The sequence below is a fragment of the Rhizobacter sp. Root1238 genome (assembly GCF_001425825.1).
Lineage (GTDB): Bacteria > Pseudomonadota > Gammaproteobacteria > Burkholderiales > Burkholderiaceae_C > Rhizobacter.
The window spans coordinates 447,430-502,914 of sequence record NZ_LMDM01000001.1 but is presented as its reverse complement, the minus strand read 5'-3'; the positions used below and the strand labels follow the sequence as shown (position 1 = coordinate 502,914).

Genomic DNA, 55,485 nt, shown 5'->3' with positions numbered 1-55,485 from the left:
CGTGTAGGCGAGGCTGAAAGCCTGGAATGCGCCGTCGGCCAGCACGCCGCCCCAGCTGTCGAAGATCATCACCGCCTGGGCGCCGGCCTCGATCTGGGTGTTCAGGTAGAGCGCGACCGCATCGGCGTTGATCGCCAGCATGCGGTGCATCAGGTCGGGGCGGCTGTACAGCATGGTCTTCACCAGCCGGTAGTCGTCGGAGCCGGCGCCTTCGACCATGTAGCAGGCGAGCGTCCACGGGCTGCCCGAGAAACCGATCAGCGGCACCCGGCCGTTCAGCGCGCGGCGGATCGACGTGACCGCGTCGAACACGTAGCGCAGCTTGTCCATGTCGGGCACCGCGAGCTGGTCGACCGCGGCCTCGTCGCGCACCGGCGACGCGAACTTCGGGCCTTCGCCGAGCGCGAAACTCAGGCCCAGACCCATCGCGTCCGGCACGGTCAGGATATCGCTGAACAAGATGGCTGCATCGAGCGCATAGCGTTCGAGCGGCTGCAGCGTCACCTCGGTGGCGTAGTCGGTGTTGGTGGCGAGGCCCATGAAGCTGCCGGCCTTCGCGCGGGTGGCGCGGTACTCCGGCAGGTAGCGGCCGGCCTGGCGCATCAGCCAGACCGGCGTGTGGTCGGTGGGCTGGCGCAGGCAGGCGCGCAGGAAGGTGTCGTTCTGAAGCGGTGCAAACATCGGCGAATTATCGCGCCCATAATTTGCGGTCCAACGACGGAGGTTTTCATGCTCGCATCGAACGTTCTGCAGACCATCGGCAACACGCCGCACATCCGCATCAACCGCCTGTTCGGCGGCACGCACCAGGTCTATGTGAAGAGCGAGCGCTCGAACCCCGGCGGCTCCATCAAGGACCGCATCGCGCTCGCGATGGTCGAGGCGGCCGAGGCGAGCGGCAAGCTGAAGCCCGGCAGCACGATCATCGAGCCGACCTCGGGTAACACCGGCGTCGGCCTCGCGATGGTCGCCGCGGTGAAGGGCTACAAGCTGGTGCTGGTGATGCCCGAGAGCATGAGCGTCGAGCGCCGCCGCCTGATGCTCGCCTACGGCGCGACCTTCGTGCTGACGCCGCGCGAGAAGGGCATGAACGGCTCGATCGCGCGCGCCAACGAGCTGGTGGCCGAAACGCCCGGCGCCTGGATGCCGCAGCAGTTCGACAACCCGGCCAACATCGACATCCACGTGCGCACCACCGCCGAGGAGATCGCCGCCGATTTCCCGAGCGGCATCGACGCGTTGGTCACCGGCGTCGGCACCGGCGGCCACATCACCGGCTGCGCGAAGGTGCTGAAGGCGCGCTGGCCGAAGCTGAAGGTGTTCGCGGTCGAGCCGACGCTGTCGCCGGTGATCAGCGGCGGCAAGCCCGGGCCGCACCCGATCCAGGGCATCGGCGCCGGCTTCATCCCGAAGAACCTGCACGTCGACCTGCTCGACGGCGTGATCCAGGTCGAGCCCGATGCCGCGAAGGAGATGGCGCGCCGCGCCGCGCGCGAAGAAGGGCTGCTGGTCGGCATCTCGTCGGGCGCGACGCTGGCCGCGATCGCGCAGAAGCTGCCCGAGCTGGCGGCCGGCGCGACGGTGCTCGGTTTCAACTACGACACCGGCGAGCGCTACCTGTCGATCGAAGGCTTCCTGCCGACCGAATGAAGCCGCGCATCCTGATCGTCGAAGACGAACCCGGCATCGCCGACACGCTGCAGTACGCGCTGCGCACCGACGGCTTCGAGCCGGCCTGGGTGGCCACCGGCGAAGAGGCCGTCGCGCAGGTGCAGGCGCAGCCGCCTGCCTTGGTGATCCTCGACGTCGGCCTGCCCGACACCAACGGCTTCGAGGTGTTCAAGCGCATCCGCGCGCTCGCCGACGTGCCGGTGGTGTTCCTGACCGCGCGCAGCGACGAGATCGACCGCGTGGTCGGGCTGGAGCTGGGCGCTGACGACTACGTCGCGAAGCCGTTCTCGCCGCGCGAGCTGGTGGCGCGCGTTCGCACGGTGCTGAGGCGTGCAACGAAGCCGGCGCCGGCACCGATCGCTGCGGCCGGGCCGGTGCTGCCGATCGCGATCGACGACGGCCGGCGGCAGATCCGCTTCTACGGCCAGCTGCTGGAGCTGTCGCGCTACGAATACGGCCTGCTGAAGACGCTGGTCTCGCGGCCGGGCCATGTGTTCTCGCGCGACACGCTGCTCGAGCGCGTGTGGGACGACGCCACCGAAAGCCTGGACCGCACGGTCGACGCGCACGTGAAGACGCTGCGCGCGAAGATGAAGCTGGTCGCGCCGGGGCTGGAGCCGATCAAGACGCACCGCGGCACCGGCTACGCGCTGGCCGAGGACCTGCCGGCCACGAAGCCGGAGAGCTGACATCTCGAAGCGAACGCGGATCTTCGTCGGCATCCTGCTCGCCTACGCGTTCGGCGTCGGCGTGCTGATGTACCGCCTGCTCGGCGACATCGACCCGCGCTACCGCGAGTCGGCCGAGGAGTCGCTGGTCGAGACCGCGCACCTGATCGCCGCGACGCTCGAAGCCTCGTCGACGGACGGCACGCTGCGCGCGCAGACGCTCGCGCCGGTGTTCGAGTCGCTGTATGCGCGCCGCTTCAAGGCCGACATCTTCGGCTTCGAGAAGACGCGGGTCGAGCTGCGGCTGATCGTCACCGACCGCGCCGGCAAGGTGGTCTACGACTCGACGCAGCGCCACCTCGGCGAGGACTACGCGCAGTGGCACGACGTCTGGCGCGCGCTGCAGGGCGAGTACGGCGCGCGCACCACGCCCGACATCGACAACGACAACCGCACCGCGGTGATGTACGTGGCCGCGCCGGTGCGTGCGCGCAACGAGATCATCGGCGCGGTCAGCGTCGGCAAGCCGGTGCAGAGCTTCGGGCAGTTCGTCGATGCGGCGCGGCGCAAGACGCTGCTGGTCGGCATGACCTCGGTGGTCGCGGTGCTGCTGCTGGTGGTGATCGTCTCGGTGTGGCTGGTGCGGCCGTTCGGGCTGATCGCCGACTACGTGCGCTATGTGCGCTCGCAGCGCAGCTTCAGCCTGCCGCGGCTCGGCCGGCGCGCGCTCGGCGCGATCGGCGCCGCCTACGACGAGATGCGCGACGCCTTGGCCGGCCGCAACTACGTGGCCGACTACGTGCAGACGCTGACGCACGAGGTCAAGAGCCCGCTGTCGGCGATCCGCGGCGCGGCCGAGCTGCTGCAGGAGCCGATGCCCGATGCCGACCGGGCGCGCTTCGTCGCCAACATCGCGCGCGAGACGCACCGCATTCAGGAGCTGGTCGACCGGATGATGGAGCTGACCGCACTGGAGTCGCGGCGCAGCCTGGAGCGGCGCGCGCCGGTCGCGCTGCGGCCGCTGGTCAACGAGATCGCCGCGAGCGCCCAGGCGGCCGCGGCCACGCGAAAGCTGACGATCGTGGTCGAGGACGGGCCCGACGCGAGCGTCGACGGCGATGCCTTCCTGCTGCAGCGCGCGCTGTCGAACCTGCTCGACAACGCGCTCGATTTCTCGCCCGAGGGCGGCACGGTGCGGCTGTCGCTGCAGATCAACCGGCGCAGCGTGGACCTGCGCGTGCAGGACAGCGGGCCCGGCATTCCCGACTACGCCGAATCGAAGGTGTTCGAGAAGTTCTATTCGCTCGCGCGGCCGCATTCGCGCAAGAAGAGCACCGGGCTCGGGCTCTCGTTCGTCAGCGAGATCGCCGAACTGCACGAAGGGCGCATCACGCTGAAGAACGCGGTAGCCGGCGGGGCCATCGCGACACTGTCGCTGCCGCTTGGCGCCTGACGGGCAGCCGTCAGGCGCCGCCGTCACTTGCCCGCGCCGCCCTCCGGCATCGCCGACGAGTGGTGGTGCGCAATCAGCCAGCTGCCGTTCTGCCATTCGTAGACGTAGGTGTAGCGGGCATGCACCTGCTTGCCGCCCTTCAGCGTGAAGGTGTAGGTGCCGACGTCCTGCACGACGTTGCAGCCGATCTTGATGATGCGGCGGTCGATCCTGCCCTGCGGCGAGTTCTTCAGGAACTTGACGAAGTAGTCGCGGATCTCGGCCGGGTTCGTGCGCGGCGTGTCCGACACGGTGGGCAGCAGCACGCCGTCGCTCGCATAGTTCGCGACGACCTTGTCCGGATCGAGCGTGCGCAGCGAATCGTTCCAGCGGTCGAACAGGGCCGCGACCTGCTTGTCGTCGGTGGGCTGGCAGGCCTGGGTGGACGGCGTCTGCGCCAGGGCAGCGGTCGACAGGCTGAATCCGATCGCGGGAAGGAGAGCTGCTCTCAGCAGGTTCATGAAGGGTCCTCGTCTGGTTGGATGACACCGCCTCGGCGGCGCTGCACCGCGTCGCGATGCATGGAGGCCATTGTTCGAGCGACCCATGAACGGGACCCGTGCGCCGCGATGAACGGCCGCTGACGCCGAAATGAACGCCGGATGAACGGCGGCGCGCCGTCAGCCGGGCTGCGCGTCGAGCCGGTAGCCCAGCCCGCGCACCGTCTTGATCAGCGCCAGCGCATGGCCCTCGTCCACCTTGGCGCGCAGGCGGCGCACGTAGACGTCGACCACGTTGGTCAGCGGATCCTCGTTCGTGCCCCAGACGTTCGAGAGGATGCGTTCGCGGCTGTACACGCGCCCCGGCGCGCTCATCAGCAGTTCGAGGAACGCAAGTTCCCGCGCCGTCAGCGCGATCGGCCTGCCGGCCCGGCTCGCCTGCATGCGTTCGAGGTCCAGCACCAGGTCGGCCACCTGCAGGCTGCTGGCGCGCGGGCGCTGCTCGCGGCCACGCCGCAGCAGCGCCTCGATGCGCGCCAGCAGTTCCTCGAACGCGAACGGCTTGGTCAGGTAGTCGTCCGCACCGAGGCGCAGGCCGTTCACCTTGTCCTCGAGCTTGCTCATCGCGGTGAGCATCAGCATCGGCACGTGGCACCCCTCGGCACGCAGCGTCTGGCACAGCTCCAGGCCACTCAGCCCGGGCAGCATCAGGTCCAGGATCAGCAGCGACGGCGCGGTGCTGCGCGTCAGTTCGAGCCCCTGCGGCCCGGTGCGGGCGAGCTGCACGGCATAGCCTTCGGCCTTCAGGCCGCGCATCAGGAAATCGGCGACGCGGACGTCGTCCTCGACCACCAGCAGGTTCATCGGCATGGCAGCTCGATGCACACGGTGGTGCCCTCGTCGACGCGGCTGTCCAGGCGGATCTCGCCGCGATGCGCCCGCACGATGGCCTGCGCGATCGATAAACCGATGCCGGTGCCGTCGGGCCGGTGCGAGCGCGCCCGGCGGCCGCGCACGAAGCGCTCGAAGACGAGCGGCAATTCCTCGGCATCGATGCCGATGCCGTCGTCCTTCACCAGGACCTCGATGCGGTCGTCGCGCAGCTGCCAGCCCAGGCGCACCGTGCCGCCGCGCCGCGAGTAGCGGACCGCATTGTCGAGCGCGATCACCACGGCCTGTCGCAGGCGGTCGGCGTCGGCGTGCACGGTGGCGTTGCGGGCGGCTTCCTGCGCCGGCTCGTCGAGGTGCACGCTGACCCCGTGCTGCGCACCGAGCGCTTCGGCCTGTTCCGCCGCGTCGCCGAGCAGCGCCGGCAGGTCGACCGCATCGAAGCGCATCGCGAGCTGCTCCGCCTCGGCCCGCGCGATCAGCAGCAGGTCGTCGATGACGCCGGCCAGCTGCGTCACGCCGCCGACGATGCGCGACAGCGTCTGCTTGTAGTCGGCAGGCGCCTTGTCGGCGCCGCGCAGCGCGATCTCCGCCTCGCCCCGGATGGCGGTGGCCGGCGTGCGCAGCTCGTGGCCCAGGTCGGCGAAGAGTTGGCGGCGGCGCGCGTCGATGTGCTGCAGCGCCTCGTGCGCCGTGCTCAGTTCGCGCGTGCGTGCCTGCACCGCATCTTCCAGGCGCTGCCGCGCCGCGTCGGCCTCGCTGCGGTGCTGCTGCAGCTCGGCGGCCATCGCGTTGAAATGCCCGGCCAGGCGGTCGAACTCGTCGCCCGAACCGATCGCCACGCGGTGACCCAGGTCGCCGGATTGCAGCGCCTGGATGCCCGCGAGCAGGCGGTCGAGCGGCCGCTGCAGGCGCCGGCCCAGGTGCACCGCCAGCCCGACTGCCGCGACCAGCGTGACCAGCACCATGGCGCCGCTCTGCAGCCGCAGCAGGTCCAGGCCGCGTTCGGTGGCGGCGCGCGCGGTCGGCACCACGCTGCGCTGGCGCTCGATCGCGCCGTTGACCAGTTCGCGCAGGTCGCGGCCGCGGGCGGTGTCGAACACCTGGTTGAGTTCGCGCCAGACGGTGCTGAACTCGCTGCCGCGATCGAGCGGCGCCAGCTGCAACAGCCGTGCACGGACGGCCACGATGTTGTCGTCCAGCAGCTCGGTGACGGTCACCAGCTGCGCCACCTCGGGCGGCACCGGCACGCCATCGTCGGCCGCAAGTTCGCGCCGGGCCTCGAGGTCGCGCGCCGCCAGCTTCTTCAGGTCGGCCGCGCTGGCCTGCATCTGGGCCAGCAGCCGGTCCCGCGCCTCGAGCGAGGCGTCGGCGCCCATCAGCTGCTGCGACGCCCAGACGCGCAACCGCTGCTTGTTGGCCGACAGCGCGAGCAACTCGGACAGGATGTCGCTCGCGAGCCGGCTGTGCTGCGCATACGCATGCACCCGGGTCGCCCCCCAGCGGACGGCCACCGCCTGGAGGCAGACCAGGGCGACCAGGGCGGCCAATGCGAGCGACAGGCGGATGCGGAACATGCCCGACTCTATCGCCAGCGGCTTGCCTTTCGCGGCGGCTCGGGTCGGAACAGGCTTCACGTGCGCTTCACACAACACGGTGGCGACTTCGAAGCCGCTTCGCATCGACGCTCGATCCTTGCGGCCACGCGCCCACCGAGCGGCGCGCCCCAGGAGAAAACCATGTCCCCGCTGCGCCGCGTTCCGTTCCACCCGCTTCGCCCCCTCACCAGCGTCGGCCGCGTGATGCTGTGCATTGCGCTGTCGCTGTTCGCGGCCATCCTCACGCTCGCGTGGTCGCCGGCCCGTGCCGACGACTCCGAGGCCCGCAAGGGCGAGAGCCCGTACTTCTTCATCGACAACGCCGATCCCGGCACCGACCGGTTGCCGCTGAAGTCGACCGCGGTCGACGTGCGCATCAGCGGCGTGATCGCCGACGTGACCGTCACGCAGCACTACCGCAACGAAGGCCAGCGGCCGATCGAGGCCCGCTACGTGTTCCCCGGCTCGACGCAGGCCGCGATCTACGCGATGAACGTGCGCCTGGGCAACCGGCTGCTGACCGCCCGCATCCGCGAGAAGCAGCAGGCGCGCATCGAGTACGACAACGCGAAGCGCGAGGGCAAGACCAGCGCACTGCTGGAACAGCACCGGCCCAATGTGTTCGAGATGAACGTCGCCAACATCCTGCCGGGCGACGACGTGGCGGTGGAGCTGCGCTACACCGAACTGCTGGTGCCGACCGACGCGCAGTACGGCTTCGTGTTCCCGACGGTCGTCGGGCCGCGCTACGGCAGCCCGTCCGTGGCCGATGCGGCCGGCCGGCCGACCTGGGCCGCCACGCCCTACCTGCGCGGCGGCGTCGAATCGAACACCGCGTTCGACCTGAAGCTGCGGGTCGACGCGCCGATCGCGGTGAAGGACATCGTCTCGTCATCGCACGAGATCCGCGTGCAGGGGGCTGACACCGCGCATGCGAGCGTGAGCCTTGCCGCCGCGAAGGCTGCCAACAACCGCGACTTCATCCTGAGCTACCGCCTGGCGGGCGACCGCATCGCGTCCGGCCTGATGCTGTACCGAGGCGACGACCTGACCGGCGGCGAGAACTTCTTCCTCGCGATGGTCGAGCCGCCGAAGGCCGTGCCGCTGCAGCAGGTCACGCCGCGCGACTACATCTTCGTGGTCGACATCTCCGGCTCGATGCACGGCTACCCGCTGGACACCGCGAAGGTGCTGATGCAGAACCTGATCGGCGGCCTGCGCCCGAGCGACACCTTCAACGTGATGCTGTTCTCCGGCAGCAGCCGCATGCTGTCGCCGACCTCGGTGCCGGCCACCCGCGCCAACATCGAGCGCGCGCTGCAGGCCCTGACGCAGACCAGCGGCGGCGGCGGCACCGAGATCGTGCCGGCGCTGCGCCGCGTGGCCGAACTGCCGAAGCCCGCGGACCTGTCGCGCAGCGTGATCGTCGTGACCGACGGCTACGTGACGGTCGAGTCCGAGTTGTTCCAGCTGGTGCGCCGCCACCTGAACGAGTTCAACGTGTTCGCGTTCGGCATCGGCAGCAGCGTCAACCGCGCGCTGATCGAAGGGCTGGCGCGTGCCGGCCAGGGCGAGGCCTTCGTCGTCACGAAGCCGGCCGAGGCCGCCGCGCAGGCCGAGCGCCTGCGCCGCATGATCGACTCGCCGGTGCTGACGCAGCTGAAGGCGCGCTTCGACGGGCTGGACGTCTACGACGTCGAACCGGCCGCGCTGCCCGACGTGCTGGGCGGCCGCCCGGTGCTGCTGCAGGGCAAGTGGCGCTCGCAGCCGGGCGTGCCGGCCGCAGGCCGGCTGGTGCTCGATGGCCGTGCGGCCGACGGCCCGTGGCGCGAGGAGCTGATGGTGGCCGGCCATGAGGACCAGACCTCGTCGGCGCTGCGCCACCTGTGGGCCCGCCAGCGCATCGCGGCACTCAGCGACCAGGAGTCGCTGGTCGGCGGCAACGCCGAGAAGGAAGCCATCACCGCGCTCGGCCTGAAGTACAGCCTGCTGACGCAGTACACCAGCTTCATCGCGGTCGACGAGGTGGTGCGCAACCCGAACCCGTCGCTCGCGCCGACCGTCGACCAGCCGCTGCCGTTGCCGCAGGGCGTGGCCGAGACCGCGCTCGGCGCCGAGGTGCCGAGCACGCCGGAGCCGGCGGCCTGGCTGGCGCTGCTGGTGGTGTTCGGCGTGGCCGGCGTCGCGCTGCAGCGCCGCCGCGCGGCAGCCGTCGCGTGAAAGGCATGAGGCACCACCATGGGAACCGTGTTGTCCACCTCCGCCACCGGCCGCTGGCTGGAGCGCTTCGAAGCGATGCCGCCGCTCGCCTGGCTCGGGCTGCAGGCGGTGGCGCTGTGGCCGCACTGGCGCTGGGCGGCGGGTCGGCTGGCCGATGGCTCGGACGATCCGCTCGGGCTGGCCGCGGTGGCGGTGCTGCTCGGCTGGGTCGTCTGGCAGGCGCACGGACTGCGCGGCAACCCGCGGCCGGGCTGGTGGATCGCGGCCGGCGCGCTGACGTTGCTGGCCACCGTGTCGCAGGCGGTGGCACCACCGCTCGCCGGCGCAGGGCTGGCCGCGCTGGCGCTGGCCTGCGGCTGGCGCGCCATCGCGCCGTCGGGCCAGGCCACGCTGCCGCTCGCGGGCTTGGCCGTGCTGTCGCTGCCGGTCATCTCGTCGCTGCAGTTCTACGCCGGCTTCCCGCTGCGGCTGGTGACGGCCCAATGCAGCACCTGGCTGCTGCAGCTCGCCGGCCGCGCGGCCGAGCGCAGCGGCACCGCGATGCGGGTGGACGGACAGCTGGTGATCGTCGATGCGCCGTGCTCCGGCGTGCAGATGGTCTGGATGGCGTACTTCTGCGCCTGCACGATGGCCTTGCTGGGCGGGCTGCGCGAACGCAGTTTCATGCGGCGGCTGCCGGCGGTCGGCGCGCTGGTGCTGTGCGGCAACGTGCTGCGCAACACCGTGCTGGTGGCGCTGGAGTCGCGCGGACCGCTGGCCGAGGCCTGGCACCAGGGCATCGGTCTCGCGGTGCTGGCGATGGTCTGCACCGCGGTGACGGTGCTGATGCGGGAGGTGGATGATGCTGCGCCGCAATGACCGCGACGGCCTGCGGCACAAGCTGGGCTTCGCGGCCCTGCTGCTGGCCTGTGCGCTGCTGCCGGTGCTCGGCACGCCGCGCGACCGCACGGGTGTCGCGGCGACCGATGCCGCCTTCGAGTGGCCGATCGAATGGGAGGGCCGCGCGCTTCGCCCGCTCGCGCTGAGCGCCGTCGAGCAGCGCTTTGCAGCGCAGTTCCCCGGCCGCATCGCGCGGCTCACCGACGGTGCGCAGGTGCTGGTGATGCGCGAGGTGCGCACGCCGACCCGCATGCTGCACCCGGCCGCCGATTGCTACCGCGGGCTCGGCTACCGCATCGAGCAGGCCCGGCTGGAGCGCGACGACGCGCAGCGGCTGTGGCGTTGCTTCGTGGCCGAGCGCAACGGCCAGCGCACCCGCGTGTGCGAACGGATCGTCGGGGCCGACGGCGCGGCCTTCACCGATGCGTCCAGCTGGTTCTGGGCAGCACAGCTTGGGCAGAGCACCGGCCCGTGGCAGGCCATCACGACAGCGAGGGCATTGTGAAAGCTTGGCGCGTGACGAGTTGGCGAACGAAGTTGGCGTTGTGGATCACCGGCGTGCTGGCGGCGTTGCTGCTCGCACTGCTGGTGGGCGGGTGGGCGATGCTGCGCCTGCTGCGGCCGGTCGACGGCGAGTGGGCGCAGACGCTGCACATCGGCCCGTGGCAGCGCGCGATCAGCATGCCGGCGGTGATCCGGCTCGCGACGCACCCGGTAATGCTGCGGGTGCTCGAAGGCCGCACGGTGCGCACGCCCTTCGGCCGCGTCGCGATCGCGCCGGACGGTCCCGATGCCTGGCGGGCCACCTGCGCACCGTGCGCGCTGCGCGGCATCGGCCTGCCGGGCGATGCGGTGCGGCTGACGCGCCTGGTGGTCACGCTGGCGCGCGACGCCGACATGAACCTGCAGGGCGACTTCGCGCTCGGCGAGCCGGCGCATGCGGTGCGCGGCCGCTGGCGCGCGGTGCTGACGCCGCAGCGGCTCGAGTTGAATGTGCAAGGCGACGTGACGCCGATCGCCGATGCGTTCGCGCTGTTCGCATCGACCATTCCCGAACTGCCGCATGCGCAGGTCGACGGGCTGATGCGCTTCGACCTGCGGCTGCGGCTGCCCGAGCGCACGCTGGAGTTCCGCCCGCGGCTCGACGGCTTTCGCGTCGCGGGGCTGGGCACCGAAGCGCTGCTGAATGCCGCGCCGAACTGCAACACCGACGGCGCGGTGCCGGCCGGCGGCTTCGGCACCTGGCTGCCGCGCGCGGTGATCGCCGCCGAGGACCAGCGCTTTCACGAGCACACCGGCTACGACCTCGACGAGATCGGCCACGCGCTGTCGTTCGAACCGCAGCGCGGCGCCAGCACCTTGTCGCAGCAGCTCGCGCGGCTGGTCTACACCGGCGGCGCCCGCGGCCATGCGCGCAAGCTGCGCGAGCTGCTGTATGCCGTCGAGCTGGACCGCACGCTCGGCAAGGCGCGCGTGATGCACCTCTACCTGTCGCTGGTGCCCTGGGGCCAGGGCCGCTGCGGTGCGCATGCGGCCGCGGCGCAGCTGCTGCACAAGCGCGTCGACAAGCTGACGCCGGCCGAGGCCGCGTGGCTGGCCAGCCTGCTGCACAACCCCGACCTGGAGCTGGCGCGCTTCGATGCGCGCGGCGAGGTCAATGCGGCGCGCGTACGCTGGGTGCTGTCGCAGATGCGGCCGGTGCCGCGCACGCCGAAGCCGCCGGCGCGCGGTGGCAACGCCACGCGTGCGGTGCCAGAGGATGCTACGGCCGCGCCGCCCGCTCCGATACAGCAGGCATTGGCGCTGGCTCTGGCCCGTTGAGCCAGCGCTGCGCGAGACCGGCGATGTCGTCGACCTGCGCGGCCTCCCACACCGTTTCCGGCGGCACGACGCGTGTGCCGGGCGGGCTCTGCGCGAGCCGGGCTGCCACCTGCGCCGCGAACTGCGCGACCTTCTGCGCGCGCACCGGCCGGTCGCGCTGCGGCACCATCATCTGCAGTTGCGACAGCATCCAGTGAGCCAGGCGCTGCGCCGGATGGCTGACGCGCTCGTTCGCACCGGCCTGCGCGGTGCGCATGAACACCAGGTGCTCGAAGCCGAGTGCCGCGACCGCGTGCTCGTCCAGGTTGGCCAGCCCGCGCTTCAGCGCATCCGGCAGGCTCGCCATCGTGTGCGGCATCACCACGAGCAGGTGGCGCACGCCGCGCGCCTGCCATTGCGCCGCGATGGCAGGCAGCTCGGCCGGTTCGGGCCGGTAGAAGGCCAGCTCGCGGCCGTTGGCATGGCGCTCGCGGTCGAACACGATCACGCCGACCTGCTCGTCGCCCGGCGGCAGCGGCGTGCCGTCGGGCCACAGCACTGCGCGCAGGCCATGCAACGCGGCGCGCGTCGGCTGCGTGACGAGCACGCTGACCGGCGCGAACGCCCGCACCGACAGCAGGCTTTCGAGCAAGGCCGAGCCGAGCGGGCCGGCACCGCCGGCCACCAGCACGCGTTGCAGCGCGGTGGGGTTGCGCGGTGCGGGCGCGTGGCCGGCGCGCAGGGCTTCATCGATCAGCGACATCGCCGCAGTATCGGGCCACTTGGTCGGGCGCAGGCTGCGTGCCATCATCCGCGCACCTACCGCGTCAGGAGACCGCCATGCGCCGCTTCCGCCTTCGCCTCGCGTCACTGGGCCTGCTGTTGTCGAGCCATGGCATGGCCGTGCAGGCGCAGAACGCGCCGCCGATCAAGCCGGGCCTGTGGGAGGTGAAGAGCGAGCGCCTCGTCAACGGCCAGCCGATGCCCGACATGGCGCAGCGCCTGAAGGACATGCCGCCCGAAGCGCGCGCCCGCATGGAGGCGGCGATGAAGGCGCGCGGCGGCCCGACCGGCGGACTCAAGATCTGCCACACGAAGGAATCGCTCGACCAGGGCCGCTGGCAAGAGGCGCAGACCCGCTGCAAGACCGATGTCGGCTCGCGCAGCGGCAGCGTCTGGAAATGGCATTCGAGCTGCACCGAGCCGATGCCGTCGGAGACCGATGGCGAGGTCACCTTCGCGAGCCCCGAGAGCTACACCGTGAAGACCTCGACGACGATGACGATGAAAGGGCAGGCCCGCACGTCGCAGATGACGATGACGGCGAGCTGGCTGGGCAGCGATTGCGGCACGGTCAAGCCATTCACGGCACCTGCTGCACCCGCGAAGCCCTGACCCAGCGGACGCCGTGGAACCGGCTTTGCCGGGCCACTGGCGGCGCCCCCTCGAGGGGGAAGGCGCTCCCGCGCCTTCGGGGGTGGGTCTACTTCTTGCGGTACTTGCGCAGCGCCGCGATCTGGGCGGCCAGCGCCACCAGTTCGTTCTGCGCCTTCGCCAGGTCGAGGTCGCTCTTCGCGTTCTTGACGGCCTCTTCGGCGATCTTCTTCGCTTCGGCGGCCTTGGCCTCGTCCAGGTCCTTGCCGCGGATCGCGGTGTCGGCCAGCACGGTGACCCGGCCCGGCTGCACTTCGAGAATGCCGCCGGCCACGAACACGAACTCTTCCTCGCCGGTGTCGGCGCGCTGGATGCGCACCGCGCCCGGCCGGATGCGGGTGATCAGCGGCGTGTGGCGGGGCAGGATGCCCAGCTCGCCGTTCTCGCCCGGCAGCGCCACGAACTTCGCTTCGCCGGAGAAGATGGCTTCCTCGGCAGAGACGACGTCGACATGCAGGGTTGCCATGGTGTGTCCTTCAGATTACTGAATCGTCTTCGCCTTGGCGATCGCTTCGTCGATCGTGCCGACCATGTAGAACGCTTGCTCCGGCAGGCTGTCGCACTCGCCGTTGACGATCATCTTGAAGCCGCGGATCGTTTCCTTCAGCGGCACGTACTTGCCCGGCGAGCCGGTGAAGACCTCGGCCACGTGGAACGGCTGGCTCAGGAAGCGCTGGATCTTGCGCGCGCGGGCCACGGCCAGCTTGTCTTCGGGGGCCAGTTCGTCCATGCCCAGGATCGCGATGATGTCGCGCAGTTCCTTGTAGCGCTGCAGCGTGCCTTGCACCGCACGGGCGACGCCGTAGTGCTCTTCGCCGACCACGTTCGGGTCGAGCTGGCGGCTGGTCGAGTCGAGCGGGTCCACGGCCGGGTAGATGCCCAGCGAAGCGATGTCACGCGACAGCACCACGGTGGAGTCCAGGTGGGCGAAGGTGGTCGCCGGCGACGGGTCGGTCAGGTCGTCCGCAGGGACGTACACGGCCTGGATCGACGTGATCGAGCCGACCTTGGTCGACGTGATGCGCTCTTGCAGGCGGCCCATTTCCTCGGCCAGCGTCGGCTGGTAGCCCACGGCCGACGGCATGCGGCCCAGCAGTGCCGACACTTCGGTACCGGCCAGCGTGTAGCGGTAGATGTTGTCGACGAAGAACAGCACGTCCTTGCCTTCATCGCGGAACGACTCGGCGATCGTCAGGCCGGTCAGCGCGACGCGCAGGCGGTTGCCCGGCGGCTCGTTCATCTGGCCGTAGACCATCGCGACCTTCGACTCGGGCAGGTTCTCCAGGTTCACGACGCCGGAGTCGGCCATCTCGTGATAGAAGTCGTTGCCCTCGCGGGTGCGCTCGCCGACACCGGCGAACACCGACAGGCCCGAGTGAGCCTTCGCGATGTTGTTGATCAGCTCCATCATGTTGACGGTCTTGCCGACGCCGGCGCCACCGAACAGGCCGACCTTGCCGCCCTTGGCGAACGGGCACACCAGATCGATCACCTTGATGCCGGTTTCGAGCAGGTCCTGCGACGGGCTCAGCTCGTCATAGGCCGGCGGCTTGCGGTGGATCGAGGCGGTCAGTTCCTGGCCGACCGGGCCGCGTTCGTCGATCGGCGAACCCAGCACGTCCATGATGCGGCCGAGCGTCGCACGCCCCACCGGCACGGTGATCGGCTTGGCGGTGTTCTTCACCGTCAGGCCGCGGCGCAGGCCGTCGGACGAACCCAGCGCAATCGTGCGCACCACGCCGTCGCCCAGCTGCTGCTGCACTTCGAGCGTCAGGGCCGAGCCTTCCATCTTCAGCGCGTCATAGATCTTGGGCATGGCGTTGCGCGGGAATTCCACGTCGACCACCGCGCCGATGCACTGAACGATCTTGCCTTCTGCAGAAACCGAAGCCATGTTCTTTCCTTTGAATCAAATCTTCTGGGTCAGACCGCTGCCGCACCGGCAACGATCTCGGACAGTTCTTTGGTGATCGCCGCCTGGCGGGTCTTGTTGTAGACCAGCTTCAGCTCGCCGATGACGCTGCCGGCGTTGTCGGTCGCCGACTTCATCGCCACCATGCGCGCCGACTGCTCGGACGCCATGTTCTCGGCCACCGCCTGGTAGACCAGGGCTTCGGTGTAGCGCACCAGCAGCTCGTTGATCACCGTCGGCGCATCGGGCTCGTACAGGTAATCCCAGCCGTGGGTGCCCTTGTCGACCACCATGCTGTCGGCCGCGAGCGGCAGCAGCTGCAACACCACCGGTTCCTGCTTCATCGTGTTGATGAAACGCGTGTAGCACAGGAACACCTGCTTCAGCTTGCCCTCGGCGTACGCGTCGAACAGCACCTTCACCGGGCCGATCAGCTTGTCGAGGTGCGGCTTGTCGCCCAGCTGCGTGGCCTGCGACACCACCTTCGCGCCGACGCGGTTCAGGAAGCCCAGGCCCTTGTTGCCGATGGCCACCGCCTCGGCACCCAGGCCCTGCGCTTCCAGCTCGCGCAGCTTGCCGGTGACGGCGCGCAGCACGTTGGTGTTCAGGCCGCCGCACAGGCCCTTGTCGGTGGACACGACGATGAAGCCGACCGTCTTGGCGCCGTCGTTGGCGACCATGAACGGGTGCTTGTACTCGGGCGTGGCCGTCGACAGGTTGGCCGCCAGGTTGCGGATCTTCTCGGCGTACGGACGCGCATGGCGCATGCGGTCCTGCGCCTTGCGCATCTTGGAGGCGGCAACCATCTCCATGGCCTTGGTGATCTTCTTGGTGTTCTCCACCGATTTGATCTTGCCGCGTATTTCCTTGCCTGCTGCCATCAGCGAACTCCTTTGGTTTTGCGTGTCGCCCGGGGGCGACAGGGGTTCTTCAGGCGAAGCTCTTCTTGAACGCGGCAATCGCGGCGGACAACTCCGGCTCGGCTTCCTTGCTCAGCGCCTTCGAGTCCTCGATGCCCTTCAGCAGCGCGGCGTGGCTGGTCTTCAGGAACTGGTGCAGGCCGGATTCGAAGGCCAGGACCTTCTTGACGTCCACGTCGTCCATGAAGCCCTTGTTCACGGCGAACAGCGTCGCGCCCATCAGGCTGATCGACAGCGGCGAGTACTGCGCCTGCTTCAGCAGTTCGGTCACGCGCGCGCCGCGGTCGAGCTGCTTGCGGGTCGCGTCATCGAGGTCGGAGGCGAACTGCGCGAAGGCCGCCAGTTCGCGGTACTGCGCCAGGTCGGTACGGATGCCGCCGGACTGGCCCTTGATGATCTTGGTCTGCGCCGAAGAACCGACGCGCGACACCGAGATGCCGGCGTTGATCGCGGGGCGGATGCCGGCGTTGAACAGCGAGGTTTCCAGGAAGATCTGGCCGTCGGTGATCGAGATCACGTTGGTCGGCACGAACGCGGACACGTCGCCGGCTTGCGTCTCGATGATCGGCAGCGCGGTCAGCGAGCCGGTCTTGCCCTTGACTTCACCCTTGGTGAAGGCTTCGACGTAGTCGGCGTTCACGCGCGCGGCGCGCTCCAGCAGGCGGCTGTGCAGGTAGAACACGTCGCCCGGGTAGGCTTCGCGGCCCGGCGGGCGGCGCAGCAGCAGCGAGACCTGGCGGTAGGCCACGGCCTGCTTCGACAGGTCGTCATAGACGATCAGCGCGTCTTGCCCGCGGTCGCGGAAGTACTCGCCCATCGTGCAGCCGGAGTAGGCCGACACGTACTGCATCGCGGCCGATTCGGCAGCCGACGCGGCGACGACGATGGTGTAGTCCATCGCGCCGTTGGCTTCCAGTGCGCGCACCACGTTCTTGATCGACGACGCCTTCTGGCCGATCGCAACGTAGATGCAGGTCATGTTCTGACCCTTCTGGTTGATGATCGCGTCGATCGCGACGGCGGTCTTGCCGGTCTGGCGGTCGCCGATGATCAGTTCGCGCTGGCCGCGGCCGACCGGCACCATCGAGTCGATGGACTTCAGGCCGGTCTGCATCGGCTGGTCGACCGACTTGCGGGCGATCACGCCCGGGGCGATCTTCTCGATCGGGGCCGACAGCTTCGCGTTGATCGGGCCCTTGCCGTCGATCGGCTGGCCCAGCGCGTTGACGACGCGGCCGACCAGTTCGGGACCGACCGGCACTTCGAGAATGCGGCCGGTGCACTTGACCGTGTCGCCTTCGGAGATGTGCTCGTACTCACCCAGAATCACCGCGCCGACGGAGTCGCGCTCGAGGTTCAGCGCCAGGCCGAAGGTGTTACCGGGGAACTCCAGCATTTCGCCCTGCATCACGTCCGACAGGCCGTGGATGCGGCAGATGCCGTCGGTCACCGACACCACGGTGCCCTGGTTGCGAATGTCGGTCGAACCGGCCAGCCCCTCGATGCGGGACTTGATCAGTTCGGAAATTTCTGCGGGATTCAGTTGCATTGCTTTCTCCGGTCCGCGGCACGCTGGCCTGCAGGTTGGAATGCTGTCGCCTGCGGCGGACAACCCTTGCGGGTCGTCACGCCGTGAGCGCCACCTTCATTTGTTCGAGACGGGCCTTGACCGAGGTGTCGAGCACCTCGTCGCCGACCACCACGCGGATGCCGCCGATCAGTTCGGGCTCGACCTGCACGCTGGCCGTCAGCTTGCGACCGAAGCGCTTCTCGAGCGACGCGACCACGGCCGTCAGCTGCGCCGCGTCGATCGGGAACGCGCTGTAGACGGTGGCTTCCGACACGCCCGAGCGTTCGCTGACCAGCGCATGGAACTGCTCCGCCACTTCGGGCAGCGCGGCCAGGCGGCCGTTCTCGATGATCGCGCGCAGCAGGTTGCGCGTGGCGTCGGACAGCGGCGACTTGACGACCGAGGTGATCACGTCGAACACCTGGTCGACGGTCGCCTTCGGGTTGTCGGCGTACTGGCGCATCTGCGCGTTCGCGGCAACGGCCGCGATCGCGTCGAGCTGCTCGGAGGCCTGCTTCAGGTCACCTTTGCCGGCGACCTGGAACAGCGCTTCCGCGTACGGGCGGGCGATGGTAGCGAGCTCGGCCATGGTCAGAGTTCCGTCTTCAGGCGGTTCAACAGGTCGGCGTGGACGCCGGCGTTGACTTCCTTGCGGAGGATCTGCTCGGCACCCTTGACGGCCAGGGCGGCGACCTGCTCGCGCAGCGCCTCGCGGGCCTTCACCGATTCCTGCGCGGCTTCGGCCTTGGCGGCAGCGACGATCTTCGCGCCCTCTTCGCTGGCGCGGGTCTTGGCCTCTTCGACCATCGCCTGGGCCAGGCGCTCGGCATCGGCCAGGCGCTGCGCGGTTTCGTTGCGAGCGGCAGACAGCTGCTCTTCGACGCGGCGGTTGGCGGCGCTCAGGTCGGCTTTCGCCTTGTCGGCGGCCGACAGGCCGTCGGCGATCTTCTGCGCACGCTCGTCGAGGGCCTTCACGATGGGCGGCCACACGAATTTCATCGTGAACCCGACCAGGATCAGGAACACGATCAACTGCGCGATCAGCGTAGCGTTGATGCTCACGTTGTTGCCTCTGGAACTAAAGAGAGAGGGGCTCCGGTGGTCCGGCGCGGCTTACTTCGGCAGGTTGGCGATCTGGGCCAGGAACGGGTTGGCGGTGGCGAACCACAGCGCGATACCGGTGCCGATGATGAAGGCCGCGTCGATCAGGCCGGCCAGCAGGAACATCTTGGTCTGCAGTTCGTTCATCAGTTCGGGTTGGCGGGCAGCCGACTCGAGGTACTTGCTGCCCATGATGCCGATGCCGATGCAGGCGCCGACGGCACCCAGACCGATGATGAGGCCGGCGGCGAGGGCGACAAAGCTAATGACTTCCATGGTGACTCCTGTTGAGGTTTTGGTAGAGAAAACGAACGAAAAAGGAAAGAACGACCTGCCGCGAAAGATCAGTGGTGATCGTGCGCCTGGCCCACGTAGACGAGGGTCAGCATCATGAAGACGAAGGCCTGCAGCGTGATGATCAGGATGTGGAAGATGGTCCACACCGAGCCGGCGATGATGTGGCCGAGGAACAGCGCGATGCCGGTGCCGGTGAAGGCGAAGGCACCACCCATCAGCGCGATCAGCATGAAGATCAGTTCGCCGGCGTACATGTTGCCGAACAGCCGCATGCCGTGCGAGACGGTCTTGGCGACGAACTCGATCAGCTGCATCGCGAAGTTGACGGGGTACAGGAACCACTTGTCGCCGAACGGGGCCGAGAACAGCTCGTGAATCCAGCCGCCGGCGCCCTTGATCTTGACGTTGTAGAACAGGCAGACCAGCAGCACGCCGAGCGACAGGCCCATCGTGATCGACAGGTCGGCTGTCGGCACGACGCGCAGGTACGGCAGCCCGACGGTGTGCTCGTTGACCCACGGCAGCAGGTCGACCGGCAGCATGTCCATCGCATTCAGCAGGAAGATCCACACGAACACGGTCAGCGCGAGCGGCGCGACCATCTTGCGGCTCTGCGCGTTGTGGACGATGCCCTTGGCCTGGCTGTCGACCATCTCGACCAGGATCTCGACCGCGGCCTGGAAGCGGCCCGGGCGGCCCGAGGTGGCCTTGCGCGCGGCCAGCCACAGCAGCCAGCAGCCCAGTGCGCCGAGCACGACGGTGAAGAACACCGAATCGAGGTTGATCACCGAGAAGTCGACGACCCCCTCCTGGTGCTTGTTCTGCAGATGGTGCAGGTGGTGAATGATGTATTCACCGGCGCTCGGGGCGTGCTCTTGGCCTTCGGTCGTCATTCGTGAAACCCTGTATCCATCAGCGGCGGCGCCACAGCAGCGCCAGCCAGTTCACCTTCATGCACACCACCATCGTCACCAGCAGCACTGGCCAACTGAGGTTGGGCACAACTTTTGCTGCAATCACCAGCATCGCGATGGCAACTGCAATCTTCAACATTTCCCAGAACATGAAGCCGACGGCCGCAGCCATCGCGTTTCGTGTTCCTCGTGTCATTCCCCTGGCGAGCAATGCCGCCGGAAGAACAACCGCCGCCGCGCCGTACAACGCCGACCAGGCAGCACCAGATCCTTGTCCCATCAGTTGCGTCACGACGACCGCGATGGCCGTGCAAAGCAAACCCGCCACCGCCTGCACCGCCACCACCCTCCAGGGCGACACCTGGGGAATTCGTCCTCGCAAGGCCTGGGCTTCTTCTCGCGTCAGGGTCTTGAAAGGCTGGTCGTCGGTGCCATCTTCTGGGGCCACGCCACGGTCGAGGGGTTCGGTCATGGCGGAGAAGACAGTCGTCAGCAGCAAAGCCTCGGGATTATATGGGCAAAGACCCGCAGTCCCTGACACACCCCGACACAGAGGCCGGGCATGCGGGCATCGGATCAGCCGAACAAGGTCGCGGGCAACCCCGGCACCTCGACCCTGAACGCCAGCACGCGGCCCGCCATCGGCTGCTGCGCCAGTTCGTCGGCCGGGCGCTTCTCGCGCGAGGTCGTCACGTACAGCGTCTTCAGGTCGGGGCCGCCGAAGCACGGCATCGTCGCGCAGCGCACCGGCAGCTTCAGCTCATCGAGCACCTCGCCCGCGGGCGACAGGCGCAGCAGCCGCTGGCCCTCGAACATCGCCGACCAGTACGCGCCTTCGCTGTCGACCGCCGCACCGTCGGGCCTTCCGCCATACGTCGCGAGGTCCTGCTCCGGCTGCTTCAGCGGGAAGCGCGCGAAGACACGGCGCGGACCGGGCCTGCCGCTCGCGCCGTCGAAGTCCATCGCGAACACGGTGTGCGAGGTGGTGTCGCTCCAGTACATCGTGCGGCCGTCCGGGCTCCACGCGAGGCCGTTCGACACCGTCACGTCGTCGGCGATGCGCTGCAGCGTGCCGCCGCTGAAGCAGTACAGCGCCGCCAGCGCCGGCTTGCGCGGCTCGTAGATCGTGCCGACCCAGAAACGGCCCTGCGGATCGCACTTGCCGTCGTTGAAGCGCTCGAGCGCCGGGTCGTAGGGCGCGGCGGCGAGCGGCGTGCGCTCGCCGGTGAGCGTGTCGAAGCGCCACAGCCCGTCGCGCATCGCCAGCAGCATGCCGCCGTCGCGCATCGCGGCGCAGCTCGCGACCTCGGTCGCGAAGGTCCAGTGCGAATGCTGCCCACTCGCCGGGTCGAACCGGTTCAGCGCGAAGCCGGCGATGTCGCACCAGTAGAGCGCCTGCTCCACCGGGTGCCACAGCGGCGATTCGCCGAGCACCGAGGCGGCCACGGGCAGCGGCTCGTGCGCGTCAGGGATCAGGTTGCGCATCTCAGACCGGGGACACGTCGATCTTCATCCACGCGTCCAGGCTCTCGCCCGGCTGCAGCGTGCGCAGCCCGTGCGCCGCCGGGTCGGCCATGTGGATCGCGTTGCTGACGTGGCTGACCGGCTCGACGCAGTAGTACGGCTTCTCGGCCGGCGTGTAGACGACGAGGTAGGGCAACGACGAGGTCACCTGCATCGAGAACTTCTCGTCGCGGATGCGCGCCGGGCCGGTCCAGCCTTCGAAGCAGTTGTCGAAGCCGAGGTGCGACACGTCGCCGTCGATGCCCGGCTGCGGGTGCTTGCGCACCGGCAGCTGCGTGGCGTCGGAATCCCAGCGGTCGGACAGGTCGATGTGCAGCCGGCTGCGCTCGCGGCGGTGGAAGTACGGGTGCCAACCGACGCCGGCCGGTTGCGGCGCATCGTGCGTGTTGGTCAGCACCAGCTGCACGCCGCATTGCGACGGCGTCAGCGTGAAGTACTGCTTCACGTCGAACGGGAACGGCCAGTGCGCATCGGGCACGTGGGTGTAGCCGAGCACCAGCTCGGTGGCGCTGGTCGACAGCACCTCCCAGGCGCGCTGCCAGGCCACGCCGTGCAACGAATGCGGGCTGTCGTCGAAGTTCGGCGCGGTGGTGTAGTCCTTGCCCTTCCAGCGGAAGCGGCGGTAGCCGAGGCGGTTCGAGTACGGCACCATCGGGTAGCTGCCGCCCAGCCGCGGGGACGTCAGGTCGCCCGGTTCGGTGGACCTGAGGATGGGTTGGTCGCGATGCCAAAGACCGGCGATGGTGCCGCCCAGGTCCGGGCGGACGGCCAGGCGCAGCGCGCCGGCGTGCAATTCAAAGCTGTTGTTCGACGATCCAGTCATTGGCCTTCCCGGCAAGGGTGGAACACAGGGCGCCCCATGGCGCCCGGGATGGCGGCAATGCTACGCCGGTACCGCAACGAAACCGGCAGGGTGCTCCGCTTCTTTCTGGGGATGGCGAACCCGCGTCTTCACGGTATTTCAGTACGCGGCCTCGGCCCGCGTGCCGCTCGCGAGCGTGTGCACATGCTCGGTGTCGCGCGTGCGCAGCGCGGCCAGCGACGCCTGCGCGCCGCGCATCATCAGCCCGAGGTCGGACGCGATCGCGACGAAATCGAAGCCGGCGGCGCGGTACTGCGCCACCACCTCGGGCGTGCCGCCGACGGTGCCGACCGGCTTGCCGATCGCCTTGCAGCGCTGCACGCCTTGCGACATCAGGTCGAGCACCGCCGGGTGCATCGGCTGGCCGACATGGCCCATCGTCGCCGACAGGTCGGCCGGGCCGAGGAAGATCGCATCGACCCCCGGCACCGCGGCGATCGCCTCGAGCTGCTTGATGGCGGCCGGCGTCTCGAGCTGGATGATCGCGCCGATGTGCTGGTTGGCGGTGGTCGCGTGGTTGGCGATGGTGCCGAAGCGCGAGCCGCGGTTGATGCCGGCCATGCCGCGCACGCCGTCGGGCGGGTAGCGGGTCGCGGCGATCGCGCGGCGCGCTTCGTCGGCGTCCTGCACGAAAGGAAACAGCAGCGTGGCCGCGCCGGCATCGAGCACGCGCTTGACCACCACCGCGTCGTTCCATGGCACGCGCACCACCGGCAGCATCTTGGTCGACGACACCGCCTGCAGCAGGTGCACCAGGTCCATCAGGTCGAGCGGCGAATGCTCCATGTCGAGCACGCCCCAGTCGAAGCCGGCACAGCCCATCGCCTCGGCGACGATCGGGCTGCCCGACGAGATCCACGTGCCGATCGGGGGGTGCGCACCGGACGAGCCGAGCAGCTGGCGAAAGGCATTCATCGTGGTCTCCTTGGTCGTCGCTAGTAGGTCGAGGTCTGCCAGTCGAGCGCCACCTTCAGGTAGTGCGCGCCGGGAATCGGGTTGTAGTAGTACGGCGGGATTTCCTCGAAGCCGAGCGATGCGTACAGGCCGCGCGCGGTTTCCATGTCGTCCAGCGTGTCCAGCAGCATCGACGAATAGCCGGCACGGCGCGCCTCGTCGATCAGCGCCTGCGCGAGCACGCGGCCGAGCCCGAAGCGGCGGAATGCCGGCCGCACGAACAGGCGCTTCATCTCGCAGGCGTTCGCGTAGTCGGCGTCGGGCAGCCCGCGGATCGCGCCGCAGCCGGCGACGGCACCGTCGACCAGCGCGAGCAGCAGGTGGCCGGTCGGTGGGGCGTAGTCGCCGGGCAGGCGGGCGAGTTCGTTCTCGAAGTCCTGGAAGCAGAGGTCGATGCCCAGGCTGTCGGCGTATTCGCGCATGATGGCGCGCGTGGCGTCGAGCAATTCCGGCGTGTCGGGGGCGACCAGTTCGATGACGGGCGTGTCCATGCAGGTGTCGAGTGTAGGCAACCCGGCCCGGCTTGTCAGGTGGGTGTCAGGCGCCGAGTCGCCAGACCCAGGCTGCCAGCGCGGCGCAGGCGAGCAGCAGCACCAGCGCGAGCGCACGCGTGGCCGCGCTGTCGCGCGATGCCGGCGTGTCATCCGACAAGGCCTTGTCGCCGCGCAGCATCGCGCCGGTCAGGTTGTTGCCGCGCTTGAGCAGGTAGAACAGGATGGCCGCGATGTGCAGCGCGACCAGCAGGTAGATCAACCACTGGCCCCAGTGCTTGTGCCATGAGGTTGCGAGGCTGCTGGTGGCCCCGCTGACGAACTTGATCAGCGGCCCGGTGGTCGAGATCTCGTCGTCGGCCACCAGCCCGCTGGCGACCTGCAGCCCGAGGATCGCGAGCATCGCGAACACCGACAGCGCGCCGCTCGGGCTGTGGCCCACCTCCAGCCATTCGTCGCGCCGGCCTTGGCCGCGCAGGTGGCGCAGCAGCGTGGACGGCGCATGGAGGAAGCTCGCGAAACGCGACCAGCGCCCGCCGACGAAGCCCCACAGCAGCCGGAAGGCCAGCAGCGTGAACACCATCAGGCCGAAGCGCAGGTGCCACTCCATCGCGTTGCCGCCGAGCTTGGCGCTGACGACCGAGCCGACGATGCAGATCACCAGCAGCCAGTGGAACAGCCGGGTCGGCAGGTCCCAGACGCGCACCGGCGTCGTCGTCGGCATGGAGGGTTCGATCGGCATGGCGTCGCACGGCCTCGGCGGCCGGAAGTGGCTGGCAGCCGCAAAGATAACCCGGGGGCTGCGGCGGTTACAAAAAAGAGGGCGCAGCATGTCGATTTGCGCTGCCGCGACGCGTCGCGGGAATGAAGCCGTCGCTTCCCATTCATCCAAGGAGATCCAGCATGCGATTCATGATCCTGATCAAGGCCGACAAGAACTCCGAAGCCGGCGAGATGCCCGACACCCAGCTGCTCGAAGCGATGGGCCGCTTCAACGAAGAGCTCGTCGAGGCCGGCGTGATGCAGGCCGGCGAAGGGCTGCAGCCGAGCTCGAAGGGCGCGCGCGTGCGCTTCAAGGGGCGCGAGCGCAGCGTCGTCAACGGCCCGTTCAGCGGCGACAACGGGCTGATCGCCGGCTTCTGGATCTGGAAGCTGAACTCGCTCGACGAGGCGATCGCCTGGGTCAAGCGCTGCCCGAACCCGATGGGCGAGTCGTCGGAGATCGAGATCCGCCAGGTCTTCGAGGCCGAGGACTTCGGCGCCGAGTTCACGCCCGAGCTGCGCGCGCAGGAAGACCGGCTGCGTGCGCAGATCGACGCGAAGCAGGCCGGCGCGGTCGATCCGGTGCCGCCGGCCACCGGCAGCACGCCCTACCTGGTGGTCAAGGGCGCGAAGGAAGCGGTCGCGTGGTACCAGAAGGTGTTCGGCGCGCAGGTGGTGATGCAGATGGACGCGCCGGACAACAAGCTGATGCACGCCGAGCTGAAGGTCGGAAGCGCGCAGTTCATGCTGACCGAAGAGCGGCCGGAGCACCAGGCGCTGAGCCCGCTGACGCTCGGCGGCTCGTCGAGCTCGGCGCTGCTGTACGTCAGCGACACCGACGCGGTCGTGAAGCAGGCGGTAGCGTCCGGCGCGCGCATCACGATGCCGGTGGCCGACCAGTTCTGGGGCGATCGCAGCGGGCACCTGATCGACCCGTTCGGCCACCAGTGGTTCATCTCGACCCACAAGGAGGACCTGACGCCGCAGCAGGTGAGAGAACGCCTGCAGAAGCTCTTCGGGTGAGCCGCGGCGGCCGGAATGCCCCGTCGGCCCGCCAGGGGATCGCGGGGCTGGTCCAATCGGGACCATGAAGATCGATTTCGTTTCCGACGTTTCCTGCCCGTGGTGCGCCATCGGGCTCAAATCGCTCGAAGAGGGCATCGCCCGATTGGGCGACAGCGTGAAGGTGGACCTGCACTTCCAGCCGTTCGAGCTGAACCCCGACATGGCACCGCAGGGCCAGGACATCGGCGAGCACCTGATGCAGAAATACGGCGCGACCGCCGAGCAGCGCGCACAGAGCGGCGAGGCGATCCGCGCGCGTGGCGCCGCGCTCGGCTTCACGTTCCGCATGGACCTGCGCGGGCGCATCTACAACACCTTCGATGCGCACCGGCTGCTGCACTGGGCCGAACTCGAAGGCCGCCAGCTCGCGCTGAAGCATGCGCTGCTGAAGGCCTACTTCACCGACGGGCAGGACCCGAGCTCGCACGAGCTGCTGGTGAAGGTGGCGGGCGACGTGGGGCTTGACGCGACACGCGCCCGCGAGGTGCTCGCGACGAACGAATTCGCCGACGAGGTGCGCGAGCGCGAGGCGTTCTACCGCGAGCACGGCATCCAGGCGGTGCCGTCGGTGATCATCAATGACCGCCACCTGATCCAGGGCGGCCAGCCGCCCGAGGTCTTCGAGCGGGCGCTGCGCGAACTGGCCGCCGCCGGCGCCGAGTGACGCGCCGCGGCGGCGGGCCGCTCAGCGTTTCGTCAGCCACTGCCCGTTGACGTTGATCAGCTGGCACGGCTCGGTGTAGGGCTTGCGGTTGGCCTCGCAGGCCGACAGGGCCTGGCGTGCCGCCTCGCGCGGCGACCCCTGGCCGGACCGCCAGCCGAAGGCACCGCTGTCGGACGACGCGAAGGCCTTGTGGTTCGGCTGCGGCAGGTACTCGTCGGTGAAGGCCTGCTGTGCCGCCGGACCGGTGATCACCTCGGCGGCCTGCGCGGCGCGCGGGTCGAACTGCTCCTGTCCCTGGGCCTCGGCCGCCTCGTGACCGAGCCGCTTGGTGTAAGAGCGGTACGACACCAGCGAGCCGCCCAGCATCAGCACCAGCAGCACGCCCATCACCGTGGCCGCGACGCCATTGCCCTGGCGCGGCTGCGGCCCGTAGTCGTTGTCGCCGTCGGTGCCGGGCCAGAACATCATCGCCAGGCTGACGACCGAGCCGAGGTACGGAATCAGCAGCACCAGCGCCCACCAGCCGCTGCGGTTCAGGTCGTGCAGGCGGATCGCGCTGACGCGCATCGCCCAGACGCCGAAGGCGGCGAATGCCAGCACCAGCGGCACGACCACCGTCGCGGAGCGGAAGATCGGCAGCAGCACCGCCGCGCCGATGCCGATCAGCGCGATGCCGAGCAGGCTCAGCATGCCGGTGTTGAAGTACGCGATGCGGCCCATGCGGCCTTCGAAGCTGAGGCTCATCACCGGCGGCAGCTCGTCGGTGCCTTCATGCACCACGGCCACGCCGGATTTCGGCGGTGCGTAGCGGCCGCCGTTGCGGGCCGCCAGCCGTTCGGCGCGGGCCCGGTCGAGTTCTTCCTGCTTGTTGGCGAGCGCCCGCGCGATGTCGGTGGAGCAGCTGCGGCAGAACGCGCGCATCGACTGGCGTTCGCCGCAATTGGGGCAGGTCACCTGCGCCTCGGGGGGTGCCAGCGGCGGGACGGTGGCGGCCGCAGGCTGCGGTGGCGCAGGCTGCGGTGGCACAGAGAAGGGCACGGCGGCCACCGGGGCGGCGACGGCCGGCGCGGCGGGCGCGGTCTTCGGTGCAGCGACGGGGGCCGGCCGGGATTCCCCGTCCGCCGGCTCGACCAGCACCTGCATGCCCATCTGGCGGAATTTCTCGACGTAGCGCTCGACATCGCCTTGCGCGACCGCCCGCTTGATCACGGTGCGCCCGCCGGCGAACACGGCGTCCAGCCGCTCGCCATCGACCTTGTAGGCCTGGCCGAAGCTGCGCTTGACCTCGTCGATCCGGAACCCGCCCACCAGTTCGCCTGCAAACACCAGGCGCACCTGTGCACTGCCTTCCATCGAATCCCTCCAGGGCCCCGGCCCGTGTGCTGTTTGGGGCGAAAGCATAAGGGCGGCCGCGCTGCGGGAAACATTTGCACACGGCGTTTCATCCGCAACAGTGATGAAGTTCCGTGACGATTTCGTGCTCAGGACCCAGAAACAGAAAAGCCCCGATCAGCGAACTGAACGGGGCTTTTCTGTTTCTTGCGAATTCTGGTGGCCAAGGGCGGAATCGAACCACCGACACGCGGATTTTCAATCCGCTGCTCTACCAACTGAGCTACTTGGCCGTGAGCCGACGAGTATAGCAGCTTGGGACGGGGCCTCCGTCAGATCCCGCCGTTGCGCTTGTTGCGCGTCAGGTCGACGCCCAATTGCTTGAGCTTGCGGTACAGGTGCGTGCGCTCCAGCCCGGTCTTCTCGGCGACGCGCGTCATGCTGCCGTTCTCCTTGGCCAGGTGGAACTCGAAGTAGCTCTTCTCGAAGGCGTCTCGCGCCTCGCGCAGCGGCCGGTCCAGCTCGAAGCTCTGCTCCGATTGCGGACCGATCGGCGGCAGCGGCAGCACCACCGCCTGGCTCGCCGGGATCGACTCGATCGGCATGCCGTACTCGATGCGCGGCAAAGGCAACGGCGGCGGTGGAGGCGGAGGTGGCGGGGCCGCGCGGCTGTTCGGCTTGACCAGCGCCTGCTCCACCGCGCGCAGCAGCTTCTGCAGCGTGATCGGCTTCTCGAGGAAGGCCACCGCACCGACCTTGGTCGCCTCGACCGCGGTGTCGATCGTGCCGTGGCCCGACATCATGATCACCGGCATCGTCAGCAGCGTCGTCGCACCCCATTCCTTCAGCAGCGTGATGCCGTCGACATCGGGCATCCAGATGTCGAGCAGCACCAGGTCCGGGCGCACGCGCTCGCGGCACGCGCGGGCCTGCGCCGCGTTTTCGGCCAGTTCGACCTGGTGGCCTTCGTCGGTCAGGATCTCCGACAGCAGGGCGCGGATGCCCAGTTCGTCGTCTACAACAAGAATGGTGGCCATGAACCCTCAGTGCACCCGGCTGTCGGCGGCGGCCGCTTCAGCGGACCCAACCGGTGCGAATTTTGAAAATGATAGCGAAACTTGGGCGCCGATCACGACTTCTCCGCGCTCGGACGCCTCGGTGAGGTTGGCCAGCCGGATGCGAGCCCCGTGTTCATCGGCGATTTTCTTGACCACGGCCAGGCCGAGGCCGGTCCCCTTGCTCTTCGTGGTGACGTACGGTTCGAACGCCCGCTTCAGCACCTTGTCCGCGAATCCCGGGCCATTGTCGATCACCTGCAGCCGCACCGCGCGCACCTCGCCCTGCTCGGTGCGCGCGAGCTCGGTCGCCACCCGCACCAGCCCATCGGGCCGCTCGGCCACCGCATCGGTCGCGTTCTGCACCAGGTTGTGGATGACCTGGCGCAGCTGCGTGGTGTCGCCGATGATCGGCGGCAGGTCGGCCGCGAAGGCGGTGCGCAGCTGCCCCGATTCCTGCGCGGTGGCATACAGCGTCAGCACCTCGGCCACCAGCGCGTTCAGGTCGAGGGCGTGCGGCCGCGCCGCCGGCAGCCGCGCGTAGTCGCGGAACTCGTTGACCAGCGTCTTCATCGCCTGCACCTGGCTGACGATGGTGCCGACCGAGCGCACCAGCATCGCCTGGTCGAGCCCCTCGAGCTTGGATTCGAGCTTGTGCTGCAGCCGCTCGGCCGACAGCTGGATCGGCGTCAGCGGGTTCTTGATCTCGTGCGCCAGGCGCCGCGCCACCTCGCTCCAGGCCTCGGCACGCTGCGCCGACACCACGTCGCTGATGTCATCGAACACCATCAGCCGGCCGTCGTGCGGCATCGCCGCGCCGCGCACCAGCAGCGTCACCTTGTCGCGGTCGGGGGCGGTCTGCAGGTCGAACGCGTCCTGCCAGTGGTCGCGCTCGCCGGCCTCGGGGCTGCTGCGGTGCAGGTCGAAGCGCTGCAGCACCGCCTGGCCGAAGGATTCGAGCCCCGGCACCTCGGCCAGCGTGCGGCCGCGGTAGGCCGACAGCGGCAGTCGCAGGATGCGCGTCGCGCCGGGGTTGACGGTGTCGATGCGGCCGTCGCGGTCGAACACGATCACGCCGGCGGTCAGGTTGTCGAGGATGGTCTGCAGGTTGGTGCGCGCAGCCTCCAGCTGCGCGAGGCTGCGCTGCACCAGCGAGCGCGCATCGGACAACTGCTCGGTCATGTCGGCGAACGAGCGCGTCAGGCCGCTCAGCTCGTCGCGCGACGCCACCACCTGCTTGCGCGTCAGGTCGCCGCGCGCCACCTGGCGCACGCCTTCGGCCAGCACCAGCAGCGGCCGCGCGAGCTGGTTGCCCAGCGTCACCGCGAGCAGCAGCGCGCCGAACACCGCGAGGATCAGCGTCAGCGTCAGCGTGCCGATGTACATGCGCCGCAGCCCGTCGCGCGCCAGCGAGCGCTGCTGGTACTCGCGGTAGGCGGCCTGCACCGCCAGCGCGTTCGTCACCACCGAACTCGGCAGCAGCTGGGTGACGAGCAGGAAGCGGTCCTGGCCGTCGAGCGAGAGGTTGGTGCTCGGCATGAAGGCCAGCGCCTTGATGCGTGCGGTGCCCGAATTCGCCGCGGTGTCTTCGTCCAGCCCTTCCAGCTGGCTGAGCACGCGGGTGCTGCGCGCCTGGCGCAGCTGGGCCTGCGTCGGCCGGTCGGGCGACAGGTTGCCGGCGGCGCTGGGCCCGACCGTCAGCAGCACCTGGCCGCTCGGGCCGAGCACGGTCACCTCCTGCGCCGACAACTGCTCGCGCAGCCGCTCCAGCTGCAGCGGCTGCACGGTCGGCGTGCTGTCGGCCAGCCGCTCGGCGGCGAGCCGGGTCTTGCTCGCGAGGTCGTTGACTTGCGCATCGAGCGTGCCGCGGCCGAGGTTCAGGCCGGCATCGAGCGCGCCCTCGACCTTCACGTCGAACCAGGTCTCGATGCTGCGCGAGACGAACTGGTACGACACCGTGTAGATCAGCAAGCCGGGCACCACGCCCACCATCGCGAAGATGGCGGCCAGCCGCAGCAGCAGCCGGCTGCCGAACTTGCCGCGCCGCACCCGCAGCAGCAGCCGCACCGAGGCGATGCCGATCACCAGCAGCAGCAGCGCGGCGACGAGCAGGTTGACCCAGAACAGCCAGACGTAGTGCTTCTCGTACAGCCCGCGGCTGTTGGTGGCGATCGACAGCAGGAACACCAGCACCAGCCCCGCGCCGGTGACGGCGACCAGCGAGACGATCCATGCCCAGCGGGAAGCCTTGGTCATGTCAGTGACGAACCCACGACAACGTAGCGATCACCCTTGAAGCAGAGCGCGCATCAAAATCGCTTGAAGCGTTCGACGCGCAAGGTCCAGTCGGCCTGGCCGCCGATGCCGATCTGCATCGGGCGCGGCAGCTGGCTGGTGTCAAGCCGGTAGCTGAACTCGATGTAGTGGTGGCCATCGTCCTCGATCTGGGCGGCATCGGCCAGCCGCCAGCTCACGACGCGGCGCAGCGAGGCCAGCGCATCGAACAGATTGTCGTAGCTCTGGTGCAGCCCGCCGAAGGTGACGCGGTATTTCCGCGTCAGCGGCTGGTAGGCCAGGCGCCAGGTGCGGGTCGCCGACGACACCAGCTTGTCGCGCCAGTACCAGCGGTCGCGGTAGACCTCGGCCTCGGCGACGAAGTACACCGGCACGCCCTTCAGCAGCGCGTCTTCGACCGTCCGCGGCAGCTCGAACTGGGCCGAGAAGCCCAGCATCAGGCCATCGTCGCCGCGCACAAGGTCGAAGCTCTCGAGCTCGATCGGCTCGGCCCGCAGAGGCGCGTGCAGCGTCACCAGCAGCGCCATCGCCAGCCACAGCAACAGCCGCCCCCAGCCGCGCGAGCGGGGGGCACCACAGCCTTGCCTGGGAGAGAGCCGGTGAGAGCGCAGCACGGGTGCGTTCTAGGATTTGGTCAGCAGTGCGTAGAAGAAGCCGTCGGGCGATGCACCCGGTTGGAGCGCGTGGCCTTCGGCTGGATTGTCAGCGAGCGGCAGCAGGTGGCCGGGCGAAGGCCGGTCGGAAGCCACGGCGGCACCGGGTTCGCGTTGCAAAAAAGCGTCGATCACCTGGCGTCCCTCGGCCTGGAACACCGAGCAGGTGCAATACACCAGCCGGCCGCCGGGCACCAGCAGCGGCCACAGCGCGTCCAGCAGCTCGCCCTGCAGCGCGGCCAGCGTGGGGATGTCGGTCGGGCGGCGCAGCCAGCGCACGTCCGGATGCCGGCGCACGATGCCCGAGGCGCTGCAGGGGGCGTCGAGCAGGATCGCGTCGAACGGCCGCCCCTGCGACCAGGCGGCGGTGTCGCGCGCGTCGGCAGCCACCAGCGTGGCGCGCTGGCCGACCCGGTCCAGCGTGTCGCGCACCCGGGCCAGCCGGTTCGGGTCGCTGTCGAGCGCCGTCACGTCGAGCTCGGCCAGCTCCAGCAGGTGGGCGGTCTTGCCGCCGGGGGCCGCGCAGGCGTCCAGCACCCGGGCGCCGGCCGGCAGCCCGTCGCCGACCAGCAGCGGCGCGGCGAGCTGGGCCGCGGCGTCCTGCACCGAGACGTCGCCGGCCGCGAAGCCGGGCAGCCGCTGCACCGCGGTCGGCTGCGCCAGCACGACGGCATGCGGGCCGGCGACGCGGCCTTCGAGCCCGGCGTCGGCGAGCCGGCGCACATAGGCCTCGGGCGTGCCGCGACGCGCATTGACACGCAGCGTCATCGGCGGGCGGCTGTTGTTGGCGGCCAGCAGCGCCTCCCAGTGCGCCGGCCAGTCGGCCTGCAGCCGCTCGATCCACCAGCGCGGGTGGTTGTGGCGGGCCAGCGGGTCGGCGAGCGCCGCGGCCACCTGGGCCGGCTGCTCGCGCAGGTAGCGGCGCAGCACCGCGTTGACGAACGACGCGCTGGCCCGCGCACGCTGCTTGGCGGCATCGACCGCCTGGTTCACCAGCGTGTGCGGCGCGTAGCGGGCGCCGTCGTCGGCCGGTGCGGCGTCCTCGCCGGGCCACATCAGCGCCAGCACGCTCAGCAGCAGCGCGTCGACGAACGGCGGCGGCGGCTTGGGAACCAGCCGGCGGCGCAGCACCTCGGCCGCGCCGAGCTTGCGCATGACCTCGAACGCCAGCGCCTGCGTGCCGGGGCGGGCCTCGGCGGGGCAGCGCGCGAGCGCGTCGTTGAGGGAGCGGCCATCGCGCACGGCCTGCACGGCGGTCGCGACATGGATGAGGAGCTGGGACAGCGGCAGGGAGGTCACGGGCGAGAGTCTACGGGCGAGATCCGGGTGTGCCCGCCGACGAGATGGCGCGCGTCGCGGCACAATCGCCACCCGGCGGCACCCGATCCGCCTCGACCTCGCGCAGCACCCAGAAAGGCCGACATGCCGAAAGCGCCCCCCCGCAGCGACGCCCGCAGCGACGCAGAACTCGCCGCGCTGCCCGCGTCCGAGCGCATCCGCTACCGGCTGGTCGGCGCCGACTGCCGCTACCACGCGAACGACAACATCGCGGCCCACATCCGCGACGGCGAGATCGACGAGCTGCGCGACGAGGTCGCGGCCAAGATGCAGCAGGTGCTGGAGGCGCTGGTGATCGACACCGACAGCGACCACAACACCCACGAGACCGCGCAGCGCGTCGCGAAGATGTTCCTGACCGAGGTGTTCCGCGGTCGCTACGTGCCGATGCCCGCGGTCACCGAATTCCCGAACGCCGAGCGGCTCAACGAGCTGATGATCGTCGGCCCGATCACGGTGCGCAGCGCCTGCTCGCACCACCTGTGCCCGATCATGGGGCGGGTCTGGATCGGCATCCTGCCGAACGAGCATTCGAACCTGATCGGGCTGTCGAAGTACGCCCGCATCTGCGACTGGATCATGAGCCGCCCGCAGATCCAGGAAGAGGCGGTCACGATGCTGGCCAACGAATTGCAGAGCCGGGTCAAGCCCGACGGCCTCGCGCTGGTGATGGAAGCCGACCACTTCTGCATGCACTGGCGCGGAGTCAAGGACGACCAGTCGATGATGACCAACAGCGTGATGCGCGGCGCGTTCCTGAAGGATGCGAGCCTGCGCCGCGAATTCCTGTCCCTGCTGAGCAAGAAGACCTGAAAGGATTCCCCATGCTCGTGCGCCTGATGTACGCCAGCCGTGCCGCCGCGTCGATGGACAACGAGACGCTCGCGGCCATCATGAAGAAATCGCGCGCCCACAACCCGCAGGTCGGCGTGACCGGCGTGCTGTGCTTCTCGGGCGGCATCTTCCTGCAGGTGCTCGAAGGCGGCCGGCTGCCGGTGAGCCTGCTGTACAACCGCATCGCCAACGATGCGCGCCACCACGACGTGGCGCTGCTGCGCTACGAGGAGATCGGCGAGCGCCGCTTCGCCGGCTGGGCGATGGGCCAGGTGCAGATGAACATGCTGAACCCGGCGCTGCTGCTGAAGTACTCCGAGAAGGCCGAGCTCGATCCGTATGCGGTGTCGGGCGAGGTCTCGATGGCGCTGTTCGACGAACTGGTCGCCACCGCGTCGGTCATGTGCCTGAACTGATGGCGGCCGGCAACTCGATGTAGTGCCGCGCCAGCTCGGGCGGCATCGGCGAGTCGAGCAGCAACCCGGCCAGCCGCAGCGCATCGGCCGCACCGTCCGACAGCCGGTTCAGCGGGCTCGCGGCCAGCGCCGCCTCCAGCCAGGCGCGCACCAGCACCGGCCGCAGCATCCACGGCAGGCCCTGCACGACGGCCAGCGCCTGCGCCACCTCGTCGGCATCCGGCAGTTCGGGTGCCGGCACGATGGCGCCGCGCACCCAGCGCTTCATCACCGCCTGGTACCAGGCGGTGCCGGTCTCGAGCTCGCCATCGGGCACCAGGCGCGACAGGAAGGCGGTCAGCCGCGCCACCTGCAGCAGCGCCGATTCGGGCAGGTCGGCCACGTCGTTGCTGGTGCCGGCGCTCGGGCTCGGCGGGCGCGCTTCGCCCAGCCGGTGCCGCAACGCCAGCCAGTGCAGCCGGTCGATCGGTCGCACTTGGCCGTCGGCCGCCATCACCCGGCGCGCCGCTTCGACGACGTCCTGCCGGTCGTGCAGCGGCGCGCGCGCGATGCGCCCGAGCAGCACTTCGAGCCACGGCAGGCGCGCCGCGGCGCTCAGCTTCTTGACCTCGTCGCGCAGCGCATCGGCGGTGCTCAGGCCCTTGGTCTCGTCGCGCCAGGCGCGGCGCTCGCGCTGGCTGCCGGGCGTCGCGATCAGCGCCAGCAGCACCGCCCGCATCTCGCCGGGGCCGTGCACACGCGCGAGGCGATCGATCGCCTCGCGCTCGTCGTCATCTGACTTCGGGCGGGGTTGCGGCAGCGTGCCGCTGGGGTCGGGTGTCTCTGGCATGGGGACAGCATAGGCGATGGAAGACGCGGTGCCAGCCAACGCGGCGGGCGGGACCGGGGCGTGCGCGCGGCGCGGCTCCTCGGCCTCGCCGATCGCCAGCGTCGGGGCGGCCAGCGGCCCGAGCACGCGGCCCTGGATGCGGCGCACGCGTTCGGCCAGCGGCGGGTGCGTGGACAACCAGCCGGGCTGTGCCTGCATCAGCTGGCCGGCCAGCAGGCGCGACGGCACCCGCAGCAGCCCGGCCTCGTGCGCGTCGACCTGGTGCCAGATCTTGCGCAGCGTGCCGCCCAGGCCGTCGCGGCTGCGGGTGAACTGCACCGCGCTGGCATCGGCCAGCAACTCGCGCTGCCGCGAGACGGCAGCCTGCAGCACCCGGCCGGCGACCCAGCCCAGGCCGCCGGCGGCGATGAAGACCGGGCCGACCAGCACGCCGGGGAAGCTGCGGTCGCCGTCTTCGTCGGCGTCGAACAGGCGGTGGCCGTAGCCGTGCACCAGCGACAGGCCCCACACCAGCGCGAGCAGCACCATGTGCAGGCGCAGGTCGCCGTTGTGGATGTGGCCGAACTCGTGCGCGACCAGGCCCTGCAGCTCGTCGCGGGTCAGCCGCTGCAGCGCGCCGCGCGTCACCGCGACCACCGATTCCTGCGGCGACCAGCCGGCCGCGAAGGCATTGATCGCCTGCTCGCGCTCCAGCAGGTAGACGCGCGGGCGCGGCAGGCCGGACGCGAGCGCCATCTCGTCGACGATGTTCAGCAGCCGGCGCTCGGTGACGTCGCGCGGGTCCGTCAGCTCGCGCCCGCCGGCCCATTCGGCCACGTGCGCGCCGCCACCGCTGCGCAGCCGCTGCGTCTCGATGCCGCAGCCGCCGAGCACGAACACCAGCACGATGGCGGTGTTCGTCTCGAAGAAGAGCGGCGGGAGGTAGAGGAAGCCGGGGTCGCGCAGCAGCAGCACGCTGCCGCCCCACCAGAGCCCGCACAGTGCCGCGTTGACCGCCAGCACCAGCGCGGCAAGCAGCAGCACGAACAGCGCCAGCAGGCGCAGCGTGGCCTGGCGGGTCTCGTGCTGCTGGTCGCGAAAGCGCACGGGGGCGTGCGGGCTACAGCTGCACGCGCACCGCGGCGCGCTCGGCCTCGTTCGTGGTGGCCTGCAGCATCGCCGCCTCGCGGAAGCCGAACAGCGCGGCCAGCAGGCGGGTCGGGAACTGCTGCGCGGCGATGTTGTAGTCGAGGGCCGCGTCGTTGAACAGCTGGCGCGAGAAAGCGACCTTGTTCTCGGTGCTGGTCAGCTCCTCGGACAACTCGCGCAGGCTCTGGTCGGCCTTCAGCTCGGGATAGGCCTCGACCAGCGCCATCAGCCGGCCCATCGCCGAGCCGAGCACGCCCTCGGCCATCGCGAGGCTGGTGACCGGCCCGGCGGCGCCGGGGCGCGAACGCGCCAGGTCGGCCGCCGCCTTGGCCTGGTTGCGCGCGGCGGCCACCGCCTCCAGCGTCTCGCGCTCGTGGGCCACGTACTTGCGGGCGACCTCGACCAGGTTCGGGATCAGGTCGTAGCGGCGCTTGAGCTGCACGTCGATCTGCGCAAAGGCATTGCCGATCACGTTGCGCAGCCGCACCAGGCGGTTGTAGGCGCCGACGGCCCAGAAGACCAGCACGGCGACGAGGATCCAGGCGACGATTTGGGGAGTGCTCATGAAGGCGGCACTCTACGCCAGCAGCGGCCCGCCCCGCGACGGAACGCGGCCGCCGCGCCAACAAGCACCGGTTCAGCGCTCGACCGGCGGGTGTTTCAGCGAATGCGCCACTTCGGCCAGCGCCTCGCGCGCCTGGTCGCTGTCGCGCGCCAGGCCCAGTTCGCCGCGTTCGTAGGCCATCGCCAAGGCCTGGTGGGCCGGCGGGTATTCCAGCGCGGCCGCCTCGCGGTACAGCGCCAGCGCACGGGCTTCGTCGCGCGGCACGCCGTTGCCTTCGCGCGTGGCGTTGGCGAGCAGGAACAGCGCTTGCGGATCGTGCGCCTGCGCGGCCTGCGCGAGCCAGCGCGCCGCGGCGACCGGATCCTGCGCGCGGCGCGCCATCAGCCCGCGCTGCAGCGCCGCACCGGCATGGCCCGCCGCGGCGGCCCGTTCGAAATCGCGCGCCGCGTACGCTTCGGCGTGCAGCGCAGCCGATTGCAGGTGCAGCCGGCCCAGCAGGTACGACGCCTGCGCGTCGCCTTGCCGCTGCGCCGCCTCCAGCCAGTGAACCGCCTCGGCACGGTCCGCCCCCTCGGTCGATGCCAGCACGCTGCCGAGCGCCTGCTGCGCCGGTGCCGCGCCGCCTTGCGCGCGGTAGCGCAGCTGCTGCAGCGCCTGCGCGTCGCGGCCGGCCCCGGCACGCACCGCCAACTGCTCGGTCGACACGGCGGCCATCGCCGCGCGCTCGGACGAGCCGTTGCGCACGGACAGGCCCGCTGCCAGCGCCGCAGTGGCCGCCGCCAGCGCGACCAGCGCCCAGAAGAAGGTGCGGTCGGCCGGCAGCGCCGTCGGCGTCAGGTCATCGGTCGCCGCGGTCGTCACGGTGGCACTCACTGCGCCAGGTCGATCGCGTAGACCGACAGGCTCTTGCCGCTGCCGTCGTCCGCCTGCTGCAGCGTGATGCCGGACAGGCCGGCCGCCTGCGCCAGCGCGAGCTGGCCGGTCGCCGACTTGAAGGTCACCGGCCCAGCCGTCGTCACCTTCGTGAAGCGCCAGCTGCGGTGCGAGCCGTTGCCCGCGCGGGTCAGGTTCTTCGCGGTCTTGATGTAGGCGATCAGCGCATCGCGGTTGGCATCGGGCGACGCGTAGATCGTCTTGCTGCCGTCCAGCCCCGGGAAGCTGCCGCCGCCGCTGGCGCGGTAGTTGTTGGTCGCGACGACGAACTGCGCGGCCGCGTCGATCGCCGCACCCTTGTACATCAGGCTCCTGATGCGGCTACCGACCGGTTGCGTCACGTCGATCTCGTACTGCATGTCGGCCGACGTGAACATGTCGAAGTTGTAGCCCGGGTAGCTGCTGACCAGCTCCTGCGCCGTGGTCAGCGCCGGGTTGATCGTGTTGAAGCGCTTGGCCGCGGTCTCCAGCCAGGCCTTGATGTCGGCGCCGGTCACCTTCACCGCGTAGAGGGTGTTCGGGTACAGGTACAGGTCGGCGGCGTTGTTGATCGCGAGCGGGCCGGCAGCCACGTCGGTGAAATCGGCACCTCCGGCAAAGCCCGACTTGAACGGCGCGCTGACCGACAGCACCGGCAGCGTCTTGAACTCCGGCATGTTGGCCTGGATGTAGCTCGACACGTAGTCCGCCTGCGCCTGGTTGACGATCTCGATCGCGCCGGGTTCGCCCACGTCGGCGAAGTAGGTCGTCATGCGGAAGTCGGTCGTGCCGACCGGCGTCCTGACGTACGCGATCGTCGCCTGGTGCTCCGCCTCGATCAGCGGCGCGACCGTCGCGTCGACGGCGACATAGGTCTTGTCGGCGTTCTGCGTCGAGCGCGCCTGCACCGTGGTCTTCGCCGTGTCGACGCTCCACTTGCTGCCGTCGTGCTTCAGCGACAGCCCGATCACGCCGAGGTGCTTGCCCCAGAAGTTGGCCATCACGGTCGGCACGCCGTTGACGGTGCCCTTGGCCTTGTCGACGCCGGTCTGGTTGAACTGGCCGACGGTGCTGGCGGCGTCCGGGAAGATCTGGTGCGAATGGCCGATCAGCATCGCGTCGACGCCGGCCACCTTCGACAGGTGCCAGCTGCCGTTCTCCAGCGTCGGCGAGTAGGCCGAGCTGTCGAGCCCGCCGTGCGAGATCACGACGATCAGCTCGGCGCCCTTGGCCTTCATCTCGGGGATGAACTTCTCGGCGGTCTCCTTCACGCCCTCGGTGTAGACCTTGCCGTCGAGCCAGCGCTTGTCCCAGGCCAGGATGGTCGGCGGCGCGAAGCCGATGAAGCCGACCTTGACCGGCACGCTGATGTCCTGGCCGGCCGGGTCCTTGGCCTTCAGCGTCTTCGTGACGATGGTGTAGGGCGTGAACAGCGGCTGCCGGCTCTTGACGCTGTAGACGTTGGCCAGCACCTGCGGGAAGGCCGGGCCGGCGCACTTGGGCTGCGTGCCGACGGCCGGCATGCCGTCGACGTCGAACTTGCTGCCGGTGACCTGCGCGAGGTAGGGCAGGCCGTAGTTGAACTCGTGGTTGCCGATGCCGCCCACGTCGTAGCCGGCGGCGTTCATGGCCTTGTAGATCGCGAGCGTGTCGGTGCAGGCCACCGGGTTCACCAGCGCCTGGTAGTCCGACAGCGCCGTGCCCTGGATGGTGTCGCCGTTGTCGACCAGCAGCGTGTTCGCGAACTCGGCGCGCGCGGCCTTGATCAGCGTCGAGGTGCGCTCGAAGCCGAGCGAGGTGTCGCCGGCGAGCTTGAAGTAGTCGTAGCTGCGCACGTTGGTGTGCAGGTCGGTGGTCTCCAGCAGCGCGAGCTGCGCGGTGCTGCCGGCTGCGATGGTCGGCGTGCTCGGCGGCGGCGCGTCGTCGTCGCTGCCGCCGCAGGCCAGCAGGCCGGCGCCCACGGCGATGGCACCCAGGCTCCAACCGATTCCAAGCTTCAACGTCATCTGAACTCCTCGTGGTGTGGTCGCCGTGGGGCGAAGCGGGGAGTGTCGCGACGACATGTGGCAGGTCTGTGACTTCCGATGCTTCGATCCAGCCCGAAGCCACCGGCGGGTCGCCGGAGCGACGATGGCGGCATCGCTTCCGGGACTTTCCATGACTTCCATCGACCTGTCGTTCCTGCTGGCCTTCGCCGGCTTCGTCTTCGCCCTCGCCGGCTTCGTCAAGGGCGTGATCGGCCTCGGCCTGCCGACCATCTCGATGGGCCTGCTGAGCGTCGTGATGCCGCCGGCGCAGGCGGCCGCGCTGCTGGTGGTGCCGTCGTTCGTCACCAACCTGTGGCAGATCGCCGGGCCCGGCTTCGGCGCACTGCTGCGCCGGCTGGCGCCGCTGCTGGCCGGCGTGTGCGTCGGCGTCGCGCTGGGCGCCGGCTGGCTGGGCGCCGGCCATGCGCCGGGCTGGGCCGGCCTCGCGCTCGGGCTGTCGCTGCTGGCCTATGCGAGCCTCGGGCTGCTGTCGGTGCGGCTGCAGGTGCCGCCGCGCTGGGAGCGCTGGCTCGCGCTGCCGGTCGGCGTGGCCACCGGCCTGGTCACCGCGGCGACCGGTGTGTTCGTGATCCCGGCGGTGCCCTACCTGCAGGCGCTCGGCCTCGCGAAGGACGAGCTGGTGCGCGCGCTCGGCATCTCGTTCCTGGTGTCGACGATCGCGCTGGCCGTCAGCCTGCGCCACGGCGGCACGCTCGATGCGCAGGCCGCTGGCAGTTCGCTGCTCGCGCTGCTGCCGGCGCTGCTCGGCATGGGCCTCGGCCAGCGGCTGCGGCGGGCGGTGCAGCCGGACGCCTTCAAACGCGTCTTCTTCGCCGGGCTGTGGCTGCTTGGCGCGTATCTGGCACTGCGGTCGGCACTGGCCTGACCCGGCATGCGAGGATCGCGCGATGAGCCACCCGGAACCCCGCTTCGCCCGCATCGCCGCGATGATCGGCGACCCGACCCGCGCCCGCATGCTGGCCGCGCTGATGGGCGGCCAGTACCTGGCGGCCGGCGAGCTGGCCGAGGTGGCCGGCGTCACCGCGCAGACCGCCAGCACGCACCTGGCGCAACTGGTCGACAACGAGCTGGTCGTCGTGCGCACGCAGGGCCGGCACCGCTACTTCCGGCTGGCCGATGCCGACATCGGCCATGCGCTCGAAGCCCTGTCGCTGGTGGCCGAGCGCGCCGCCAGCGCCGACAAGTGGAACCACGGCGCCTACAAGCCGCTGAAGGCCGCGCGCACCTGCTACAGCCACCTGGCCGGCGAGCTGGGCGTCGCGCTGTTCGACGGGCTGCTGGCGCGCGGCACGCTGGCGCCGCGCGACGGCCAGTTCGTGCTGACCGATGTCGGCCGGCACGAACTGCAGACGCTCGGGGTCGCCGTACCGGCGGCCGGCTCGAAGCGCCAGGCCTATGCCTGCCTGGACTGGTCGGAGCGCCGCGACCACCTGGCCGGTGCGCTGGCCGTCAACCTGCTGGACCACGCGATCGCGCACGGCTGGCTGCGCCGCGTCGACGGCTCGCGCGCGCTGACGCTGACGCCGGACGGCCGGCGCGCGCTCGCACCGTGGCTCGCGGTTCAGCCGGCGCGTTCGGTGTCGGCGAACGGCATCGCGCCGTGACGCCGCCAGGCCCCGTAGCCGCGCGCCCGCAGCGCGCAGGCGGGGCACTGGCCGCAGCCGTAGCCCCATTCGTGCCGCAGCGTGCGTTCGCCGAGGTAGCAGGTGTGGGTGTGCTCGACGACGATGTCGGTCAGCGGCTCGCCGCCCAGCTCGGCGGTCAGCGCCCAGGTCTGCGCCTTGTCGAGCCACATCAGCGGCGTCTCGATCGTCATCGGCGTGTCCATGCCCAGGCTCAGCGCCACCTGCTGCGCCTTCAGCGTGTTGTCGCGGCAATCGGGATAGCCCGAGAAGTCGGTTTCGCACATGCCGCCGACCAGCACGCTGAGGCCGCGGCGGTAGGCCACCGCGGCGGCGAACGTGAAGAACAGCAGGTTGCGGCCCGGCACGAAGGTGTTCGGCAGGCCGCTCGCGTTCATCTCGATGGCGCGCGACTTGGTCAGCGCGGTGTCGGAGATCTGGCCGAGCAGCTGCAGGTCGAGCAGGTGGTCGTCGCCGAGCTTGCCGGCCCAGCGCGGGAACTTCGCATGCAGTTGCGCGCGCACGTTCAGCCGGCACTCCAGCTCGACGACGTGGCGCTGGCCGTAGTCGAAGCCGATGGTCTCGACGTGGGCGTAGCTTTCGAGCGCCCACGCGAGGCAGGCGGTGGAATCCTGGCCGCCGGAGAACAGCACCAGCGCCGAACGGGGATCGCTCATGTCCGCACTTCTCCCTGGCCGAGCACGACCCATTTCATCGACGTCAGCCCCTCCAGCCCGACCGGCCCGCGCGCATGGAACTTGTCGGTGCTGATGCCGATCTCGGCACCCAGCCCGTACTCGAAGCCGTCGGCGAAGCGCGTGCTCGCGTTGACCATCACGCTGGCCGAATCGACCTCGCGCAGGAAGCGCATCGCATGGCCGTGGTGCTCGGTGAGGATGGCGTCGGTGTGGTGCGAGCCGTGGCGGTTGATGTGCGCGATGGCCTCGTCGAGGTCGGCCACCAGCTTCACGCTGATGACCGGCGCGAGGTATTCCTCGTTCCAGTCCTGCTCGGTCGCGGCCACGAGCGCCAGCCCGGCCACCGGCTGCAGCAGTGCGAGCGCCGCCGCGTCGCAGCGCATCTCGACGCCCTTCGGCGCCCACAGCGCGCCCAGGCGCGGCAGGAAGGCGGCGGCGACGTCGCGGTGCACCAGCAGCGATTCGGCCGCATTGCAGGGGCTGTACTTCTGCGTCTTCGCGTTGTCGGTCACGCGCAGCGCGAGGTCGAGGTCGGCCTGCGCATCAACGTAGACATGGCAGTTGCCGTCCAGGTGCTTGATGACCGGCACGCGCGCCTCGCGGCTGATGCGCTCGATCAGGCCCTTGCCGCCGCGCGGGATGATCACGTCGACCGCTTCCGGCGATGCGATCAGGTGGCCGACGGCGGCGCGGTCGGTGGTCTGCACCAGCTGCACCGCGTCGGGCGGCAGGCCGGCCTCGGCGAGCGCGGCCTGCACCAGCTTCCACAGCGCGAGGTTCGAGTGGATGGCCTCGGAGCCGCCGCGCAGGATGCAGGCATTGCCGCTCTTGATCGCGAGCGACGCGGCTTCGATGGTCACGTTCGGGCGGCTCTCGTAGATCATGCCGAACACGCCGAGCGGCACGCGCATCTGGCCGACGCTGATGCCGCTCGGCCGGCGGCGCAGCCCGGTGATCTCGCCGATCGGGTCGGGCATCGCGGCGATCTGCTCGCAGCCTTCGGCGACGGTGGCCAGCACCTTCGGCGTCAGCCTGAGCCGGTCGACCATCGGCGCCGCCAGGCCGGCGGCGATGGCGGCATCGATGTCCAACTGGTTGGCCTGGGCCAGCAAGGGGCCGTCTTCGCGCAGCCGGCGGGCCAGCGCCAGCAGCGAGGCGTTCTTCGCGGCGGTGGAGGCCGCGGCCATCCTGCTGCTGGCCGCGCGGGCGGCCGCGCCCATGTGGGCGATCACGGCCTGGAGGTCGGTCGAAGTCATCCGCGCATTCTCGCAGGATGACCACCCCTCGCCCAGTGGGTACACCGGACGGTCCCCCGAGGGGACGCGGCCGGCTTGGGGCGGCCCGGCGCTCGGCCCCTGCGCCGTTCCCCGCCCGTTACGCCAGCTCGGCCGACCGGTGGCACGCCGCCCACTGCCCCGGCGCCACCTCGGCCAGCAACGGAGCCTCGACGCGGCAGCGCTCGATCGCATGCGGGCAGCGCTTGTGGAACGCGCAGCCGCTCGGTGGGTTCAGCGGCGACGGCAGCTCGCCGGCCAGCACTGCCTTCTGCGCGCGCGAGGCCGCATCGATGCGCGGCGTGCTCGCCAGCAGCGCCCGCGTGTACGGATGGCGCGGCGCGGCGAACAGCTGCCGCTTCGGCGCCTTCTCGACCACCTTGCCGAGGTACATCACCAGCACCTCGTCGGCGATCAGCTCGACCACCGCCAGGTTGTGCGAGATGAAGACGTAGGCCACCTGCGTCTCTTCCTGCAGGTCCATCAGCAGGTTCAGCACCTGGGCCTGGATCGACACGTCGAGCGCCGACACCGGCTCGTCGGCGACGACGATGCGCGGCTGCAGCATCAGCGCACGCGCGATCGCGACGCGCTGGCGCTGGCCGCCGGAGAACATGTGCGGGTAGCGCTGGTGGAACTCCGGACGCAGCCCGACGCGCGCCATCATCGCGCGCGCCCGCTCGGTGCGCTCGGTGGCCGACAGCGTGGTGTTGATGGCCAGCGGCTCCTCGAGCGCATGGCCGATGCGCTTGCGCGGGTTCAGGCTCGCGAACGGGTTCTGGAACACCATCTGCACCTCGCGGCGCAGCCGCTTGCGCGTGGCCGCATCGGCGCTCGCGACGTCGACGCCGCCCAGCACCAGGTGGCCGCTGGTCGGCGTCTCGATCATCGTGATCTGGCGCGCCAGCGTGCTCTTGCCGCAGCCGGATTCGCCGACCACGGCCAGCGTGCGGCCGGCATGGACCTCGAACGACACGCCGTCGAGTGCACGGGCCAGCGCCTTCGGCTTCAGGAAGCCTTGCGAGACCGGGTAGTGTTTCGCCAGGTCGTTGGCGACCAGCACGGTGGCATCCCGACCGTCCTGAGCCTGTCGAAGGACCGTCATGCCGCCACCTCGGTCAACGGAAAGAAGCAGCGCGCCTGCGCGCCGTCGGGCCCGACCAGCGCCGGCCGCTCGGCACGGCAGCGGTCCTGCACGCGCGGGCAGCGCGGCGACAGCAGGCAGCCGCCCGGCCGGTCCCAGGCCCCCGGCACCACGCCGGGCATCGAGTTCAACCGGCGCTGGCCGATGTTGTGCTCCGGCAGCGCCGACAGCAGCGCCGCGGTGTACGGGTGGCGCGGCGCCTCGAAGATGCGCGGCACGCCGGCCGTCTCGACCACCTCGCCGGCGTACATCACCTGCACCCGTTGCGCGACCTCGGCCACCACGCCCAGGTCGTGCGTGATCAGCATCAGCGCCATGCCGCGTTCGCGCTGCAGCCGCAGCAGCAGCGCCAGCATCTGCGCCTGGATCGTCACGTCGAGCGCGGTGGTCGGCTCGTCGGCGATCAGCAGCCGCGGGTTGCAGGCGATCGCCATCGCGACCATCACCCGCTGGCTCATGCCGCCCGACAGCTGGTGCGGAAAGGCATCGAGCCGGCGCTCGGCGTCGGGGATCTCGACATCCTTCAGCAGCTGCAGCGCGCGGGCGCGCAGCGCCTTCTTCGAGCCGCCTTCGTGGATGCGCAGCGTCTCCATCAGCTGGTAGGCCACCGTGAAGCAGGGGTTCAGGCTGCTCATCGGGTCCTGGAAGATCATCGCGATGTCGCGGCCGAGCATCTGCCGGCGCTGCTTCAGCGGCATCGCCAGCAGGTCGTGGCCGTCGAAGCGCAGCGCCTGCGCCGAGACCCGGCCGGGCTCGTCGATCAGCCCCATCAGCGCGAGCGCGGTCACGCTCTTGCCCGAACCCGATTCGCCGACGATGCCCACCACCTCGCCCGCGTCGATGCGCAGGCTGACGCCGTCGACCGCCTTGAACGGCGACACGGTCGAGCCGAACTCGACCCGCAGTTGATCCACTTCCAGCAAAGGCATCGGTCTTATCTCTTCAGCTTCGGGTCCAGCGCGTCGCGCAGGCCGTCGCCCATCAGGTTGAAGGCCAGCACCGACACCAGGATCGCGAGACCCGGCAGCGTGACGACCCACCAGGCGCTCTGGATGAACTCCAGCGCGCTGGCCAGCATCGAGCCCCACTCGGGCGTCGGCGGCTGCGCGCCGAGGCCGAGGAAGCCGAGCGCGGCCGCATCGAGGATCGCGGTCGAGAAGCCGAGCGTGGCCTGCACGATCAGCGGCGCGGCGCAGTTCGGCAGCACGGTGTCGAACATCAGCCGGAACGTGCCGGCACCGGCCAGCCGCGACGCGGCGACGTAGTCCTTGCCCAACTCGCCGATCACCGCGGCGCGCGTCAGGCGCACGAAGTGCGGCAGCATCACGATCGCGATCGCGTACATCGCGTTCATCAGCCCGGGGCCGAGGATCGCGACCACCGAGACCGCCAGCAGCAGGCTGGGCAGCGCCAGCATGATGTCCATCAGCCGCATGATCGTGAACTCGGTGGCGCCGCGGAAGAAGCCGGCCAGCAGGCCCAGCACCACGCCGATGCTCAGCGACAGCCCGACCGACACCAGCCCGATCAGCAGCGACAGCCGCGTGCCGTGGATCAGCCGCGACAGCACGTCGCGCCCGACCGGGTCGGTGCCGAGCAGGAAGCGGTGGCCGTTGACCGGCTCCCACGACGGCGCATGCAGCGTCGCATCGCGGTACTGCTCCGAGGGCGAGTAGGGCGCGATCACGTCGGCCAGCAGCGCGCACAGCAGCAGCGCGACGACGATGGCCAAGCCGATGATCGCGCCGCGGTTGCGGCGGAAGTCGCGCCACAGCTCGGCGAGTTGCGTCGGGGGCGTGCCGGTGTCGGGCGGGGCGGCGATGGCGGCTTGCGGAGAGCTTGCTTGATTCATGGTGCCGCCCTCAGTGGTGCCGGATGCGCGGGTTGATCACGCCGTACAGCAGGTCGACCACCAGGTTGACCGCGATGATCACCGTGGCCGACATCAGGATGCCGCCCTGCACCGCCGGGTAGTCGCGGCGGTGGATGGCCTCGACCAGCCACTTGCCGATGCCGGGCCACGAGAAGATGGTTTCGGTGAGGATCGCGCCGGCCAGCATCGTGCCGACCTGCAGCCCGACCGTCGTGACGACCGGGATCAGCGCATTGCGCAGCGCATGGATGCCGACCACGCGCCAGGTCGACGCGCCCTTCGCGCGCGCGGTGCGCACGTAGTCTTCGCGCAGCACCTCGAGCATCGACGAACGCGTCATGCGCGCGATCACCGCCAGCGGGATGGTGCCGAGCGCGACCGCCGGCAGGATCAGGTGCGAGACCGCGCTGCGAAACGCGCCGGTGTCGTCGGACAGCAGCGAATCGATCAGCATGAAGCCGGTGACCGTCGGGATGTCGAACTGGATCGCGATGCGGCCCGACACCGGCGTCCAGCCGAGCGTGACCGAGAAGAACAGGATCAGCAGCAGGCCCCACCAGAAGATCGGCATCGAATAGCCGGTCAGCGACGCGCCCATCACGCTGTAGTCGTAGACGGTGTTGCGCTTCATCGCGGCCAGGATGCCGGCCGGCAGGCCGATCGCGAGCGCGAGGAACAACGCGACCATCGACAGCTCGATGGTGGCCGGGAACAGCGTCAGGAACTCGCGGAACACCGGCTCGTGCGTGATGGTCGACAGCCCCAGGTCGCCGTGCAGCGCGCGCCAGACGTAGTCGAGGTACTGCTGCCACAGCGGGCGGTCGAGGCCGAACTCGTGCACCAGGCGCGTGTAGCGCTCGGGCGTCATGCCGCGCTCGCCGGACATGGCTTCGACGGGGTCGCCCGGCAACAGGCGGATCAGCGAGAACACCAGCAGGGTGATGCCGAGGAAGGTCGGCAGCACCAGGGACAGGCGCTTGGCGAGGAAGGAAATCATTTGAATGGTGGCCGGAGAGAAGGCGGGCCGAGCGCCGGGCCGCCCCAAGCCGGCCCGCATCCCCTCGGGGGATCGGCCGGCGTACCCGCCGGCCGAGGGGTCGTCACTTCGCGAGGTCGACCTTGGTGAAGTAATGGTGCGCGGTCGCATCCATCTTGTAGCCGATCACTTCCTTGCGCACCGGATCGAAGCGCACCGAATGGGCGATCGGGATCCACGGCGCTTCTTCGTGCACGATGTCCTGGGCCTTCGAGTACAGCGCGGCGCGGTCGGACTGCTTCGTCACCGCCTTGGCCTTCTGCACCAGCTCCTCGAAGCCCTTGTCGCACCAGCGCGCGACGTTGCCGCCGCCCTTCACCGCCGAGCAACCCAGCAGCGGCACGAAGAAGTTGTCGGGGTCGCCGTTGTCGCCGGACCAGCCGAACATCATCGCGTGCTGCTCGCCGGTCTTGCTGCGCTTGCGGTACTCGCCCCATTCGAAGGTGATCAGCTTGGTCTTCACGCCAATCTTCTCCCAGTCGGCCTGGATCAGCTCGGCCATGCGCTTGCCGTCCGGGTTGTACGGGCGGGTCACCGGCAGGTACCACAGCTCGACCTCGGTGCCGTTCGGAAAGCCCGCCTTGGCCAGCAGGTCCTTCGCCTTCGCCGGGTCATAGGCGTAGTCGGTGACCTTGTCGTTGTACGACCAGAGGGTCGGCGGGATCGGGTTCTTGGCCTGCTGGCCGGCACCCTGGAACACCGAGTCGAGGATCGCCTTCTTGTTGACGGCCATGCTCAGCGCCTGGCGCACCTGCTTGTTGTCGAACGGCTTCTTCTCGACGTTGAACGCGATGTAGCCGACGTTCAGGCCGTTCTGCTGCACCAGGTTGATGTTCGGGTCGGTCTTCATCAGCGCGACGTCGGCCGGCTTCGGGAAGGCCATCACGTGGCACTCGCCGGTCTTCAGCTTGGCATAGCGCACCGATGCGTCGGTGGTGATCGCGAACACCAGGTTGTCGATCTTCGGGCGGCCGCCCCAGTAGGCGTCGAAGGCCTTGTAGCGGATCACCGCGTCCTTCTGGTACGAGACGAACTGGAACGGGCCGGTGCCCACCGGCTCGCGGTCGAGCGCCTCCGGCGTGCCGGCGGCCTTCATCTTCTCGCCGTATTCGGCCGACAGGATCGACGCGAAGTCCATCGCCATGTTGGCCATGAACGGCGCCTCGGGCTTCTTCAGCACGAACTTCACCGTCAGCGCGTCGACCTTCTCGACGTGGTCGACGATGTCCTTCATGCCCATGTCCTCGAAGTACGCGTAGGTCGCGCCCGGCTGGGTCTTGGCCAGCGGGTGGTTCGGGTCGGCCATGCGGTTGTACGAGAACAGCACGTCGTCGGCGTTGAAGTCGCGCGTCGGCGTGAACTTCGAGGTGCTGTGGAACTTGACGCCCTTGCGCAGCTTGAAGGTGTAGCTCAGGCCGTCGGCGGCGGCGGTCCAGCTCTCGGCGAGCGCCGGGATGATGTTGGTGGTGCCGGTGTCGAACTCGACCAGGCGGTTGAACATCGGCACGGACACCGCGTCGAACGTGGTGCCGGTGGTGTAGTACTGCGGATTGAAGCCTTCCGGGCTGCCCTCGGAGCAGTAGACCAGCGTCTTGGCCGCGAACGATGCGCCCGCACAGGCCAGCAGGCAGGTGGCCGCAAGGGCCTTCAAGGGGAAGCCGCGAAGTTTCATGGGGGTGGGTCCTGAGAAGGGTTGTCCAACGTCTGAAGGAAAAGCGCCGCCTTGTGGGCAGCGCGGCGGATGATAGCGCGCTGGCCTAGGCCAGCCGGCCGGGCAACCACAGCCACAACGGTGCGGTCAGCATGTAGCCGCAGGTCGACAGCACGATCGCCGCGGTGGTCTCGGCTTCGAGTGCCGCATAGCGCTGCGCGAAGATCAGCGCATTGCTGCCGATCGGCAATGCCGCCGCCATCACCACCACCGCCAGCGGCAGCCCCGCGAGCCCGAAGCCCCAGTGGCCGACGACCAGCACCAGGGCCGGCAGCACCAGCAGCTTCAGCACCGAGATCACCACGGCACCGCGCACGGCGCCCTGGACGCCGTAGTACGCAAGGGACATGCCAATCAGCACCAGGCACAGCGGCACGACCGGCAGGCCGAGCTGGACCAGCACCTCGTCGAGCACCGCCGGCATCGCGAGGCCCGACAGGTTCCAGGCCAGCCCGGCCAGCACCGGCAGCGTCACCGGGTGGACGATGGTGTTGCGGGCGGTGCGCGCCAGCGTGCGCCCCAGGTGCGCGCTCGATTGCCCCTGCCTGACGCGTTCGTGCGCCAGGTCGAGCTCGACCAGCGCGGTCAGCACCGTCAGCAGCGTCAACGCATGCAGGCTGACGATCGCGACGTGGATCTCGAGCCCCGCTTCGCCGAAGACGGCGGTGACCAGCGGGATCCCGACCTGCACCGTGTTGCCGAAGCTCGCCGAGATCGCCCGCACGCTGGGCGCGGCGGTCGCGAGGCGGCCGGCGTGCACCCGCGGGCGCTGCCAGGCGTAGACGCTGAGCAGCAGCACCAGCACCGGCGCGAAGAACGCGAGCAGCGTGCCCCACGGCATGCCGGCGAGGTCGAGCCGCGACGTGGTGCGGAACAGCAGCGCCGGAACGAACAGGTAGAACGCGGCGTTGCCCAGCACGCGCGCGGGGTCGTTCTCGCCCAGCCAGCGCAGGCGGCCGGCGAGGTAGCCGAGGGCGACGACGAGAAAGATGGCGAGGAGCTTGAACAGTACCGGCAGCGACATCGCGCCAGTATCGATCAAGCCCTCCGGTCACCCGGGTGCGGCCGACGTGGCCGCTGCGGGCGCGACCCGCTTCGTCGGCATGCTCACCCAGTAGACCTTGACGCCCCGTCCGAGGGCGGCGCGATCGATGGAGGCCACCCTTTGCTGGTCGACCTCCTGGGTGGATCCGCCCGGCAGGCCGGCGCAGGCGCCGAGCAGCAACACGGGCACGACACTGAACGCACGAACAACACGCAGCATGGCGGGCTCCTCGGAAAACGTTACCGGCTTTCCGAGATTAGGCGGCGGTGGCCGACAGTTCAACCAGCACGAACCCAGGTCCGGATCCGTCGCGTGGGCGCCGGATCCGCTGGCGGCTCACAGCCCCAGCCAGGTCCCGACCGCCATCATCGCGGCGTCGTCGTAGCGCACGAAGCCCTGGAACTTGGTCGGTTCGAGCTTCTTGCGGCCTTCTTCGCTGCCGTCCAGACCGAGCAGGTACTCGCGCACCTTCTCGACCTGCTCGGCCGACAGGTTCGGGCTCGCGATGATGTGCTTGATCGGCACCGGCTTGGACTTGAACATCACCTTGCCGCCCTTGGCCAGCCAGTCCTTGACGACCGCGTTCGACGCGGTCGCGCCGGCCTGCGTCAGGTTGTTCTCGACGAAGAACGGCACCGCGTCCTGGTAGCGGGTGTAGGTGGTGGCGACCAGCTTCGGGTCGCCGATCGCGTCGCGCAAGGTCGCGCGCACCATCCACGCGGTGATCGAGTCTTCGTCCGGCGCCCCGAGCTTGCGGCCCTTCAGGTCGGCCAGCGAGGTCACCGGCGAGTCGGCCTTGACGAGGAAGCTGGCCCGGTACTCCAGGAAGCCCTTGGTCACCGCGACCAGCTTGTAGCCCGGGCTCTTGATCGCGGCGATCGAGATGTGCGCCGGGTGCACCATCGCCAGGTCGTAGCTCTTCTCGGCCAGCCCGCGCTTGAGCGACGGGTAGTCGCCGATCGGCTCGATGCTGACCGGCTGCTTCAGGATCTTGCTCAGGTCGGCCGCGATCGCGGCGTACTTGGCGCGGATCTCTTCGGCCGGGACGCGGTAGGTCACGCCCTCGTTGACCGCAAAGACCAGGGCCTGGGCCCACGGCGCACAGGCGAACAGCGCCACGGCGGCCAGCCAACGGAAGTCACGCAGTTTCATTCGGGATCCCTGTTCCTGTGTTGGACGCTTGCGGCCTCCCACGACAGGGCCGCGCCGCCGCATCACCCCGGTGCAGGTCGGTCGTCGGTGTGGGACGACCGGTGACCGCGCCGAGTGTGTGCGCACTTGTAGTGGGCGCAGTGTCGCACTACACAGGAGTCACAACACGCCGCTACGAGAGACTCGTTGTGACAAATGTCGTGACAAAGGAATGAATGAATACCTACCAGTAACGTTCAGGCCCGCTCGGTTCAAGCGCCGTCGTCGGCGGCCTTCTTCGTCACCTTGCGGACGGCCTTCTTCGCGGGGGCTTTCGCCGCGGCGGGTGCCTTGGCTTCCGCCTCGGCGGCCGGTGCGGCGGCGGCCTTCGCAGCCGCCCCCTTGGCCGGCGGCTTCGCGGCGCGCGGTTCGAACTCGAAGCTGACCTTGCCTTCCTTCTTGTCGAACGCCAGGAAGGCCTTGAACTTGCGCCGCGTCTTGTTCGAGACGAAGTTCTCCAGCAGGTCGGTCTTGCCGGTGGCGAGCAGCTTGCTCATCTGCTCGCGGGCCACCGGCTGCTGCAGGATGATCTTGCCGCTCTTGAAATCGCAGGTGATGTGCGCGCCCACCGCATGCTCGCAGACGTAGGAGCTGCCGAACTCGAACACCCGGCCCTGGCACTTCGGGCAGTGGCCCAGGCTCTCCTGGTCGGAGAAGTCGACCGGCTCGCCGGCCTCGGCGTTCTTCGCGTCCTCGCCGAAATCGAACTCGAGCTTCCAGTTCTTGATCTCGTCGTCGAAGGCCAGCTTCAGCTCGGCGGTGAACGGCCAGCCGGCCTTCGAGCGGAAGCCCTCGAGCGGACCGATCTTCTTGTCGGCGATGAAGCGCTCGACCTCGTCGAGCTCGAAGCTGCGCCCGCCCGGGATCTTGCTGATCGAGAAGCCGCAGCCGTTGTCCTCGGCCGGGCTGGTGCCGACGCAGGTGAAGCGGCGGTAGTTCTCCTTCACGACGCCGCCGCAGTTGGGGCAGGGCGTTTTCAGGGTCGCGTAGTCGCCGGGGATGGTGTCGCGGTCGTACTCCTTGGCCTTCGCGACGATGCGCTGCGTCATCGCGGCGATCTCGGCCATGAAAGTCTCGCGGCTGAGCTTGCCCTTCTCCATCTCGGACAGCTGGAACTCCCAGTTGCCGGTCAGTTCGGGCTTGGTCAGGTCCTCGACGCCCAGCCCGCGCAGCAGCGTGGTCAGCTGGAAGGCCTTCGCGGTCGGGATCAGTTCGCGGCCTTCGCGGTGCATGTACTTCTCGAGGATCAGCCCTTCGATGATGGCCGCGCGCGTGGCCGGCGTGCCCAGGCCCTTCTCCTGCATCGCCTCGCGCAGCTCGTCGTCGTCGATCAGCTTGCCGGCGCCTTCCATCGCCGACAGCAGCGTCGCCTCGCTGTAGCGCGCCGGCGGCCGGGTCTTCATCGGGTTGACGGCCACGTCTTCGGTGCGCACCATCTCGCCCGGCGCCACCGCCACCAGGTTGGCGTCGTCCTCCTGCGCCTCGCGGCCGTACACCGCGAGCCAGCCCGGTTTCACCATCACCTTGCCGTTGGTCTGGAAGCTGTGCTCCTTGCCGGCCGCCTTCACGGTGCTGATGCGGGTCGTGACCATGAACTCGGCCGACGGGTAGAACACCGCGAGGAAGCGCTTGACGACCATGTCGTACAGCTTGGCCTCGACCTCGGTCAGGCTGCGCGGCGCCTGCAGCGTCGGGATGATCGCGAAGTGGTCCGACACCTTCGCGTTGTCGAAGATGCGCTTGTTCGGCTTCACGTAGCCTTCCTTCAGCGCCTTCGCGGCATGCGCCGACAGCGGGCGCAACGGGCCCGGCATGTCGTCGGTGGCCAGCATCTGCATCGTGTCCTTCACGACGGCGACATAGTCCTCGGGCAGGTGCTTGCTGTCGGTCCGCGGGTAGGTCAGCACCTTGTGCTTCTCGTACAGCGCCTGCGCGATGCTGAGCGTGGTCTTCGCGCTGAAGCCGAAGCGGCCGTTGGCCTCGCGCTGCAGCGTCGTCAGGTCGTACAGGCCGGGGGCGCTCTGCGTGCTGGGCTTGGCCTCTTCGGTGACGCTGGCCGGCTGGCCGCGCGCGGCTTCGGCGATCGCGTTCGCATCGGCCGCGTTCCACAGGCGGTCGGCGCGCTGCTCGGCGTCGTCCGGGTTCTTCTTCCACTTCGGGTCGAACCACTTGCCTTCGTACTCGCCGGCCTGTGCCGCAAAGCTGGCCTTCAGCTCCCAGTAGTCGCGCGAGACGTGCTTGCGGATCTTTTCCTCGCGCTCGACGACGATCGACAGCGTGGGCGTCTGGACGCGCCCGACGGTGGTCAGGAAGAAGCCGCCGTCGCGCGAATTGAAGGCCGTCATCGCCCGCGTGCCGTTGATGCCGACCAGCCAGTCGGCCTCGGAGCGGCTGCGCGCCGCCTGCGCCAGGCCCTGCAGGCTCTCGTCGCTGCGCAGGTTCTCGAAGCCGTCGCGGATGGCCGCCGGCGTCATGCTCTGCAGCCACAGCCGGCGCACCGGGTGCTTGCTCTTCGCGTGCTGCTGGATGAGCCGGAAGATCAGCTCGCCCTCGCGCCCCGCGTCGCAGGCGTTGATCAGGTCGGTGACGTCCTTTCGCTTGACCAGCTTGACGATCGCATTCAGCCGCCCCTTGCTCTTGTCGATCGGGTTCAGATCGAAGTGCGGCGGGATCACCGGCAGGTTCGCGAAGCTCCACTTGCCGCGCTTCACGTCGAACTCCTCCGGCGCCTTGATTTCCAGCAGGTGGCCGACGGCGGAGGTCACGATGTGGTGCTCGCCTTCGAAGTACTCGTCGTGCTTGTCGAACTTGCCCACGGTGGGCGTCAACGCGCGCACGATGTCCTGGGCGACGGAGGGCTTCTCGGCAATGATCAGTGACTTGCTCATGGGACTTTCTGGTGATGGCTCGGCCGGGGTCGGCGCGTGCTCTCTACAATCCGGGCTTCTCGCGCGCATGCACGCATGCGCAGGCACGCGCGCGCACCCATGAATTCAATGTACCCAAAGAAATCGATGACGCAAGCCGGCACCGCCAAGTCCCCTCGGTCCAGACCGACCCCCGCGCCGACACCCGTGAAGGCTGCGGGCCAGGCGGCTGCCGCCGGCCGGCGCATCCAGGTGCGCCGCTCCGGCGTGCACGGCAAGGGCGTGTTCGCGATCGCCCCGATCGCCCGCGGCGAGGTCGTCATCGAGTACAAGGGCGAGGTCATTCCGTGGGAAGAGGCGCTGCGCCGCCACCCGCACGACCCGAAGGACCCGAACCACACCTTCTACTTCCAGCTCGACGGCGACATGGCGATCGACGCCAAGTACGGTGGCAACGCGGCGCGCTGGATCAACCATGCCTGCACGCCGAACTGCGAATCCGACGAGATCGACGGCCGGGTGTTCATCAAGGCCCGGCGCGCCATCAAGCCGGGCGAGGAACTGTTCTACGACTACGGCCTGATCATCGACGAGCGCTACACGCCGAAGCTGAAGAAGGAATACGAATGCCGCTGCGGCACCCGCAACTGCCGCGGCACGATGCTGGCCCCCAAGCGCTGACCCGCTGGGACGTCGAAAGCCGAACGCCGAGACTGCGATGAGCGACCTCCCCGAAGACGACACCCCCGATCCGACGCTGCCCGCGCCGACGCCGCAGCACTGGGGCGCCGAGGCGCTGTGGCAGCAGCTCGAGCCGCTGCTGCCGGGGTTGAGCGTCGAGGTGGTCGCGCGCATCTCGTCGACCAACACCGCGCTGCTCGAACGCGCCCGCGTCAACATGAGCGCGATCGACGAGGCCGCGGCCGAGCTGGTGCAGGTGCGCCGCAGCGTCGAGAGCGCCGCGTTCGGCCGGCGTGCCGCCGATGTGCAGCCCTGCCTGCTGGTGGCCGAGCACCAGACCGGCGGGCGCGGCCGCATGGGCCGGGTCTGGAAGGCCGCGCCGGTCGCGTCGCTGACCTTCTCGCTGTCGCTGCCGATGAACCCGCCCGACTGGTCCGGGCTGTCGCTGGCGGTCGGCGTCGCGCTGGCCGAAGCGCTCGACCCGCGCACGCCGGGCGACACGAGCGCACCGCGCATCGGCCTGAAGTGGCCCAACGACCTGTGGCTGATGGAGCCCGGCGCCGAGACCGGTGCCCTCGCGCAGCCCGGCAGCCGGCTGGGCCGCAAGCTCGGCGGCGTGCTGATCGAGACGGTGGCCGCCGGCAAGCGGCGGCTCGCGGTGATCGGCATCGGCATCAACGTGCAGCCGATGCATGCCACCACCGAGCTGAACACCGGCTACGGCTGCGTGCAGGAGCTCGACGCCACGCTGACCGCCCCGGCCACGCTGGCGCGCGTCGCGCTGCCGCTGGTGAAGGCGCTGATCGAATTCA

55 protein-coding genes, 1 tRNA gene and 1 pseudogene (2 of these 57 cut by a window edge) are annotated in these 55,485 nt (G+C 69.7%); 17 read left to right on the top strand and 40 right to left on the bottom strand.

What is annotated here, in order from left to right; all coding sequences use genetic code 11:
- Positions 1-681 carry the 5' portion of a uroporphyrinogen decarboxylase gene (gene hemE, locus ASC98_RS02385; protein ID WP_056803915.1) on the bottom strand. Its footprint begins 378 nt before the window's first position, so 681 of the gene's 1,059 nt are visible here — the first part of the coding sequence; it begins with the start codon at positions 679-681; the stop codon falls past the left edge of the window.
- Between the two features lie 48 nt (positions 682-729).
- On the opposite strand from hemE, the gene cysK reads away from it, so the two are divergent.
- From cysK to creC, 3 genes are read left to right on the top strand one after another with little or no spacing between them, the layout of a single operon-like run.
- Positions 730-1,650 carry a cysteine synthase A gene (gene cysK, locus ASC98_RS02380; protein ID WP_056803913.1) on the top strand — a complete coding sequence of 307 codons (921 nt, stop codon included), beginning with the start codon at positions 730-732 and terminating at the stop codon, positions 1,648-1,650.
- On the top strand, positions 1,647-2,360 hold the full coding sequence (gene creB, locus ASC98_RS02375) for a two-component system response regulator CreB (protein ID WP_056803910.1): 714 nt from the start codon (positions 1,647-1,649) through the stop codon (positions 2,358-2,360). Before cysK ends, creB begins: the two co-directional genes overlap by 4 nt.
- Before the next feature lies 1 nt (position 2,361).
- On the top strand, positions 2,362-3,792 hold the full coding sequence (gene creC, locus ASC98_RS02370; RefSeq protein WP_056803907.1) for a two-component system sensor histidine kinase CreC: 1,431 nt from the start codon (positions 2,362-2,364) through the stop codon (positions 3,790-3,792).
- Positions 3,793-3,815: 23 nt separating this feature from the next.
- Here the strand turns inward: creC and ASC98_RS02365 are convergent, their stop codons facing one another.
- The 3 genes from ASC98_RS02365 to ASC98_RS02355 all read right to left on the bottom strand — a co-directional run bounded on the left by ASC98_RS02365 (position 3,816) and on the right by ASC98_RS02355 (position 6,736).
- Positions 3,816-4,292, bottom strand: coding sequence for an SgcJ/EcaC family oxidoreductase (locus tag ASC98_RS02365; protein WP_056803904.1), 477 nt, complete (start codon positions 4,290-4,292; stop codon positions 3,816-3,818).
- A 159-nt stretch (positions 4,293-4,451) separates the two neighbouring features.
- A complete protein-coding gene (locus tag ASC98_RS02360) occupies positions 4,452-5,135 on the bottom strand; it encodes a response regulator transcription factor (RefSeq protein ID WP_200953000.1) in 684 nt (227 codons plus the stop codon).
- Entirely contained in the window at positions 5,132-6,736 is a 1,605-nt protein-coding gene (locus tag ASC98_RS02355; protein WP_056804776.1) for a cell wall metabolism sensor histidine kinase WalK, read from the bottom strand. The genes ASC98_RS02360 and ASC98_RS02355 overlap by 4 nt, the downstream gene beginning before the upstream one ends.
- Before the next feature lie 162 nt (positions 6,737-6,898).
- On the opposite strand from ASC98_RS02355, the gene ASC98_RS02350 reads away from it, so the two are divergent.
- The 4 genes from ASC98_RS02350 to ASC98_RS02335 are packed head-to-tail and all read left to right on the top strand — an operon-like array spanning position 6,899 to position 11,677.
- The gene (locus ASC98_RS02350; RefSeq protein WP_235581142.1) at positions 6,899-8,977 is read left to right on the top strand and encodes a VIT and VWA domain-containing protein; all 2,079 of its coding nucleotides are present in this window, start codon (positions 6,899-6,901) and stop codon (positions 8,975-8,977) included.
- Positions 8,978-9,004: 27 nt separating this feature from the next.
- Positions 9,005-9,835: an exosortase Q gene (gene xrtQ / locus ASC98_RS02345; protein ID WP_369820812.1), complete on the top strand. Its 831-nt coding sequence runs from the start codon at positions 9,005-9,007 to the stop codon at positions 9,833-9,835.
- A complete protein-coding gene (locus ASC98_RS02340; protein ID WP_056804774.1) occupies positions 9,819-10,361 on the top strand; it encodes a hypothetical protein in 543 nt (180 codons plus the stop codon). The genes xrtQ and ASC98_RS02340 overlap by 17 nt, the downstream gene beginning before the upstream one ends.
- A gap of 11 nt (positions 10,362-10,372) precedes the next feature.
- Positions 10,373-11,677 (top strand): biosynthetic peptidoglycan transglycosylase, encoded by a 1,305-nt coding sequence (locus ASC98_RS02335; protein ID WP_157597856.1) that lies wholly within the window; start codon positions 10,373-10,375, stop codon positions 11,675-11,677.
- Here ASC98_RS02335 and ASC98_RS02330 read toward each other — a convergent pair.
- On the bottom strand, positions 11,619-12,467 hold the full coding sequence (locus ASC98_RS02330; protein ID WP_056803891.1) for a hypothetical protein: 849 nt from the start codon (positions 12,465-12,467) through the stop codon (positions 11,619-11,621). The two genes, ASC98_RS02335 and ASC98_RS02330, sit on opposite strands and share 59 nt — an antisense overlap.
- 29 nt (positions 12,468-12,496) lie before the next feature.
- On the opposite strand from ASC98_RS02330, the gene ASC98_RS02325 reads away from it, so the two are divergent.
- Positions 12,497-13,051 (top strand): DUF3617 domain-containing protein, encoded by a 555-nt coding sequence (locus ASC98_RS02325; protein ID WP_056803888.1) that lies wholly within the window; start codon positions 12,497-12,499, stop codon positions 13,049-13,051.
- 88 nt (positions 13,052-13,139) lie between these two features.
- Here ASC98_RS02325 and ASC98_RS02320 read toward each other — a convergent pair whose 3' ends face one another.
- From ASC98_RS02320 to ASC98_RS02255, 14 genes are all read right to left on the bottom strand, one after another.
- A complete protein-coding gene (locus tag ASC98_RS02320; RefSeq protein ID WP_056803885.1) occupies positions 13,140-13,556 on the bottom strand; it encodes a F0F1 ATP synthase subunit epsilon in 417 nt (138 codons plus the stop codon).
- A 15-nt stretch (positions 13,557-13,571) separates the two neighbouring features.
- Complete coding sequence (gene atpD / locus ASC98_RS02315) at positions 13,572-14,984, bottom strand: F0F1 ATP synthase subunit beta (RefSeq protein WP_056803883.1); 1,413 nt, start codon at positions 14,982-14,984, stop codon at positions 13,572-13,574.
- A gap of 29 nt (positions 14,985-15,013) precedes the next feature.
- Positions 15,014-15,883: a F0F1 ATP synthase subunit gamma gene (gene atpG, locus ASC98_RS02310; RefSeq protein ID WP_056803879.1), complete on the bottom strand. Its 870-nt coding sequence runs from the start codon at positions 15,881-15,883 to the stop codon at positions 15,014-15,016.
- A gap of 49 nt (positions 15,884-15,932) precedes the next feature.
- Complete coding sequence (gene atpA, locus ASC98_RS02305; RefSeq protein ID WP_056803876.1) at positions 15,933-17,471, bottom strand: F0F1 ATP synthase subunit alpha; 1,539 nt, start codon at positions 17,469-17,471, stop codon at positions 15,933-15,935.
- Positions 17,472-17,547: 76 nt separating this feature from the next.
- Positions 17,548-18,081, bottom strand: coding sequence for a F0F1 ATP synthase subunit delta (locus ASC98_RS02300; protein ID WP_056803873.1), 534 nt, complete (start codon positions 18,079-18,081; stop codon positions 17,548-17,550).
- Between the two features lie 2 nt (positions 18,082-18,083).
- Positions 18,084-18,554 carry a F0F1 ATP synthase subunit B gene (locus ASC98_RS02295; protein ID WP_056803871.1) on the bottom strand — a complete coding sequence of 157 codons (471 nt, stop codon included), beginning with the start codon at positions 18,552-18,554 and terminating at the stop codon, positions 18,084-18,086.
- A 51-nt stretch (positions 18,555-18,605) separates the two neighbouring features.
- Complete coding sequence (atpE, locus tag ASC98_RS02290) at positions 18,606-18,869, bottom strand: F0F1 ATP synthase subunit C (RefSeq protein WP_047487532.1); 264 nt, start codon at positions 18,867-18,869, stop codon at positions 18,606-18,608.
- A 68-nt stretch (positions 18,870-18,937) separates the two neighbouring features.
- Positions 18,938-19,783 (bottom strand): F0F1 ATP synthase subunit A, encoded by an 846-nt coding sequence (atpB, locus tag ASC98_RS02285; RefSeq protein WP_056803868.1) that lies wholly within the window; start codon positions 19,781-19,783, stop codon positions 18,938-18,940.
- Positions 19,784-19,802: 19 nt separating this feature from the next.
- A complete protein-coding gene (locus ASC98_RS02280; RefSeq protein ID WP_056804771.1) occupies positions 19,803-20,276 on the bottom strand; it encodes an ATP synthase subunit I in 474 nt (157 codons plus the stop codon).
- A 104-nt stretch (positions 20,277-20,380) separates the two neighbouring features.
- Positions 20,381-21,289 (bottom strand): SMP-30/gluconolactonase/LRE family protein, encoded by a 909-nt coding sequence (locus tag ASC98_RS02275; RefSeq protein WP_056803865.1) that lies wholly within the window; start codon positions 21,287-21,289, stop codon positions 20,381-20,383.
- 1 nt (position 21,290) lies between these two features.
- Positions 21,291-22,151, bottom strand: coding sequence for an aldose 1-epimerase (locus ASC98_RS02270; RefSeq protein ID WP_056803862.1), 861 nt, complete (start codon positions 22,149-22,151; stop codon positions 21,291-21,293).
- Positions 22,152-22,289: 138 nt separating this feature from the next.
- Positions 22,290-23,105 carry an HpcH/HpaI aldolase/citrate lyase family protein gene (locus ASC98_RS02265; protein WP_056803859.1) on the bottom strand — a complete coding sequence of 272 codons (816 nt, stop codon included), beginning with the start codon at positions 23,103-23,105 and terminating at the stop codon, positions 22,290-22,292.
- A gap of 20 nt (positions 23,106-23,125) precedes the next feature.
- Complete coding sequence (locus ASC98_RS02260; RefSeq protein WP_056803855.1) at positions 23,126-23,635, bottom strand: GNAT family N-acetyltransferase; 510 nt, start codon at positions 23,633-23,635, stop codon at positions 23,126-23,128.
- Between the two features lie 46 nt (positions 23,636-23,681).
- Complete coding sequence (locus ASC98_RS02255) at positions 23,682-24,377, bottom strand: cytochrome b/b6 domain-containing protein (protein ID WP_056803852.1); 696 nt, start codon at positions 24,375-24,377, stop codon at positions 23,682-23,684.
- Between the two features lie 161 nt (positions 24,378-24,538).
- Here ASC98_RS02255 and ASC98_RS31445 point away from each other — a divergent pair.
- The 3 genes and pseudogenes from ASC98_RS31445 to ASC98_RS02245 form a co-directional block, all read left to right on the top strand.
- Positions 24,539-24,958 (top strand): annotated as a pseudogene (locus ASC98_RS31445) (YciI family protein); the annotation flags it as partial.
- A 21-nt stretch (positions 24,959-24,979) separates the two neighbouring features.
- Positions 24,980-25,420 (top strand): VOC family protein, encoded by a 441-nt coding sequence (locus ASC98_RS31440; protein WP_235581148.1) that lies wholly within the window; start codon positions 24,980-24,982, stop codon positions 25,418-25,420.
- A 64-nt stretch (positions 25,421-25,484) separates the two neighbouring features.
- Positions 25,485-26,126, top strand: coding sequence for a DsbA family oxidoreductase (locus ASC98_RS02245; RefSeq protein ID WP_056803849.1), 642 nt, complete (start codon positions 25,485-25,487; stop codon positions 26,124-26,126).
- Positions 26,127-26,147: 21 nt separating this feature from the next.
- Here the strand turns inward: ASC98_RS02245 and ASC98_RS02240 are convergent, their stop codons facing one another.
- The 6 genes from ASC98_RS02240 to rsmB all read right to left on the bottom strand — a co-directional run bounded on the left by ASC98_RS02240 (position 26,148) and on the right by rsmB (position 32,760).
- On the bottom strand, positions 26,148-27,479 hold the full coding sequence (locus tag ASC98_RS02240) for a DUF805 domain-containing protein (RefSeq protein ID WP_157597854.1): 1,332 nt from the start codon (positions 27,477-27,479) through the stop codon (positions 26,148-26,150).
- 196 nt (positions 27,480-27,675) lie between these two features.
- A tRNA-Phe gene (locus ASC98_RS02235) sits at positions 27,676-27,751 on the bottom strand.
- 39 nt (positions 27,752-27,790) lie between these two features.
- Positions 27,791-28,495, bottom strand: coding sequence for a response regulator (locus ASC98_RS02230; RefSeq protein ID WP_056803843.1), 705 nt, complete (start codon positions 28,493-28,495; stop codon positions 27,791-27,793).
- Positions 28,496-28,501: 6 nt separating this feature from the next.
- Positions 28,502-30,769: an ATP-binding protein gene (locus ASC98_RS02225; protein WP_056803841.1), complete on the bottom strand. Its 2,268-nt coding sequence runs from the start codon at positions 30,767-30,769 to the stop codon at positions 28,502-28,504.
- Positions 30,770-30,822: 53 nt separating this feature from the next.
- Positions 30,823-31,422: a DUF4390 domain-containing protein gene (locus tag ASC98_RS02220; RefSeq protein ID WP_235581140.1), complete on the bottom strand. Its 600-nt coding sequence runs from the start codon at positions 31,420-31,422 to the stop codon at positions 30,823-30,825.
- Between the two features lie 9 nt (positions 31,423-31,431).
- On the bottom strand, positions 31,432-32,760 hold the full coding sequence (gene rsmB / locus ASC98_RS02215; RefSeq protein WP_369820433.1) for a 16S rRNA (cytosine(967)-C(5))-methyltransferase RsmB: 1,329 nt from the start codon (positions 32,758-32,760) through the stop codon (positions 31,432-31,434).
- Between the two features lie 123 nt (positions 32,761-32,883).
- On the opposite strand from rsmB, the gene folE reads away from it, so the two are divergent.
- Positions 32,884-33,612 (top strand): GTP cyclohydrolase I, encoded by a 729-nt coding sequence (gene folE, locus ASC98_RS02210; RefSeq protein ID WP_056803837.1) that lies wholly within the window; start codon positions 32,884-32,886, stop codon positions 33,610-33,612.
- A gap of 11 nt (positions 33,613-33,623) precedes the next feature.
- A complete protein-coding gene (locus ASC98_RS02205; protein WP_056803834.1) occupies positions 33,624-34,049 on the top strand; it encodes a BLUF domain-containing protein in 426 nt (141 codons plus the stop codon).
- On the opposite strand, the gene ASC98_RS31435 is transcribed toward ASC98_RS02205, so the two are convergent.
- From ASC98_RS31435 to ASC98_RS02185, 4 genes are all read right to left on the bottom strand, one after another.
- A complete protein-coding gene (locus tag ASC98_RS31435) occupies positions 34,033-35,964 on the bottom strand; it encodes a M48 family metalloprotease (protein WP_056803830.1) in 1,932 nt (643 codons plus the stop codon). The two genes, ASC98_RS02205 and ASC98_RS31435, sit on opposite strands and share 17 nt — an antisense overlap.
- A gap of 13 nt (positions 35,965-35,977) precedes the next feature.
- Complete coding sequence (locus ASC98_RS02195) at positions 35,978-36,571, bottom strand: LemA family protein (protein WP_056803827.1); 594 nt, start codon at positions 36,569-36,571, stop codon at positions 35,978-35,980.
- Between the two features lie 72 nt (positions 36,572-36,643).
- A complete protein-coding gene (locus tag ASC98_RS02190; RefSeq protein ID WP_056803824.1) occupies positions 36,644-37,444 on the bottom strand; it encodes a tetratricopeptide repeat protein in 801 nt (266 codons plus the stop codon).
- Positions 37,441-39,489 carry a bifunctional 2',3'-cyclic-nucleotide 2'-phosphodiesterase/3'-nucleotidase gene (locus ASC98_RS02185; protein ID WP_056803821.1) on the bottom strand — a complete coding sequence of 683 codons (2,049 nt, stop codon included), beginning with the start codon at positions 39,487-39,489 and terminating at the stop codon, positions 37,441-37,443. The genes ASC98_RS02190 and ASC98_RS02185 overlap by 4 nt, the downstream gene beginning before the upstream one ends.
- Positions 39,490-39,640: 151 nt before the next feature.
- On the opposite strand from ASC98_RS02185, the gene ASC98_RS02180 reads away from it, so the two are divergent.
- Complete coding sequence (locus tag ASC98_RS02180) at positions 39,641-40,396, top strand: sulfite exporter TauE/SafE family protein (protein ID WP_056803819.1); 756 nt, start codon at positions 39,641-39,643, stop codon at positions 40,394-40,396.
- Between the two features lie 22 nt (positions 40,397-40,418).
- On the top strand, positions 40,419-41,135 hold the full coding sequence (locus ASC98_RS02175; protein WP_056803816.1) for a helix-turn-helix transcriptional regulator: 717 nt from the start codon (positions 40,419-40,421) through the stop codon (positions 41,133-41,135).
- Here the strand turns inward: ASC98_RS02175 and queC are convergent.
- The 11 genes from queC to ASC98_RS02120 form a co-directional block, all read right to left on the bottom strand.
- Complete coding sequence (gene queC / locus ASC98_RS02170; RefSeq protein ID WP_056803812.1) at positions 41,093-41,830, bottom strand: 7-cyano-7-deazaguanine synthase QueC; 738 nt, start codon at positions 41,828-41,830, stop codon at positions 41,093-41,095. The two genes, ASC98_RS02175 and queC, sit on opposite strands and share 43 nt — an antisense overlap.
- Complete coding sequence (locus tag ASC98_RS02165; RefSeq protein WP_056803809.1) at positions 41,827-43,107, bottom strand: glutamate-5-semialdehyde dehydrogenase; 1,281 nt, start codon at positions 43,105-43,107, stop codon at positions 41,827-41,829. Before ASC98_RS02165 ends, queC begins: the two co-directional genes overlap by 4 nt.
- Positions 43,108-43,225: 118 nt before the next feature.
- Positions 43,226-44,230, bottom strand: a complete 1,005-nt coding sequence (locus ASC98_RS02160) for a dipeptide ABC transporter ATP-binding protein (RefSeq protein ID WP_056803806.1) — start codon at positions 44,228-44,230, stop codon at positions 43,226-43,228.
- The gene (locus ASC98_RS02155; RefSeq protein WP_056803803.1) at positions 44,227-45,198 is read right to left on the bottom strand and encodes an ABC transporter ATP-binding protein; all 972 of its coding nucleotides are present in this window, start codon (positions 45,196-45,198) and stop codon (positions 44,227-44,229) included. The genes ASC98_RS02160 and ASC98_RS02155 overlap by 4 nt, the downstream gene beginning before the upstream one ends.
- A 5-nt stretch (positions 45,199-45,203) precedes the next feature.
- Positions 45,204-46,121, bottom strand: coding sequence for an ABC transporter permease subunit (locus ASC98_RS02150; protein ID WP_056803800.1), 918 nt, complete (start codon positions 46,119-46,121; stop codon positions 45,204-45,206).
- A 10-nt stretch (positions 46,122-46,131) separates the two neighbouring features.
- On the bottom strand, positions 46,132-47,139 hold the full coding sequence (locus tag ASC98_RS02145; protein WP_056803797.1) for an ABC transporter permease subunit: 1,008 nt from the start codon (positions 47,137-47,139) through the stop codon (positions 46,132-46,134).
- A 103-nt stretch (positions 47,140-47,242) separates the two neighbouring features.
- Entirely contained in the window at positions 47,243-48,850 is a 1,608-nt protein-coding gene (locus ASC98_RS02140) for an ABC transporter substrate-binding protein (protein ID WP_056803794.1), read from the bottom strand.
- 85 nt (positions 48,851-48,935) lie between these two features.
- On the bottom strand, positions 48,936-49,913 hold the full coding sequence (locus tag ASC98_RS02135) for an AEC family transporter (RefSeq protein ID WP_056803792.1): 978 nt from the start codon (positions 49,911-49,913) through the stop codon (positions 48,936-48,938).
- Between the two features lie 27 nt (positions 49,914-49,940).
- A complete protein-coding gene (locus ASC98_RS02130) occupies positions 49,941-50,153 on the bottom strand; it encodes a hypothetical protein (protein WP_056803788.1) in 213 nt (70 codons plus the stop codon).
- A gap of 117 nt (positions 50,154-50,270) precedes the next feature.
- Complete coding sequence (locus ASC98_RS02125; protein ID WP_056803785.1) at positions 50,271-51,086, bottom strand: phosphate/phosphite/phosphonate ABC transporter substrate-binding protein; 816 nt, start codon at positions 51,084-51,086, stop codon at positions 50,271-50,273.
- 251 nt (positions 51,087-51,337) lie between these two features.
- Positions 51,338-54,013 (bottom strand): DNA topoisomerase III, encoded by a 2,676-nt coding sequence (locus ASC98_RS02120; RefSeq protein WP_082541814.1) that lies wholly within the window; start codon positions 54,011-54,013, stop codon positions 51,338-51,340.
- 186 nt (positions 54,014-54,199) lie between these two features.
- On the opposite strand from ASC98_RS02120, the gene ASC98_RS02115 reads away from it, so the two are divergent.
- Entirely contained in the window at positions 54,200-54,673 is a 474-nt protein-coding gene (locus ASC98_RS02115; protein ID WP_056803783.1) for an SET domain-containing protein, read from the top strand.
- Between the two features lie 37 nt (positions 54,674-54,710).
- On the top strand, positions 54,711-55,485 hold the 5' portion of the coding sequence (locus tag ASC98_RS02110) for a biotin--[acetyl-CoA-carboxylase] ligase (protein WP_082541812.1). The gene runs 239 nt beyond the window's last position; 775 of the gene's 1,014 nt are visible here — the first part of the coding sequence; its start codon is at positions 54,711-54,713; its stop codon lies beyond the right edge, outside the window.

Bases quoted from the DNA above. Each gene is read 5' to 3' on its own strand.
- cysK (WP_056803913.1), top strand. From the start codon at position 730: ATGCTCGCATCGAACGTTCTGCAGACCATCGGCAACACGCCGCACATC.
- creB (WP_056803910.1), top strand. From the start codon at position 1,647: ATGAAGCCGCGCATCCTGATCGTCGAAGACGAACCCGGCATCGCCGAC.
- ASC98_RS02365 (WP_056803904.1), bottom strand. From the start codon at position 4,292: ATGAACCTGCTGAGAGCAGCTCTCCTTCCCGCGATCGGATTCAGCCTG.
- ASC98_RS02360 (WP_200953000.1), bottom strand. From the start codon at position 5,135: ATGAACCTGCTGGTGGTCGAGGACGACGTCCGCGTCGCCGATTTCCTG.
- ASC98_RS02355 (WP_056804776.1), bottom strand. From the start codon at position 6,736: ATGTTCCGCATCCGCCTGTCGCTCGCATTGGCCGCCCTGGTCGCCCTG.
- ASC98_RS02350 (WP_235581142.1), top strand. From the start codon at position 6,899: ATGTCCCCGCTGCGCCGCGTTCCGTTCCACCCGCTTCGCCCCCTCACC.
- ASC98_RS02340 (WP_056804774.1), top strand. From the start codon at position 9,819: ATGCTGCGCCGCAATGACCGCGACGGCCTGCGGCACAAGCTGGGCTTC.
- ASC98_RS02330 (WP_056803891.1), bottom strand. From the start codon at position 12,467: ATGATGGCACGCAGCCTGCGCCCGACCAAGTGGCCCGATACTGCGGCG.
- ASC98_RS02325 (WP_056803888.1), top strand. From the start codon at position 12,497: ATGCGCCGCTTCCGCCTTCGCCTCGCGTCACTGGGCCTGCTGTTGTCG.
- ASC98_RS02320 (WP_056803885.1), bottom strand. From the start codon at position 13,556: ATGGCAACCCTGCATGTCGACGTCGTCTCTGCCGAGGAAGCCATCTTC.
- atpD (WP_056803883.1), bottom strand. From the start codon at position 14,984: ATGGCTTCGGTTTCTGCAGAAGGCAAGATCGTTCAGTGCATCGGCGCG.
- atpG (WP_056803879.1), bottom strand. From the start codon at position 15,883: ATGGCAGCAGGCAAGGAAATACGCGGCAAGATCAAATCGGTGGAGAAC.
- atpA (WP_056803876.1), bottom strand. From the start codon at position 17,471: ATGCAACTGAATCCCGCAGAAATTTCCGAACTGATCAAGTCCCGCATC.
- ASC98_RS02300 (WP_056803873.1), bottom strand. From the start codon at position 18,081: ATGGCCGAGCTCGCTACCATCGCCCGCCCGTACGCGGAAGCGCTGTTC.
- atpE (WP_047487532.1), bottom strand. From the start codon at position 18,869: ATGGAAGTCATTAGCTTTGTCGCCCTCGCCGCCGGCCTCATCATCGGT.
- atpB (WP_056803868.1), bottom strand. From the start codon at position 19,783: ATGACGACCGAAGGCCAAGAGCACGCCCCGAGCGCCGGTGAATACATC.
- ASC98_RS02280 (WP_056804771.1), bottom strand. From the start codon at position 20,276: ATGACCGAACCCCTCGACCGTGGCGTGGCCCCAGAAGATGGCACCGAC.
- ASC98_RS02275 (WP_056803865.1), bottom strand. From the start codon at position 21,289: ATGCGCAACCTGATCCCTGACGCGCACGAGCCGCTGCCCGTGGCCGCC.
- ASC98_RS02270 (WP_056803862.1), bottom strand. From the start codon at position 22,151: ATGACTGGATCGTCGAACAACAGCTTTGAATTGCACGCCGGCGCGCTG.
- ASC98_RS02265 (WP_056803859.1), bottom strand. From the start codon at position 23,105: ATGAATGCCTTTCGCCAGCTGCTCGGCTCGTCCGGTGCGCACCCCCCG.
- ASC98_RS02260 (WP_056803855.1), bottom strand. From the start codon at position 23,635: ATGGACACGCCCGTCATCGAACTGGTCGCCCCCGACACGCCGGAATTG.
- ASC98_RS02255 (WP_056803852.1), bottom strand. From the start codon at position 24,377: ATGCCGATCGAACCCTCCATGCCGACGACGACGCCGGTGCGCGTCTGG.
- ASC98_RS02245 (WP_056803849.1), top strand. From the start codon at position 25,485: ATGAAGATCGATTTCGTTTCCGACGTTTCCTGCCCGTGGTGCGCCATC.
- ASC98_RS02240 (WP_157597854.1), bottom strand. From the start codon at position 27,479: ATGGAAGGCAGTGCACAGGTGCGCCTGGTGTTTGCAGGCGAACTGGTG.
- ASC98_RS02230 (WP_056803843.1), bottom strand. From the start codon at position 28,495: ATGGCCACCATTCTTGTTGTAGACGACGAACTGGGCATCCGCGCCCTG.
- ASC98_RS02225 (WP_056803841.1), bottom strand. From the start codon at position 30,769: ATGACCAAGGCTTCCCGCTGGGCATGGATCGTCTCGCTGGTCGCCGTC.
- folE (WP_056803837.1), top strand. From the start codon at position 32,884: ATGCCGAAAGCGCCCCCCCGCAGCGACGCCCGCAGCGACGCAGAACTC.
- ASC98_RS02205 (WP_056803834.1), top strand. From the start codon at position 33,624: ATGCTCGTGCGCCTGATGTACGCCAGCCGTGCCGCCGCGTCGATGGAC.
- ASC98_RS02195 (WP_056803827.1), bottom strand. From the start codon at position 36,571: ATGAGCACTCCCCAAATCGTCGCCTGGATCCTCGTCGCCGTGCTGGTC.
- ASC98_RS02185 (WP_056803821.1), bottom strand. From the start codon at position 39,489: ATGACGTTGAAGCTTGGAATCGGTTGGAGCCTGGGTGCCATCGCCGTG.
- ASC98_RS02180 (WP_056803819.1), top strand. From the start codon at position 39,641: ATGACTTCCATCGACCTGTCGTTCCTGCTGGCCTTCGCCGGCTTCGTC.
- ASC98_RS02175 (WP_056803816.1), top strand. From the start codon at position 40,419: ATGAGCCACCCGGAACCCCGCTTCGCCCGCATCGCCGCGATGATCGGC.
- queC (WP_056803812.1), bottom strand. From the start codon at position 41,830: ATGAGCGATCCCCGTTCGGCGCTGGTGCTGTTCTCCGGCGGCCAGGAT.
- ASC98_RS02165 (WP_056803809.1), bottom strand. From the start codon at position 43,107: ATGACTTCGACCGACCTCCAGGCCGTGATCGCCCACATGGGCGCGGCC.
- ASC98_RS02160 (WP_056803806.1), bottom strand. From the start codon at position 44,230: ATGACGGTCCTTCGACAGGCTCAGGACGGTCGGGATGCCACCGTGCTG.
- ASC98_RS02155 (WP_056803803.1), bottom strand. From the start codon at position 45,198: ATGCCTTTGCTGGAAGTGGATCAACTGCGGGTCGAGTTCGGCTCGACC.
- ASC98_RS02150 (WP_056803800.1), bottom strand. From the start codon at position 46,121: ATGAATCAAGCAAGCTCTCCGCAAGCCGCCATCGCCGCCCCGCCCGAC.
- ASC98_RS02145 (WP_056803797.1), bottom strand. From the start codon at position 47,139: ATGATTTCCTTCCTCGCCAAGCGCCTGTCCCTGGTGCTGCCGACCTTC.
- ASC98_RS02140 (WP_056803794.1), bottom strand. From the start codon at position 48,850: ATGAAACTTCGCGGCTTCCCCTTGAAGGCCCTTGCGGCCACCTGCCTG.
- ASC98_RS02135 (WP_056803792.1), bottom strand. From the start codon at position 49,913: ATGTCGCTGCCGGTACTGTTCAAGCTCCTCGCCATCTTTCTCGTCGTC.
- ASC98_RS02130 (WP_056803788.1), bottom strand. From the start codon at position 50,153: ATGCTGCGTGTTGTTCGTGCGTTCAGTGTCGTGCCCGTGTTGCTGCTC.
- ASC98_RS02125 (WP_056803785.1), bottom strand. From the start codon at position 51,086: ATGAAACTGCGTGACTTCCGTTGGCTGGCCGCCGTGGCGCTGTTCGCC.
- ASC98_RS02120 (WP_082541814.1), bottom strand. From the start codon at position 54,013: ATGAGCAAGTCACTGATCATTGCCGAGAAGCCCTCCGTCGCCCAGGAC.